The 56,279-nt window shown below is 63.6% G+C and carries 52 protein-coding genes and 1 tRNA gene (2 of these 53 running past the window's edge); 26 read left to right on the forward strand and 27 right to left on the reverse strand.

What is annotated here, in order from left to right; all coding sequences use genetic code 11:
* The 4 genes from rph to R2N11_RS00855 all read left to right on the forward strand — a co-directional run.
* Nucleotides 1-230, forward strand: the end of a protein-coding gene (gene rph / locus R2N11_RS00840) for a ribonuclease PH (protein ID WP_199032793.1). 493 nt of this gene lie to the left of the window's left edge; 230 of the gene's 723 nt are visible here — the last part of the coding sequence; its start codon lies beyond the left edge, outside the window; the stop codon is at nucleotides 228-230.
* 11 nt (nucleotides 231-241) lie between these two features.
* Nucleotides 242-847: an RdgB/HAM1 family non-canonical purine NTP pyrophosphatase gene (rdgB, locus tag R2N11_RS00845; RefSeq protein WP_316679800.1), complete on the forward strand. Its 606-nt coding sequence runs from the start codon at nucleotides 242-244 to the stop codon at nucleotides 845-847.
* A 7-nt stretch (nucleotides 848-854) separates the two neighbouring features.
* Complete coding sequence (gene hemW / locus R2N11_RS00850; RefSeq protein ID WP_199032791.1) at nucleotides 855-2,123, forward strand: radical SAM family heme chaperone HemW; 1,269 nt, start codon at nucleotides 855-857, stop codon at nucleotides 2,121-2,123.
* Between the two features lie 74 nt (nucleotides 2,124-2,197).
* A tRNA-Ser gene (locus tag R2N11_RS00855) sits at nucleotides 2,198-2,287 on the forward strand.
* 31 nt (nucleotides 2,288-2,318) lie between these two features.
* Here the strand turns inward: R2N11_RS00855 and R2N11_RS00860 are convergent.
* The gene (locus tag R2N11_RS00860) at nucleotides 2,319-3,476 is read right to left on the reverse strand and encodes an FAD-dependent oxidoreductase (protein WP_316679802.1); all 1,158 of its coding nucleotides are present in this window, start codon (nucleotides 3,474-3,476) and stop codon (nucleotides 2,319-2,321) included.
* Nucleotides 3,469-3,909 carry a hypothetical protein gene (locus R2N11_RS00865; RefSeq protein WP_316679803.1) on the reverse strand — a complete coding sequence of 147 codons (441 nt, stop codon included), beginning with the start codon at nucleotides 3,907-3,909 and terminating at the stop codon, nucleotides 3,469-3,471. The genes R2N11_RS00860 and R2N11_RS00865 overlap by 8 nt, the downstream gene beginning before the upstream one ends.
* A 156-nt stretch (nucleotides 3,910-4,065) precedes the next feature.
* Here R2N11_RS00865 and R2N11_RS00870 point away from each other — a divergent pair, with 156 nt between their 5' ends.
* From R2N11_RS00870 to R2N11_RS00880, 3 genes are all read left to right on the forward strand, one after another.
* Entirely contained in the window at nucleotides 4,066-4,914 is an 849-nt protein-coding gene (locus R2N11_RS00870; protein WP_316679804.1) for an AraC family transcriptional regulator, read from the forward strand.
* A gap of 67 nt (nucleotides 4,915-4,981) precedes the next feature.
* Complete coding sequence (locus R2N11_RS00875; RefSeq protein WP_199032614.1) at nucleotides 4,982-5,614, forward strand: DUF2968 domain-containing protein; 633 nt, start codon at nucleotides 4,982-4,984, stop codon at nucleotides 5,612-5,614.
* 183 nt (nucleotides 5,615-5,797) lie between these two features.
* Nucleotides 5,798-6,526, forward strand: a complete 729-nt coding sequence (locus R2N11_RS00880; protein WP_199032613.1) for a hypothetical protein — start codon at nucleotides 5,798-5,800, stop codon at nucleotides 6,524-6,526.
* A 38-nt stretch (nucleotides 6,527-6,564) separates the two neighbouring features.
* Here the strand turns inward: R2N11_RS00880 and pcp are convergent, their stop codons facing one another.
* From pcp to R2N11_RS00920, 8 genes are all read right to left on the reverse strand, one after another.
* On the reverse strand, nucleotides 6,565-7,212 hold the full coding sequence (gene pcp, locus R2N11_RS00885; RefSeq protein ID WP_199032612.1) for a pyroglutamyl-peptidase I: 648 nt from the start codon (nucleotides 7,210-7,212) through the stop codon (nucleotides 6,565-6,567).
* A 77-nt stretch (nucleotides 7,213-7,289) separates the two neighbouring features.
* Nucleotides 7,290-8,315: a TRAP transporter substrate-binding protein gene (locus R2N11_RS00890; protein WP_316679805.1), complete on the reverse strand. Its 1,026-nt coding sequence runs from the start codon at nucleotides 8,313-8,315 to the stop codon at nucleotides 7,290-7,292.
* 143 nt (nucleotides 8,316-8,458) lie between these two features.
* The gene (locus R2N11_RS00895; RefSeq protein ID WP_199032610.1) at nucleotides 8,459-9,415 is read right to left on the reverse strand and encodes a DUF979 domain-containing protein; all 957 of its coding nucleotides are present in this window, start codon (nucleotides 9,413-9,415) and stop codon (nucleotides 8,459-8,461) included.
* Between the two features lie 3 nt (nucleotides 9,416-9,418).
* A complete protein-coding gene (locus R2N11_RS00900; protein WP_316679806.1) occupies nucleotides 9,419-10,144 on the reverse strand; it encodes a DUF969 domain-containing protein in 726 nt (241 codons plus the stop codon).
* A gap of 61 nt (nucleotides 10,145-10,205) precedes the next feature.
* A complete protein-coding gene (pxpA, locus tag R2N11_RS00905; RefSeq protein ID WP_199032608.1) occupies nucleotides 10,206-10,949 on the reverse strand; it encodes a 5-oxoprolinase subunit PxpA in 744 nt (247 codons plus the stop codon).
* A gap of 19 nt (nucleotides 10,950-10,968) precedes the next feature.
* Entirely contained in the window at nucleotides 10,969-11,997 is a 1,029-nt protein-coding gene (locus tag R2N11_RS00910) for a 5-oxoprolinase subunit C family protein (protein WP_430715406.1), read from the reverse strand.
* 20 nt (nucleotides 11,998-12,017) lie between these two features.
* Nucleotides 12,018-12,665 (reverse strand): 5-oxoprolinase subunit PxpB, encoded by a 648-nt coding sequence (gene pxpB, locus R2N11_RS00915; protein WP_199032607.1) that lies wholly within the window; start codon nucleotides 12,663-12,665, stop codon nucleotides 12,018-12,020.
* Nucleotides 12,666-12,918: 253 nt separating this feature from the next.
* Nucleotides 12,919-14,133, reverse strand: a complete 1,215-nt coding sequence (locus R2N11_RS00920) for a multidrug effflux MFS transporter (protein WP_199032606.1) — start codon at nucleotides 14,131-14,133, stop codon at nucleotides 12,919-12,921.
* 509 nt (nucleotides 14,134-14,642) lie between these two features.
* Between R2N11_RS00920 and R2N11_RS00925 the strand changes: the two genes are divergently transcribed.
* The 5 genes from R2N11_RS00925 to R2N11_RS00945 all read left to right on the forward strand — a co-directional run bounded on the left by R2N11_RS00925 (nucleotide 14,643) and on the right by R2N11_RS00945 (nucleotide 19,894).
* Nucleotides 14,643-16,148 (forward strand): ABC transporter ATP-binding protein, encoded by a 1,506-nt coding sequence (locus R2N11_RS00925; protein ID WP_316680022.1) that lies wholly within the window; start codon nucleotides 14,643-14,645, stop codon nucleotides 16,146-16,148.
* Nucleotides 16,141-17,250 (forward strand): ABC transporter permease, encoded by a 1,110-nt coding sequence (locus R2N11_RS00930; RefSeq protein WP_199032499.1) that lies wholly within the window; start codon nucleotides 16,141-16,143, stop codon nucleotides 17,248-17,250. The genes R2N11_RS00925 and R2N11_RS00930 overlap by 8 nt, the downstream gene beginning before the upstream one ends.
* 24 nt (nucleotides 17,251-17,274) lie before the next feature.
* Complete coding sequence (locus tag R2N11_RS00935) at nucleotides 17,275-18,195, forward strand: ABC transporter permease (RefSeq protein WP_199032500.1); 921 nt, start codon at nucleotides 17,275-17,277, stop codon at nucleotides 18,193-18,195.
* A 77-nt stretch (nucleotides 18,196-18,272) separates the two neighbouring features.
* A complete protein-coding gene (locus R2N11_RS00940; RefSeq protein ID WP_316679809.1) occupies nucleotides 18,273-19,433 on the forward strand; it encodes a BMP family ABC transporter substrate-binding protein in 1,161 nt (386 codons plus the stop codon).
* Between the two features lie 164 nt (nucleotides 19,434-19,597).
* A complete protein-coding gene (locus tag R2N11_RS00945) occupies nucleotides 19,598-19,894 on the forward strand; it encodes a YkvA family protein (protein WP_316679810.1) in 297 nt (98 codons plus the stop codon).
* A gap of 9 nt (nucleotides 19,895-19,903) precedes the next feature.
* On the opposite strand, the gene R2N11_RS00950 is transcribed toward R2N11_RS00945, so the two are convergent.
* The 4 genes from R2N11_RS00950 to R2N11_RS00965 are packed head-to-tail and all read right to left on the reverse strand — an operon-like array spanning nucleotide 19,904 to nucleotide 23,069.
* Nucleotides 19,904-20,878, reverse strand: coding sequence for a quinone oxidoreductase family protein (locus R2N11_RS00950; RefSeq protein WP_199032503.1), 975 nt, complete (start codon nucleotides 20,876-20,878; stop codon nucleotides 19,904-19,906).
* Nucleotides 20,875-21,306, reverse strand: coding sequence for a methylglyoxal synthase (locus R2N11_RS00955; protein WP_199032504.1), 432 nt, complete (start codon nucleotides 21,304-21,306; stop codon nucleotides 20,875-20,877). The genes R2N11_RS00950 and R2N11_RS00955 overlap by 4 nt, the downstream gene beginning before the upstream one ends.
* A gap of 10 nt (nucleotides 21,307-21,316) precedes the next feature.
* Nucleotides 21,317-22,108, reverse strand: coding sequence for an SDR family oxidoreductase (locus R2N11_RS00960; RefSeq protein ID WP_316679812.1), 792 nt, complete (start codon nucleotides 22,106-22,108; stop codon nucleotides 21,317-21,319).
* Between the two features lie 22 nt (nucleotides 22,109-22,130).
* Nucleotides 22,131-23,069, reverse strand: a complete 939-nt coding sequence (locus tag R2N11_RS00965) for a DMT family transporter (protein ID WP_199032506.1) — start codon at nucleotides 23,067-23,069, stop codon at nucleotides 22,131-22,133.
* Nucleotides 23,070-23,262: 193 nt separating this feature from the next.
* Between R2N11_RS00965 and R2N11_RS00970 the strand changes: the two genes are divergently transcribed.
* Nucleotides 23,263-24,747, forward strand: coding sequence for an NCS1 family nucleobase:cation symporter-1 (locus tag R2N11_RS00970; RefSeq protein ID WP_199032507.1), 1,485 nt, complete (start codon nucleotides 23,263-23,265; stop codon nucleotides 24,745-24,747).
* Nucleotides 24,748-24,810: 63 nt separating this feature from the next.
* Nucleotides 24,811-25,461 carry a uracil phosphoribosyltransferase gene (gene upp / locus R2N11_RS00975; RefSeq protein WP_199032508.1) on the forward strand — a complete coding sequence of 217 codons (651 nt, stop codon included), beginning with the start codon at nucleotides 24,811-24,813 and terminating at the stop codon, nucleotides 25,459-25,461.
* Between the two features lie 101 nt (nucleotides 25,462-25,562).
* Here the strand turns inward: upp and R2N11_RS00980 are convergent, their stop codons facing one another.
* Nucleotides 25,563-25,715, reverse strand: coding sequence for a DUF3149 domain-containing protein (locus R2N11_RS00980; protein WP_084209933.1), 153 nt, complete (start codon nucleotides 25,713-25,715; stop codon nucleotides 25,563-25,565).
* Between the two features lie 163 nt (nucleotides 25,716-25,878).
* Nucleotides 25,879-27,447 (reverse strand): helicase HerA-like C-terminal domain-containing protein, encoded by a 1,569-nt coding sequence (locus tag R2N11_RS00985; protein ID WP_316679815.1) that lies wholly within the window; start codon nucleotides 27,445-27,447, stop codon nucleotides 25,879-25,881.
* Between the two features lie 182 nt (nucleotides 27,448-27,629).
* Between R2N11_RS00985 and R2N11_RS00990 the strand changes: the two genes are divergently transcribed.
* The 9 genes from R2N11_RS00990 (at nucleotide 27,630) to R2N11_RS01030 (ending at nucleotide 37,611) form a co-directional block, all read left to right on the forward strand.
* Complete coding sequence (locus tag R2N11_RS00990) at nucleotides 27,630-28,355, forward strand: YebC/PmpR family DNA-binding transcriptional regulator (RefSeq protein ID WP_199027719.1); 726 nt, start codon at nucleotides 27,630-27,632, stop codon at nucleotides 28,353-28,355.
* A gap of 94 nt (nucleotides 28,356-28,449) precedes the next feature.
* Nucleotides 28,450-29,718 carry a phosphoribosylamine--glycine ligase gene (purD, locus tag R2N11_RS00995; protein WP_199027721.1) on the forward strand — a complete coding sequence of 423 codons (1,269 nt, stop codon included), beginning with the start codon at nucleotides 28,450-28,452 and terminating at the stop codon, nucleotides 29,716-29,718.
* Nucleotides 29,719-29,863: 145 nt separating this feature from the next.
* On the forward strand, nucleotides 29,864-30,772 hold the full coding sequence (hemF, locus tag R2N11_RS01000) for an oxygen-dependent coproporphyrinogen oxidase (protein WP_199027795.1): 909 nt from the start codon (nucleotides 29,864-29,866) through the stop codon (nucleotides 30,770-30,772).
* Nucleotides 30,769-31,479: a nicotinate-nucleotide adenylyltransferase gene (locus R2N11_RS01005; protein WP_316679819.1), complete on the forward strand. Its 711-nt coding sequence runs from the start codon at nucleotides 30,769-30,771 to the stop codon at nucleotides 31,477-31,479. Before hemF ends, R2N11_RS01005 begins: the two co-directional genes overlap by 4 nt.
* Before the next feature lie 70 nt (nucleotides 31,480-31,549).
* Nucleotides 31,550-32,188, forward strand: coding sequence for a ribosome silencing factor (gene rsfS, locus R2N11_RS01010; protein ID WP_199027725.1), 639 nt, complete (start codon nucleotides 31,550-31,552; stop codon nucleotides 32,186-32,188).
* A 20-nt stretch (nucleotides 32,189-32,208) separates the two neighbouring features.
* Nucleotides 32,209-32,679 carry a 23S rRNA (pseudouridine(1915)-N(3))-methyltransferase RlmH gene (gene rlmH, locus R2N11_RS01015; RefSeq protein WP_027680941.1) on the forward strand — a complete coding sequence of 157 codons (471 nt, stop codon included), beginning with the start codon at nucleotides 32,209-32,211 and terminating at the stop codon, nucleotides 32,677-32,679.
* Nucleotides 32,676-33,299 (forward strand): Maf family protein, encoded by a 624-nt coding sequence (locus R2N11_RS01020; RefSeq protein WP_199027727.1) that lies wholly within the window; start codon nucleotides 32,676-32,678, stop codon nucleotides 33,297-33,299. Before rlmH ends, R2N11_RS01020 begins: the two co-directional genes overlap by 4 nt.
* Before the next feature lie 133 nt (nucleotides 33,300-33,432).
* On the forward strand, nucleotides 33,433-34,902 hold the full coding sequence (gene rng / locus R2N11_RS01025; protein WP_316679820.1) for a ribonuclease G: 1,470 nt from the start codon (nucleotides 33,433-33,435) through the stop codon (nucleotides 34,900-34,902).
* A 576-nt stretch (nucleotides 34,903-35,478) separates the two neighbouring features.
* Complete coding sequence (locus R2N11_RS01030) at nucleotides 35,479-37,611, forward strand: acyltransferase family protein (RefSeq protein WP_316679821.1); 2,133 nt, start codon at nucleotides 35,479-35,481, stop codon at nucleotides 37,609-37,611.
* Nucleotides 37,612-37,721: 110 nt separating this feature from the next.
* On the opposite strand, the gene R2N11_RS01035 is transcribed toward R2N11_RS01030, so the two are convergent.
* The 4 genes from R2N11_RS01035 to mdlC form a co-directional block, all read right to left on the reverse strand.
* Nucleotides 37,722-39,113 carry an MFS transporter gene (locus R2N11_RS01035; protein WP_316679822.1) on the reverse strand — a complete coding sequence of 464 codons (1,392 nt, stop codon included), beginning with the start codon at nucleotides 39,111-39,113 and terminating at the stop codon, nucleotides 37,722-37,724.
* 164 nt (nucleotides 39,114-39,277) lie between these two features.
* Nucleotides 39,278-40,213: a ketopantoate reductase family protein gene (locus R2N11_RS01040; RefSeq protein WP_316679823.1), complete on the reverse strand. Its 936-nt coding sequence runs from the start codon at nucleotides 40,211-40,213 to the stop codon at nucleotides 39,278-39,280.
* A gap of 7 nt (nucleotides 40,214-40,220) precedes the next feature.
* Nucleotides 40,221-41,705: an aldehyde dehydrogenase gene (locus R2N11_RS01045; RefSeq protein ID WP_316679824.1), complete on the reverse strand. Its 1,485-nt coding sequence runs from the start codon at nucleotides 41,703-41,705 to the stop codon at nucleotides 40,221-40,223.
* Nucleotides 41,705-43,294, reverse strand: coding sequence for a benzoylformate decarboxylase (gene mdlC / locus R2N11_RS01050; RefSeq protein ID WP_316679825.1), 1,590 nt, complete (start codon nucleotides 43,292-43,294; stop codon nucleotides 41,705-41,707). Before mdlC ends, R2N11_RS01045 begins: the two co-directional genes overlap by 1 nt.
* Before the next feature lie 101 nt (nucleotides 43,295-43,395).
* Here mdlC and R2N11_RS01055 point away from each other — a divergent pair, with 101 nt between their 5' ends.
* Complete coding sequence (locus R2N11_RS01055; RefSeq protein WP_316679826.1) at nucleotides 43,396-44,295, forward strand: LysR substrate-binding domain-containing protein; 900 nt, start codon at nucleotides 43,396-43,398, stop codon at nucleotides 44,293-44,295.
* A gap of 6 nt (nucleotides 44,296-44,301) precedes the next feature.
* Here the strand turns inward: R2N11_RS01055 and R2N11_RS01060 are convergent, their stop codons facing one another.
* A complete protein-coding gene (locus tag R2N11_RS01060) occupies nucleotides 44,302-44,898 on the reverse strand; it encodes a peroxidase-related enzyme (protein ID WP_199027738.1) in 597 nt (198 codons plus the stop codon).
* 53 nt (nucleotides 44,899-44,951) lie between these two features.
* On the reverse strand, nucleotides 44,952-46,802 hold the full coding sequence (gene msbA, locus R2N11_RS01065) for a lipid A export permease/ATP-binding protein MsbA (protein ID WP_430715401.1): 1,851 nt from the start codon (nucleotides 46,800-46,802) through the stop codon (nucleotides 44,952-44,954).
* Between the two features lie 106 nt (nucleotides 46,803-46,908).
* Here msbA and R2N11_RS01070 point away from each other — a divergent pair, with 106 nt between their 5' ends.
* Complete coding sequence (locus tag R2N11_RS01070) at nucleotides 46,909-47,691, forward strand: glycosyltransferase family 25 protein (protein WP_316679828.1); 783 nt, start codon at nucleotides 46,909-46,911, stop codon at nucleotides 47,689-47,691.
* A 16-nt stretch (nucleotides 47,692-47,707) separates the two neighbouring features.
* Here R2N11_RS01070 and R2N11_RS01075 read toward each other — a convergent pair whose 3' ends face one another.
* From R2N11_RS01075 to dnaE, 5 genes are all read right to left on the reverse strand, one after another.
* Nucleotides 47,708-48,550 (reverse strand): glycosyltransferase family 2 protein, encoded by an 843-nt coding sequence (locus R2N11_RS01075; protein WP_316679829.1) that lies wholly within the window; start codon nucleotides 48,548-48,550, stop codon nucleotides 47,708-47,710.
* Nucleotides 48,537-49,310, reverse strand: coding sequence for a glycosyltransferase family 2 protein (locus R2N11_RS01080; protein WP_316679830.1), 774 nt, complete (start codon nucleotides 49,308-49,310; stop codon nucleotides 48,537-48,539). The genes R2N11_RS01075 and R2N11_RS01080 overlap by 14 nt, the downstream gene beginning before the upstream one ends.
* Nucleotides 49,311-49,321: 11 nt before the next feature.
* The gene (locus tag R2N11_RS01085) at nucleotides 49,322-50,476 is read right to left on the reverse strand and encodes an O-antigen ligase family protein (protein ID WP_316679831.1); all 1,155 of its coding nucleotides are present in this window, start codon (nucleotides 50,474-50,476) and stop codon (nucleotides 49,322-49,324) included.
* A gap of 125 nt (nucleotides 50,477-50,601) precedes the next feature.
* Complete coding sequence (locus R2N11_RS01090; RefSeq protein ID WP_316679832.1) at nucleotides 50,602-51,666, reverse strand: glycosyltransferase; 1,065 nt, start codon at nucleotides 51,664-51,666, stop codon at nucleotides 50,602-50,604.
* 84 nt (nucleotides 51,667-51,750) lie between these two features.
* Complete coding sequence (dnaE, locus tag R2N11_RS01095) at nucleotides 51,751-55,272, reverse strand: DNA polymerase III subunit alpha (RefSeq protein WP_316679833.1); 3,522 nt, start codon at nucleotides 55,270-55,272, stop codon at nucleotides 51,751-51,753.
* A 160-nt stretch (nucleotides 55,273-55,432) separates the two neighbouring features.
* Between dnaE and R2N11_RS01100 the strand changes: the two genes are divergently transcribed.
* A protein-coding gene (locus R2N11_RS01100; protein ID WP_199027748.1) for a sulfurtransferase crosses the window boundary here: on the forward strand, nucleotides 55,433-56,279 show its 5' portion. 2 nt of this gene lie beyond the right edge of the window; 847 of the gene's 849 nt are visible here — the first part of the coding sequence; it begins with the start codon at nucleotides 55,433-55,435; the stop codon is cut by the window's right edge — 1 of its three bases falls inside, at nucleotide 56,279.

Genomic DNA, 56,279 nt, shown 5'->3' on the forward strand with positions numbered 1-56,279 from the left:
CGGTGGGCGTGGTCGACGGCTTGCCGGTGCTCGATCTGGACTATCCGGAAGACTCCGCCTGCGACACCGACATGAACGTCGTCATGACGGGCAGCGGCGGCTTTGTGGAAGTGCAAGGCACCGCTGAAGGCACGCCCTTCACGCGTACCGAGATGGACGCCCTGCTGGGCCTGGCCGACCAGGGCATCCGCACGCTGATCGGCCTGCAGAAGCAGGCGCTGGGCCTGTGAGCAAAGTCGCCATGCGCAAGATCGTTCTCGCTTCCAATAACGCCGGCAAGCTGACGGAGTTCAACGCTCTGCTCGCCCCGCTCGGATTCGACGTGACGCCGCAAGGCGCGCTCGGCATTCCCGAGGCAGAAGAGCCCTACGCCACGTTCGTCGAAAACGCGCTCACCAAGGCGCGCCACGCGAGCCGCGCTTCCGGCCTGCCCGCACTGGCGGATGACTCCGGCATCTGCGTGCATGCGTTGGACGGCGCACCGGGCGTGTACTCCGCGCGCTATGCGCAACTGGCCGGTGAAGAGAAATCCGACGCCGCCAACAACGCCCGCCTCGTGCGCGAGCTGGCCGGCAAGACCGACCGCGGCGCACACTATGTTTGCGTGTTGGTCTACGTACGCCACGCCGATGATCCGCAGCCCATCATTGCCGAGGGCAACTGGTTCGGCGAGGTGATCGACACACCACGCGGCGATGGCGGCTTTGGCTACGACCCGTACTTCCTGCTGCCCAACCTCGGCAAGACTGCCGCTGAGTTGTCCAAAGCGGAAAAGAACAGCGTGAGCCACCGCGCACAAGCGCTCGCACAACTGGTCGAGCGACTGCGCCTGTTTGAAAACGCCTGACGTTGCGATGATCCCGATTTACCCTGCCGGCGCAACTAAGACGCCTTCCGCAACCGCCGCCGAGACCGGCGACAAGGTCACCTCCGTCTTCCTGCAACCGGGCAAGATCAACCTGCCGGGCTCGCCGCCGCTGTCCTTGTACGTGCATGTGCCGTGGTGCGTGCGCAAATGCCCGTACTGCGATTTCAATTCGCATGCGGAACCCGACCAGGGCATTCCGGAAGAACGTTTTCTCGCGGCCGTGCGACAGGATCTGGAAGCTGCGCTGCCGATGGTGTGGGGCAGACATGTGCACACCATCTTCATCGGCGGCGGCACACCTAGCCTGCTGTCTGCGCAGGGGCTGGACCGGCTGCTGTCGGACATCCGCATGCTGCTGCCCGTCGATGCCGATGCCGAGATCACGATGGAAGCGAACCCGGGCACGTTCGAAGCCGAGCGCTTTCGCAGCTATCGCGCCAGCGGCGTGAACCGTCTGTCGATCGGCATCCAGAGCTTCAACGACGCGCACCTGCAGGCGCTGGGGCGCATCCACAGCGCGGCTGAAGCGCGTGCCGCCATCGACATCGCCCGCGCACACTTCGACAACATCAACCTCGACCTGATGTTCGCCCTGCCCGGCCAGACGCTGGCCGAGTGCGAGGCTGATGTGGAAGCAGCACTGTCATTCGATACCAACCACGTGTCGCTGTATCACCTGACGCTGGAACCGAACACGTATTTCGCCAAGTACCCGCCTGCGCTGCCGGATGACGACACGGCGTTTGGGATGCAGGACTGGATTCATGCACGGCTGGCTGCGGCGGGCTACGAACACTATGAGGTCTCGGCGTATGCGAAGGCGGGCAAGCGCTGCAAGCACAACCTAAACTACTGGCAGTTCGGCGATTACCTCGGCATCGGGCCGGGCGCGCACGGCAAGCTGAGCTTTCCGCACCGGGTCATCCGCGAGATGCGACACAAGCATCCGGACACGTACCTGCGTCAGGCCGAAACAACAGGCGGCGCGGCCGTCGTGCAGGAGCAGCGCGAAGTCGACGCGGCGGATCTGCCGTTCGAGTTCATGCTCAACGCGCTGCGCCTGACGGACGGCTTCCCCGTAACGCTGTTCCAGGAGCGCACTGGCCTGCCGCTTCGTATGATCGAGCGTGAACTCGATGCCGCCGAACAACGCGGTCTGCTCTCGCGCGACCACGTGGCGATCCGCCCGACCGAGCTGGGACAACGATTCCTGAACGATCTGCAGGCATTGTTCTTGGCCGACGACGAAAACTGACGCTTGCCGGCTGTTGCATTGCGCGATGTGCCGTTACAATGGCGGCCTTGCGTGCAATGCGCAGCGAAGTGCAAGGAAGCGTGGCCGAGTGGTTTAAGGCAGCAGTCTTGAAAACTGCCGATGGGGTGACCCATCCGTGAGTTCGAATCTCACCGCTTCCGCCAGTCCCTTTCCCCTCCCCCGTCACGCCAACGGTCACGCCAACGCCCCGAGCAGCACATCCGTGCCTTTTCGCGACGCGTCAATCGCACGGGCAGTCGTCTCCCGCAACACCGCCTCATAGCCGGCAATCGCCGCGTCGAGCCCCACTCGCCCCTGCCGCACCTCGCCCAGCCATGCCGCCAGATTGGCCGCGTCCGTCAGCGCCGTGTTAGCGCCCAGGCCACCAGCGGGACTCATCGCGTGGATCGCATCACCGAGCAAGGTCACGCGGCTGCTTGCCCACGGCACCAACGATTGTGTGGCACGCACCGGCAGCATGACGGTCGAGGCCGCGTCCCCGTAGGCAAACAGCGCACGCAGCCCGTGCGCCCACCCCGCGGCAAGCTTCGCAACGCACGCATCGGCGCTGCCACCCGCCTCCAGCCGGTGGTTCTGTGCAATCACCGCCCAGTACAGATACGGCTCCACTTCGCTCAGCCCGGGCTGAAGCTGCGCAGGCGACATCGCAAAACGCATCGCATCGATGATGACTGCCAGCCCATCGCCAAAGACGATCGTCGTATTCCCCGGCAGTTGATCGTCGATCCGCGCCAGCGCGGCAGGCGTCAGATACGTCTTGCCGTAGATGACGGAGGCATCGGTCAATGCGGGCTCTGCCGCCGGCAGCCGCTGCGCCCGCACGCCGGAGTGCACGCCATCGGCGCCGACCAGCACGTCAGTCACGAGCGTCGCGCCATCGCCAAACGTCACTTCGATACGCCCGTCTTCACGCGACCGGTGACGGATATGCCCGCGGCCAAAATGCACCCACTTGCCGATTCCGTCGAACAACACCTCGCGCAGCGTCTGGCGGTGGGCGTTCAGGTCTGCGGGCTCGGCGGCATCGTCGTCGTGCCACGAATCGACCCAACGACCATCCAACGGACGCAGATACGGGTCGAACAGGTTCACGCGGCGTGCCGGCACCGCGCAGGTCTTGCGGAACAGCGTGTAGCGCGTCGGTGGCAAACAGTCCTGCAGCGCCCGTTGCCCGGCAGCATCGATACGGATGCGATAGCCCTGCGGACGGCTGCCCATGGCGGCGTCGCGCTCAAACACGTCAAAGGCGATACCGCGACGGCGCAGCCCCTGCGCGAGACACAATCCACCCAGTCCCGCGCCAACGATGGTCACATGCAACGGTTCAGACATCGGCCCACTCCAAAAATGGCGTCGATTGATCGGAGTCATCGCCCAGTGCACGCCGGGCGGCGTCCAGTGCCGCATCAAAACTCTCGACGATTTCCATCGGCACCTTGAACGCCTGCACGGCAATCGCCGCCTGCGCACGCACAGCCAGCCGCTGCACAGGATCAGGCTCGACATGCACCAGCGCCCGGCACTGCGCGGCCAGCGCCGCCTTATTCTCTTTCAGCCAGACCGCGCGCAGCCGTCGATCTTCATGCGCCTCGTCGACCTGCTGAACGCCGTGGATCACCACAAACGGCTGGTTGCGCGCCAACAGTGCTTCCATCTCACGCGCCCACTGCGGCGCATACCCTGGCGCCTGGGCGCCACTGCGCAACATCACAATCGGCCACGCCGAGATGTCATAGATGCGGAATCTGTCCAATGCTGCTGCCATGTTTCCCCCTGCTTGGATTGCGGACCATGAGCGGCCCCTGCGAGCCGTGGGGTCACTATCGCGCACCGCAACAAAGACGTGATAACGTGGTTTGGACAGAAACTATTGGAAACCCGCCAACCGCACATGCGCGCTCAACCTCGCACCTGCGATGCCATGCCAGCCCGCCCCACGGCCGAGCTGGTCACCCTCAAGGCGTACAGTGAACGCACAGACGGCCCCGAGATCGTCGCCGTGGTGGGCACTGCCGAGAGCAACGACCGGCTCCAGTTCGGCACGCGTGAAGTCGACTGGCACAGTCATCTGCGTGGCCAGATCTTTTGCGTGGACAGTGGGCTGATGCATGTGCGTACGCGGCATGGTTCGTGGATCCTGCCACCGCACCGCGCTGGCTGGATTCCGCCGGGCGAGATGCACAGCGCCACCATCAGCGGCGTGATGAGCGGCTGGTTCGTGCTGGTTGCGCCCGCGTGCTGCGCCGATCTGCCTGACCGGCCATGCGTCGTCGGTATCAGCGATGTCATGCGTGCACTCGTGCGCCGCGCCGTCACTTGGCCGGTTGACGAATTCCTCTCGCCCGAAAGCCAGCGTATTGCGGCGGTACTGCTCGATGAGCTGCGCCACGCACCCCGCGAGCCACTGCACCTGCCACTACCCGCTGATCGGCGCCTGGCACGCATCGCGCAAAGACTGGTCGATACGCCGGGTGATACACGCACCCTGGAAGCCTGGGCAGAGTGGGCCGGTGTATCGCCGCGCACGGTCAACCGGCTGTTCCTGGCGGAAACCGGGATCGGCTTTGCGCAATGGCGCCGCCAGGCCAGGCTGGTCCACGCGCTCGAACGCCTCGCCGCCGGGGAGCAGGTTGCCAACGTGGCCGATGCGCTGGGCTACGCCACGCCCAGCAATTTCATCGCTATGTTCCGGCAGTACTTTGGACAATCCCCGGCCCGCTACTTCGGGCGACGCGAAACCTCTGCGGCCACCTCTGCTGACGATGTGTGACGGATCCCACCAGAATCGGAGGGCAAAGCTGATATAGTCGCGTCGGCTCCGATTTCTGATTCTTGCGATGTCTCACGTCTTCCGCCGAACCGTTCTCACATTTGCTGCCGCAGCTTCCGTTGCGAGCACCGGATTGGCCCACTCCCAAACCGCGACACCGCAAGCGCCGGCAGCAGCCACGGCCGCCTCTGCCGGTACCGTGGCAGAGTTGCAGCAGCTGCTGGCACAAAAGCGCCTGACCGAGCTGCGCACCACCTACAACGGCGACTACGGCACGAGCCTGCTGCTGGTGAACGAAGACACCACGGCTTACGTCGCGCTGTCGTATCGCAAAGAACTGTGGCGCGTGTACAAGTTCGCGTCGGTAGCTCCGGCTGAGGGCGCGTACGACACGCTGGCCCGCCAGACACGCGCCTGGGCTGAAGACGACCTGCGCCGCGCCATCACCGCCGGCCAGAAAGCACAACTCGAGCGCGAAGCTCAGGCTGCCGAGCAGCGTGCTGCCTCGCTCAGTCAGGAAGTCCGCATCATGCAGGCGCAACGCCAGAAGATGCTGGAAGAGCAACAGACCGTGCGCCAGCAAACCCAGGCCCTGGACGTCGAGCGCCGCGCCTACAAGGCACAGGTTGATTCGCTGCAGCAGCAGATCCGCCTGCTGGAAAAGCAGCTCAACGACCCGAACTGGACACCTGCGCCCTAAGACACGCCGCGCTGCTTCCCCGCCTGCAGTACACCCTGCAGGCTAGCGGCCGCCCCGTCCCCGACACATCCCTCAACAGTTTTAGGATAAGTCTGATCGACCGCCTCCCGACGGGCTCGTAGCATGTCGACTGTTCCCGCAAATGGCCAATAGCGCCCTCTGCGGCCATCAGCGGAGACGGACGTGGACTCTCTCAACTTCACCATTGACGGCGACCTGGGCCTACCGGGTTTCGTGCGCGTGCCACCACCCTTTGGCACGCCGCGTCACGCCGTACGGGCGATCCACGCCACACTGGCACGCGTAGAAGACGATGCGCAGCTGGCCGCGGCCGCAACCGCGCATCAGGTGTCACGTGCACAATGGCACCGGCGTTTGACGGTCATTGCGATCGGGGTCGCATGCACGGTGGCTGCGGCGTTGATCGGCACGCATACCGGCAAGCGTAAGCAACCGCTTCCCCACATTGACCCGGCGCAGTACGCGGCAATCGCACAAGCACCCGTGCCGAGTGCGCCGCAAGACGCGTTTGCCGGAGATACCACACCAAGCGTCGCCGCCAATACGGCTGCAGACAAGGTTGAATCCGCGCCGGACAAAACCGAGACCGTACCGAGCATCGAAGCGCAACCCGATATCAGTGTTGCAGCCAAGCCGAAGGCAGTGGCGGCACCCGCGCCAGTGCTCTCGAAATCGCCAGACACCACCAAGCCACGCTCACTTGCTCGTGCAACAGGCCGCGCGGCGGCGCCTGTTACGCCGGTTCGGCGGGCCGCCACCACGTACGATGAGCCGGTGGAAATCGAAAGCTACCGCGCTTTGGATGACACGGCCCCCGTCGCCTCGGGCTATGTTGCTCCAGGATCTTCAGTACGCATCGAGTTGCAGCGCCACACGCGCCTGACCGACTGATCCGGCGCGCTCCACCACCCCAAACGGGCGGCGGCTGCCTAGTGCAGTTGGCCGCCCGTTTCGCGTACGTCGTGCAGCGTGCGCAGCGTCGTCTCGATGGCAATGCGCAAGCCGGCGACGATGACATCGTGCGCCATGCTCGGCTGCCCCGGATGCTTGGCCGACTGCGACGGCAGATACGGGATGTGGATAAAGCCGCCACGTGTGGGCAGCTTGTGACGGGCGATGGCGTGCATCAACCCATAGAAGACGTGGTTGCAGACGAACGTCCCCGCTGTTTGCGAAACCGACGCGGGAACCCCGCCCGCACGCAGCTCGCGCACGATCGTCTTGATCGGCAGCGTCGAAAAATAAGCTGCTGGTCCATCACTTGCGATGGCGACATCGATGGGCTGCTTGCCAGCGTTGTCGGCAATGCGCGCATCGTCCACGTTGATAGCGATGCGCTCGATGGCCATCTCGGCGCGGCCGCCGGCTTGCCCCACGGCGATCACAACATCCGGGCGCAGCGTCTGCAGCAGCTTGCCGAGCACCTTGTTGGATTCACCGAAGATGGTCGGCAACTGACGCGCGATGATCTCGGCGCCGGCGATCCCCTGACCATCGAGCGTGCGCACAGCTTCCCACGACGGATTAATGGGTTCGTTCTCGAACGGATCAAAGCCGGTGACGAGGACGGTAGGCATGACGTTCTCCTGCAACTACGTAAGACAAAAACGATGATAAACGTCTGTCGAACATCATGCCCAAGCGCGCGTTGGCCTTACTTCGCCTTGCTGCGCTTGTTCTCGAAATTCAACAGGATGTCGACTTCTTCCGTGCCCGCCGTGTGCAGCCATTCGCGCGTCAGGCGCTCGCCCAGGCGGCGCATGTCACCCTGCAGGTTCACGTCGGGGTTGAGCACGCGCACGCCGCTCTTGGCCAGCTCGGCTTCATCGTGCTCGTAGGTCAGGCGGCTCGAATCCCAACCACGTGCCTCGTAGTCCTTGGCCAGTTTCAGCACGGTCTGCTGGGTGGCGGGCGGCAGCTTGGCAAAACGCGCTTCGTTGACGAATACGGCGTTCTTCGGGATCCAGGCGTTGACCTTGTAGTAATAGGTCAGGCGCTGGCCAGCCTTGGTTTCCAGGCCGGTCGACGGCGAGGTGACCATCGTGTCGATGCGCCCGGCGGCAATGGCTGCGCTCAGGTCAGCGGCCTCCACCTGCACAGCCTGCGCGCCGTACAGTTCAGCAATGCGCTTTTGCGCGGCGTTATACGTGCGCAAACGATGTCCTTTCAGGTCGGACAAGCGGGCGATCGGCGTTTCGGAATACAGGTTCTGCGGCGGCCAGGGCACGGCGTACAGCAGGCGCAGGCCGTTGGCCTTCATCAAGGCTTCGATGCGGCTGCGCGAGGCGTCCCACAGCAGGCGGGCATCGTTGTAGCCCGAGACCACGAAGGGAATCGAATCCACACCGAACAGCGGATCGCGCTGGGCCAGCGTGGAGAGCATCACCTCCCCCGCCTCGGCCTTGCCGTCCTTCACGCCGTCAAAGATTACGGCTGGCTTGAGCAGCGTGCCGTTCGGGAACACCTCAAACTTGAGGCCGCCATTGGTGGCCGCACTCACGGCGCTGGCGAAAGCCTGCAGGTTTTGCGTATGGAAATTGACGGCCGGATACGGCGTGGCCACGCGGAATGTTTCGGCGTGAGCCTGCGCGGCCGAAATCAGCGACAGGGCGCTGGCTGCAAGAACACAAAGGAAGCGGCGTCCCGATTTGGTCCGGCCGCTCGTCATCTGGCTGCTCATGAATCCCCCCGGAGAAGAGCGCGATGCGAGGTCGGCGACCGCACACCCCGATACCCTCCCCGGGCGGCGATCACGATTGGTGGCGCACGCCGGCAATCGACTCGCCGACGTGACGCACACCGCACGCGATGCATTAAACACGATTAGTGCAGCATCAGGAAGTACAGGAGCACGATATTGGCTGCAAGCAACAGTAGCGCGGTCGGGACTTGCGCTTTGATCACAGCGTTCTTATCGGACAGCTCCAGCAGCGCAGCCGGCACGACATTGAAGTTGGCCGCCATCGGCGTGAGCAGCGTACCGCAGTAGCCCGAGAACATGCCGATCGCCGCCATCACCGCCGGGTTGGCATGGAACACGCCCACCAGAATCGGCACCCCCACCCCGCCCGTCATGACCGGGAAGGCCGCAAAGCCGTTACCCATGATGACCGTGAAGAGCGCCATGCCGATGCAGTACACGGCCACCGCAACGAAGCGATAGTCCATGTTGATGTAGGCGGTGGTCAGGTGCGCCACGGCCTTGCCCACGCCGGCATCGGCAAACACCAGGCCCAGCATGGCCAGCATCTGCGGCAGCACCAGCGCCCAGCCGAGCGATTCCGTCAGGCGGCGCGATTCGCGCATGGCTTGCACCGGCGTGTCACGCGTCAGCCAGCAGGCCAGCCCCAGCGAGATGATGCAGCCCAGGCCAAGTGAGACGAAGGTCTGGTTCTTCGGGTCCAGCAGCAGATCGCCGCCGATCTTGATGTCCTTCAGGAACACGCTGCCGATGACGGTAACCAGCGGAATGGTCAGCGCCGGAATGAACAGGCGGTTGCCCAGGCGCTTGGCCGATGCGCGGCGCTCTTCAGCCGGCAGCTCGCCGTGCTTGCCAAGCGTCACGCCGCCCATGCCGGCTAGCAGCGCCATCAGGACAGCACCGATACCCACCACGATCGGCGGGATCTTGTCACCAACGAGGAAGATCACGGCGAAGATCGCCCAGAACAGGCCCGTGGTCCAGCGGCGCGGGTGGTTCTTGTCGGCAAACGTCATCAGCGCGGTGATCGTCAGGATGATCCCGGCCAGCCAGTACAGATAGTTGATTGACAGAATCATCGCTTACCCCTGCTTGGCCGTGGCCGCGTTGGTGTTACCGGCAGCACCCATCTCGCGGGCCAGCCAGCCATCCAGGCGCTTGAGGCGCACCGAGTGGATCAGGAACGCGCAGACCGCGGTCGGGATGCCCCACACGGCGATGTGCAGCGGCTCCACGTCGATACCCGAGCCGAGCAGGAACGTGTGCATCAGCGCAATGGCGCCAAAGGCCACGAAGATGTCTTCACCGAAGAACAGGCCGACGTTGTCGGTGGCGGCGCAGAAAGCCAGCAGGCGTTCACGCACCGGCGCCGGCAGCTTGCCGAAGCGGTTCTCTGCGGCGCCTTCGGCCATCGGGGCCAGGAGCGGGCGCACCATCTGCGGATGACCGCCGAGGCTCGTCAGACCGGCGGCCGCCGTCAGCTCGCGCACAGCGAGGTAGACGATCAGCAGACGGCCCACCGTGGCCGATTGAATGCGCGAAATCCAGTTCTGCGCGTGCTCACGCAGGCCGTGGCGCTCAAGCAGACCCACCACTGCCAGCGGCAGCAGGATGATCAGCGGCAAGGTGCGCGTCTTGATGATGCCCGTCCCGATCGCCGTCAGGATTTGGTCGATGGACATCGAAGCCGCAAAACCGGTGGCGATGGCGGCCACAGCCACCACCAGCATCGGATTGAATCGCAGGATGAACCCCGCGATGATGACGACCACCCCGATCAGCGGCCATAGATTCACTGCCGTACTCATGTGGTGTTTCCTCCCCCCAAGTTGCCAAAAAAAGCCCCGCATGGAAGATGCGGGGCATGCTTCAGGTGCCGGCGCCGACTGCGATCCCCTCGCTGCCGAGCCGTTCCCGGATGCGTCGCGCAAACGCCAGCGCATGTGCGCCGTCGCCGTGCAGACAAACAGTTTGCGCGTGGATCGGAACCCACGTGCCATCAATCGCCCTCACGCGCTGTTCGCGCACCATGGTCAGCGTCTGATCGAGTGCAGCGGCTTCGTCGTCGATCAGCGCGCCGGGCGTGCCGCGTTTGACGAGCGAGCCGTCGGCGTTGTAACCGCGATCGGCAAACACCTCTTCCTTGGCCTGCAAGCCCAGCTCGCGCGCCGCCTTGACCAGTTCGCCACCAGCCAAGCCAAACACCACCAGCGACGGATCAAAATCACGCACCGCGCGCACAATGGCCGCAGCCAGCGGGCGATCACGCGAGGCCTGGTTGTACAGCGCGCCATGCGCCTTCACGTGGGCCAGCTTGCCGCCCTGGGCTCGCACGATGGCCGACAGGCCACCAATCTGGAACAGCACACCGGCGTAGATCTCTTCCGGCGGCAAGTGCATCTCGGTGCGACCAAAGTTCTCGCGATCCGGAAAGCTCGGATGCGCACCGATCGACACGCCCTGGCGCAGCGCCCACGCCGTGGTCTGGCGCATCGTGTTGACGTCACCGGCATGCCAGCCGCATGCAATGTTTGCCGAACTCACCAGCGCAAGCAGCGCCTCGTCGTTGTCGCAGCCTTCGCCGAGGTCGGCGTTCAGATCAATCGTCGTCATGATGTTGTATCTCGATGCTTCAGGCATTCAATCGCGTCTTGGCGGTGCGCCGGGCGGTCGACAGAATGCCCTGGCGCTGCCAGTCCAGCGCCGTTTCGATCTGCTGCAGATAGCGTGTCACCTCGGCGCGCGCGGCTTCGGCCTCTTCCAGCGCTACGCGCTCAAAGCGGATGCGGTGCCCAAGCGGAATCTGTGCCAGGCGCCATTGATCCGCGAGGATGACGCTGCCGATCTTCGGGTAACCGCCGGTCGTTTGCGCGTCGGCCATCAGCACAATCGGCTGCCCCGACGGCGGCACCTGGATCACGCCCGGCACCACGCCGTGCGAGAGCAGATCGCCGCTGTGCTGCTTCTTGCGCTTGAGCTCCGGCCCTTGCAGGCGAAAGCCCATGCGGTTGCTGTTGGGGGTCAGCGTCCAGTCCGATTCCCAGAATGCGGCTTGCGCATCGGCAAGGTAATCGTCGTATTCCGGGCCGGGCAGCACACGTATCACCGGCGTGTCGCCCAGCACGCGATCGAACGTCCAGCGCGCGGCCTTTACGGCGACAGCGTCCTTGCTGATGTCGGGTGCGTGCGAGGTGTCGGCCGGCAACACGGGCAGCTTGTCGCCATCCTTGAGCGAGCGGCCTTCGAAACCGCCGAAGCCGGCCTTCAGGTCCGTGCTGCGCGAGCCCATCATCTCTGGCACGTCGATACCGCCGGCCACGCACAGGTACGCACGCACGCCGCCCTGTGCCACGCGCAAGGTCAACGTCTGGCCGCGCTGCACGGGAATGGCGCGCCAGGCGTGCACCGGTGTGCCGTCAAGCGTGGCACGACAGTCAGCGCCGGTAAGCGCGATCAGGCCGTTGGCCTGGAAGCGCAACGTGGCGTTACCGAGCGTGAACTCAATACCGGCCGCATCGCTGCGGTTGCCGACCAGGCGGTTGCCCACATACAGCGACAGCGGATCAAGCGCGCCCGACGTGCACACACCAAAGCGGCGATAGCCGGTGCGGCCCAGGTCCTGCACAGAAGCGAGCACACCCGCCCGCACGATCTCGATCATGGCTTGGGAACGTGAGGAACTCATGTGCGCACCTTCGAGGCAACGAAACGGATGCGGTCTCCGGGTGCCAGCAGCGTGGGGGGATCTCGCTGCGGCAGGAAGAGCGCTGCATCCGTGCGGCCGAGCAGTTGCCAGCCACCGGGGGACGCGGCTGGGTAGATGCCCGTCTGCTCGCCGCCAATGCCAACCGAGCCGGCAGGCACGGCCATGCGGGGCTCCGCACGGCGCGGCGTGGCGAGCGATTTGTCCAGGCCGCCCATGTAGGCAAAGCCCGGCTGGAAACCGAGGAAGTAGACGATGTATTCGGGAGCAGTGTGGCGACGCACGACTTCAGCCGGCGTCAGGCCAGTGTGCTTGGCGACCTCACGCAGATCGGGGCCATCGTCGCCGCCGTAGGCGACTTCGATGTCGACCAGCTTGCCATCGGCCACCAGTGCTTCGCTTTCTTCCCACGCTTCGCGCAGCAAGGTTTCGAGCACGCGCGCGTCAGCCAGCGGGCCAAACACGAGCGTGAGGTTGTTCATGCCGGGCACCACATCAACCACGCCCGCCCAATGGGATGCGCGCGAGGCCATGGCCCAGATACGCTGCTGGCAATTCAAGGTCGCGGGGGGCGGCAATTCGCACAACAGCGCCAGTTCGCCCAGCCGGTGAATCGTGCACTGCAACTTAACCCCCGGTCTCGAAAGCACGCGCTTGGCGGCGTGCGGATGAAAACGAAAGCGTTACGTTAATAAAACGTTGATAAATTCTATATAAGAAGTAACCCTTAGTTGCGCAGGGTCAGACCGCGCCTGATCGTGGTCCGGCTGCCCTCATCATAGGCGTCGGACACGACCAGCGTGACTGGCATGTTATGCCAAAGTCATATGAAAGGATGAAGACGCCTCTAGAACAAGAGGCGTAGAAAAATAGTGGGAATCAGGCGCCGGGCTCTTCGCGCGTGGCGCGCAAACCCAGGATGAGCGCCCCGACAGCGCAGACGGCCATCATGCCCAGCAGCGGCAGCGCGCTCTGACCAATGGCCGCGACCACCGTACCCGTGACCATGCCCAGGCCGAACTGCATGGCGCCCATCAGCGCCGAGCCGGTGCCCGCGCGCGCGCCCTGTCCGGCCATCGCCAGTGCGCCCGTGTTGGGCGAGATGCAGCCGATCGAAGCGATGTAGCAAAACAACGCCACCAGCACGAGCGGCAGCGGTGTGAATCCGGCCGCTGCGGCCGCCGTCGCCAGCACGCTCGTCACCACCGGAATCCACAGCGCGCGGCGCAACACGCGTGCCGGTGAGTACTTGCGCACCAGCCGTACGTTCAAACGCGAGGCAGCAATCATCCCCGCCGCGTTGCTGCCGAACACCCACGCGTAGTGCGACGGCGACAGGCCATAACCGTCGATCAGCACGAACGACGACACGGTGATGTACGCAAACATGCCCGACAGGAACACGGCGCCGCACCACATATAGGCAGCGTAGTGGTGGTCGCGCAGCAGTTCCCAGTAGTCGCGCAGCACGTGGCTGACCGCCAGCTTGCGGGCCTTTTCCGGCGCCAGCGTCTCGCGCATCAGGTAGTGCACCGCCACCAGCGCCAGCACGCCGAAGGCCGTCAGCAGCGCAAAGATGATCCGCCAAGAGCCTACCTGCAGCACTGCCCCACCAATCATCGGTGCAAGGATGGGTGCCACGCCCATCACCAGCATCAGGGTGGAATACGCTTGCGCGGCGCCCGCCGGGTCCATGCGGTCACGCACTGCCGCGCGCGCGATCACCATGCCCGCGCAGCCGCCAAAGCCCTGCACGCCACGCAGCACTGCCAGCATGGTGGCGTCCTTGGCAAACGCACAGCCAATGGAAGCCGCCACGTACATAGCCAGACCAATGTACAGCGGCGGCTTGCGCCCGAAGCGGTCACTGGCTGGGCCGTAGATGAGCTGGCCGATCGCAAGGCTGATAAGGAAAACGGTGAGCGTAAGGCCCGCTGCTGCCGACGAGGTATTCAAGTCGCGCGCAATGGTGGGCAGGCTCGGCAGATACATATCGACCGACAGCGGGCCAACGGCGGTAAGCATGCCAAGCAGCAAAAGCCAGCCAGGAATGGGACCAGGCAGGCGGGATCGTGCGGGTGCGGGAGCAATCATGGGAGGGAAACACAGCGCGGCAGCGGACGTAACATCCCAGCCGGGGCAAACCGCGAACTGTAGCGCAAAGTCACGGATCGCGCCCAGGCACCGGGCAGGTGCATGCCGCAAGCAGCCCGGCCCATTCGCCCCACGCGGGGGACATCAGCGCAACCTGCATACCCCGGCATAACAAGCTACCCCTCGCAAATCGGCCAATTCGGGCCGGCACGGGACTTGCACTCCTGCACCCCTCGTGAGAGGCAGGTGTAAACCAGCCCCCATGCACTATCCGCGCCATCTGGCGCTGCGCCGGAAGATATAATTCACGTTTGATGAAAAGCATCACCAAACCATGATGATTGCTGCGATGCGTCGGCGCGAATCTGCGTCGGCATCGCCTGTTGTGAAGTGTCGTCAACGTCCATAAGAGACCGCCTCCGTGACAGCCTTGCGCTCGCGGTGAGCGGCACGGAAACCACGAGCCAACTGTTGTGACACCACTCCCACCGCGCCTGTCGCTGACAGGCATGACCAAACGCTACCCGAGCGTGGTCGCCAACGATGGCGTAAGCCTGACCGTCGCGCCGGGCGAGATCCACGCCGTGCTGGGCGAAAACGGGGCCGGCAAATCGACGCTGATGAAGATCATCTTCGGCGCCGTGCAGCCCGACGCCGGCGAGATGCTGCTCGACGGCCAGCCCGTCACCATCGCCAACCCGCACCAAGCGCGCGCACTGGGCATCGCCATGGTGTTCCAGCACTTCTCGCTGTTCGACACGCTCACCGTGGCGGAGAACATCCTGCTCGGCCTGCCCGCAGGCACCGACCTGCGTGACGTGGCCGAACAGGTGCGCACCACCGGCGACAAGTACGGCCTGCCGCTGGAGCCCCATCGCCATGTGCACACACTGTCGGTGGGCGAGCGCCAGCGCGTGGAGATCGTGCGTGCGCTGCTGACCAAGCCGCGCCTGCTGATCCTCGACGAGCCGACCTCGGTGCTGACGCCGCAAGCCGTCGAAAAGCTCTTCGTCACGCTGCGCCAGTTGGCGGCGGAAGGCACCAGCATCCTCTACATCAGCCACAAGCTCGACGAAATCCAGGCGCTGTGCCACACCGCCACGGTCATGCGCATGGGCAAGGTCACGGGTGTGTGCGATCCGCGCCAGGAAACGGCCGCGTCGCTCTCGCGCATGATGATCGGCGGCGAGCCTCCGCGCGAACTGCGCCCACAGACCACGCCAGGCGAAGTGCGCATGGAGGTGGCCGGCCTGTCGCTGCCCAAGGCACACGCCTTTGCAACGGAGCTGCGCGACATCGCCCTGCAATTGCGCAGCGGCGAGATCGTCGGCATTGCGGGCGTGTCGGGCAACGGGCAGCAGGAATTGCTGGCTGCGCTGTCTGGCGAAGACACGCGCGCAGCAGCCCAAACCATTTCGATCGGCAACGAACCGGTTGCCAAGCTGGACCCACGTGCGCGCCGCAAGCGCGGGCTGTCGTTCGTGCCGGAAGAGCGCCTGGGGCGCGGCGCGGTGCCGTCGCTGTCGCTGGCGGCGAATACGCTGCTCACGCACCAGCGCGCGCCGCAAGTGCGTGGCGGGCTGATCGACAAGACCGCCGCCACCAAACTGGCTACCAGCATCATCCAACGCTTCGGCGTGAAGGCCGGCGGGCCGGACGCGCTGGCCAAGAGCCTGTCGGGCGGCAACCTGCAGAAATTCATCGTCGGCCGTGAAATCGAATGCGCGCCGCGCGTGCTGATCGTCGCACAACCCACCTGGGGCGTGGACGTAGGCGCCGCTGCGCAGATCCACAACGAAATCCTCGCGCTCAAGGCCGGGGGCTGCGCCATCCTGATCGTGTCGGAAGAACTCGACGAACTCTTTGCGCTGTGCGATCGCCTGCACGTGATCGCCAACGGGCGCCTCTCGCCCTCCACCCCCACGCACGCCACCGACCGCGAACAGATCGGCCTGTGGATGAGCGGCATGTGGGATAAGACCGCAGCTGCAAACACGGAGGTGGCCCATGGCTGACGCCATGCATGGCAGCCGCCTGGCGCTGCCCGTGTCGCTGGAGTTGCGCGCGATCCCGTCGCGCACGATGGCCTATGTCTCGCCGCTGATCGCGCTGGTGCTGACGATGGTGTTCGGCCTGCTGCTGTTCGCGCTGCTGGGCAAAGACCCGGTGGCCGGCCTGCGCGTGTTCCTGATCGAGCCGCTGGCCAACAAGCGTGCGATTGGCGAGGTGCTGCTCAAGACCGTGCCGCTGGTGCTGTGTGCGCTGGGGTTATCGGTGTGCTACCGCGCCAACGTGTGGAACATCGGTGCGGAGGGGCAGCTCATCCTGGGTGGCATCTTCGCGGCGGCCACGATCATCTACTTCGATACGCCAACACCGTCCATCCCGGGCGGCTTCGCACTGGTGCTCGCCGTCATCGCGGGCTTGGTGGGCGGTGCGCTGTGGGCGGCGATCACTGCGCTGTTGCGCGATCGCTTTCATGCCAACGAGATCCTCGTCTCGCTCATGCTCACGTACATTGCGCAGTTGCTGCTGCTGTACATGGTCAACGGGCCGCTCAAGGACCCGAACGGCATGAACTTCCCGCAGTCGATGGTGTTCGACAGCGCGTTCGTGCTACCCACACTGGTGGCCGGTACGCGCCTGCATGTCGGCTTCCTGTTCATGCTGGTGATGACGGCGGCGATGACGCTGTTCGTGTTCCGCAGCTTTGCAGGCTATCGGCTGCAGGTGGGGGGGCTGGCGCCGCAGGCGGCGCGCTACGCGGGCTTCTCGTCGCGCAAGGCGCTGTGGACCGCGCTGCTGATCTCCGGTGGACTGGCAGGCATCGCTGGCGCGTTCGAGGTGACGGGGCCGATTGGGCAGCTGCTGCCGTCTATTTCCCCAGGCTACGGCTTTGCCGCCATCGTGGTGGCCTTTGTCGGCCGCCTGAATCCGCTGGGCACCGTGCTGGGGGCGATCGTGATGTCGCTGTTCTACATCGGTGGCGAACTCGCGCAATCGCGTCTGGGCCTGCCGTCGGCCATTACCGGGGTATTTCAGGGCATGCTGCTGTTCTTCCTGCTGGCCTGCGACACCCTCATCGACTACCGTCTGCGCTGGCGCGCACATCACTGATCGGGCCGAGAGAGAAACAGAAACATGGAAAGTCTTGCTCCCCTGATCGCCGCGTCGATCAACGCCGGCACCCCGCTGCTGCTGGCCGCGCTGGGCCTCTTGATGAACGAACGCTCCGGCGTGCTCAACCTGGGCGCCGAAGGCATGATGCTCGTGGCAGCCGTGGCCGGCTTCATGGTCGGCTACCAGACGCAGATTCCGCTGCTGGGTTTTGCGGCCGGTGCGATTGCCGGCATGGTAATGGCTGCTCTTTTCGCCTGGCTCGCGCTGGTGCTGGTCACGAACCAAGTGGCGACTGGTCTTGCACTGTCGATCTTCGGTACCGGGCTGTCGGCCTTCATGGGCCAGCGCTTTGTCGGCATGTCGCTGCCGGCGCAGGCGCATGGCATCCCCGGGCTGGAGTCGCTTCCGTTCGTGGGCCCGGCTCTGTTCGCGCATCACTGGATGGTCTATTTCAGCCTGCTGCTGTGCGGCGCGATTGCGTGGTTCCTGTTCAAGACGCGCGCGGGCCTGACGTTGCGTGCGATCGGTGAATCACCGGAATCAGCCCATGCGCTGGGCTACCCCGTGCGCACCATCCGCTTTGGCGCGCTGCTGTTTGGCGGCGCGTGTTGCGGGCTGGCAGGTGCGTACCTCTCGCTGGTCTATACGCCGATGTGGGTGGAGAACATGGTTGCAGGCCGTGGCTGGATCGCCCTGGCGCTGACCACCTTCGCCACCTGGCGCCCGCTGCGCATCCTGTTTGGCGCGCTGCTGTTCGGCGGCGTGACAATCCTGCAGTTCTACCTGCAGGGGATGGGCGTGTCGGTGCCGTCGCAGATTCTGTCGATGGCGCCATTTGCCGCGACCATCGCCGTGCTGGCCATCATTTCGCGCAACCCGGACTGGATCCGCCTGAACATGCCTGCGTCGCTGGGCAAACCGTTCCGCCCAGGGGCTGCATAAACTGCGGCCTAAGCTTTCTGCAATCCGCTTTACCTTTGCTTCATCACAGTCAACGAGCCACACAACAGGAGAAATCGATGAACGTTACGCGCAGGATCACGCTGGCCGCCCTGGCCGCTGGCGCTGCCCTGACCCTCTGGGGTTGCGGCAAGTCCAACGACAACGCTGGCAGCAACGCTGCTGCGCCGGCCGCATCCTCGGCCCCCGCTGCTGCCGCACCGGCACCGGCCAACGAGCCACTGAAGGTGGCGTTTGTCTACATCGGCCCGGTGGGCGATGCAGGCTGGACGCGTGCCCACGACGACGGCCGCAAGGAAGTCGAAGCCAAGTTCGGCGACAAGGTGAAGACCAGCTTTGTTGAAAACGTGCCCGAGAGCGCTGCGGATGCAGAACGCGTCTTCCGCGATCTGGCAACGCAAGGCAACAAGGTCATCTTCGGCACGAGCTTCGGTTTCATGGAATCGATGCTCAAGGTCGCCAAGGAATTCCCGGACGTGAAGTTCGAGCACGCCACGGGCTACAAGACCGCCGACAACCTCGGTCAATACGACGTGCGCACGTATGAAGGCGCGTACCTGGCCGGCGTGGTTGCCGGCAAGATGAGCAAGTCGGGCAAGCTGGGTGTGGTGGGTTCGGTGCCCATCCCCGAGGTGATCCGCAACATCGACTCGTTCACGCTGGGCGCACGCAGCGTCAACCCGAAGGCCACCACCCGCGTGGTGTGGGTGAACAAGTGGTTCGATCCGGGCAAGGAGCGTGAAGCCGCAACCACCCTCATCGGCCAGGGCGTTGACGTGCTGATGCAAAACACCGACTCCGCCGCCGTGGTGCAGACCGCGCAGGAGAAAGGCGTCTACGCACTGGGCTGGGACAGCGACATGACCAAGTTTGGCGAGAAGGCTCACCTGGCTGCCTCGATCAACAAGTGGGGCGTGTACTACGTCAAGACCATCGGCGACGTGCTGGAGAACAAGTGGAAGCCGGAGACCGTGTGGTGGGGCCTGAAGGAAGGCGCGATCGACCTGGGCGCATATAACGCCGTGGTGCCGGAAGACGTAAAGGCGCTTGTCGAGACCCGCAAGAAGGGCATCATCGACGGGTCGACCCCGATCTGGAAGGGCCCGCTCAAGGACAACACCGGCAAGGAAGTCCTGCCCGCCGACAAGGTTGCCGACGACGGCTTCCTGCACGGCGTCAAGTTCTACGTCGAAGGCGTGGAAGGCAAGATTCCGGGCTAAGTTCACCCGCTGCAGCAAGAAGCCGGCACCTCGCGAGAGGGCCGGCTTTTTTCATGGGCGATGGGTGCTCAAATCTTGAAAACCGGGCCGCTTCCCCAAGCTGGTACGATGGTCCGCCGGTCGATCCAGCTCATGTGACGCCGGCTTTTCATCAGGAGCCAACCATGTTCGGACGACTCTTTCGCCTATGGAACGTAGTGCGCAATGACCTGCGCCTGCTGTGGTTTGCGCTGCGCCATCCGGGCGCGCCGTGGTGGCTCGCACCGGCCGCGCTACTGCTGGTGGGTTACGTGGTCTCGCCGATCGACTTGATTCCGGATTTCATCCCGGTGATCGGCTGGGTGGACGACATCGTGCTGGTGCCGTTTGCGCTGCATATGCTGCTGCGCGCCTTGCCTGAACGCGTGCGCGAAGACGCGCGCTTTGCCGCCGCCCGGCGCATAAAGCCGAGCGGGCGGTAACTTCCTCGATTACGGCAACAGGATCGTCGAGCCGGTCGTCTTGCGCTCCTCCAGATCGCGGTGCGCCTGCGCCGCGTCCAGCAGTTCGTAGCGCTGGTGGATCTCGATCTTCACCTTGCCACTGCTCACCACGTCAAACAGGTCGGCCGCCATCGGCTCCAGCAGATCGCGCCGCGCCGTGTAGGTCATCAGCGTCGGGCGCGTGAGCTTGAGCGAGCCCTTGGCACTCAGCACGCTGATGTCGAACGGCGGCACCGGCCCCGATGCATTGCCGTAGCTGACCATCATGCCGCGCGGTGACAGGCTATCCAGCGAACCCGTAAACGTGTCCTTGCCGATGCCGTCATAGACCACCGGCACGCCCTTGCCGCCCGTGATCTCACGCACGCGCTCGGTGAAGTTCTCGCGCGTGTAGACGATGGTGTGGTCGCAGCCGTGCGCGCGGGCAAGTTCTGCCTTGGCATCGCTGCCGACCGTGCCGATCACCGTGGCGCCGAGCGCCTTGAGCCACTGGCAAGCGATCAGGCCAACACCGCCTGCCGCTGCGTGAAACAGCACCGTATCGCCCGGCTGCACGCGGTAGCTGTCGCGAATCAGGTATTGCGCGGTCATGCCCTGCAGCATCATTGCTGCACCGGTTTCAAAGTCGATGGTGTCCGGCAGACGCACCAGGATGTCGGCCGGCATCGTACGCATAGCTGCGTAGGCACCGGTTGGGCGGCCCGCATAGGCCACACGGTCGCCCGGTTTGACGTGGGTAACGCCCTCTCCCACCGCCTCCACCACGCCCGAAGCTTCCATGCCAATGCCGCCCGGCAGCGGCTGCGGATATAGCCCCGTGCGGAAATACACGTCGATGTAGTTCAGGCCGATGGCGTGCTGCTTGATAGTGGCCTCGCCGGGGCCTGGCCGGGGCACGTCGACATCGACGTACTGCATCACTTCCGGGCCGCCGGTTTCGAAAATGCGGATGGCTTTCGTCATGCGTGGATCTCCTTCGGGTCGGGCTGCACCAGTTGCAAGGCGGTCATCACCAGATCGGCGGTCGCCAAGTTGGTGGCGCAGGGAATGTTGTGAACGTCGCAGGCGCGGACCAGCGCGTTGATGTCGGGTTCGTGCGGCTGGGGCGTCATCGGATCACGCAGGAAGATGACGGCATCGACGCGGCCTTCGGCAAGCTGCGCGCCAATCTGCAGGTCACCGCCCCACGGGCCGGACAGCATGCGCTGCACGGACAGGCCGACTTCCGCCTCCAGCCGGCCGCCGGTGGTGCCAGTTGCCAGCAGATCACATTGCACCAGGTAGGCCTGATGCGTCTGCGCAAAGGCGATCATGTCGTCCTTCTTGTGGTCGTGCGCGATCAGGGCGATGCGGCGCTTTTTCACTGTGCCTTCGGGCGTGATAGTGGTCATAGTTCTGGGCTTAGAAAGTGCCTGGGAAGGCGCCGCCATCCAGCAGGATGTTCTGCGCGTTCAGGTAACCAGCGTGCTGGCTGCAGAGGAAGGCGCACACCGCACCGAACTCAGCTGGCTCGCCAAAGCGGCGCGTCGGATTGCCTTGACGCTTGCGCTCAAAATTCTCTTCTGCGCTGATGCCGGACGCTTTGGCGCCAGCCTCCAGCGTCTTGGTCAGGCGGTCGGTCTCGAACTGGCCAGGCAGCAGGTTGTTAACCGTTACACCGTGCTTCGCCACTTCGCGCGCAAGACCCGCCACGAAGCCTGTCAGACCCGAACGAGCGCCGTTGGACAGCCCGAGCACATCAATCGGGGCTTTCACGGCACCGCTAGTGATGTTGATGATGCGGCCCCAGCGGCGTTCGATCATCTTGTCGACGGTCGCCTTGATGAGGTCGATGGGCGTGAGCATGTTGGCGTTGAGCGCGGCATTCCACGCATCGCGATCCCAGTCACGGAAGTTGCCCGGCGGCGGGCCGCCCGCGTTGTTGACGAGGATGTCTGGCGAGCCGCCCAGGCGCTCGCAGGCCAGCAGCGCTTCGGCCCGGCCTTCCGGGGTGGTGATATCCGTGGCAACCGCTTCCACGCGGACACCATGTGCGCTGCGGATACGCTCGGCGGCTGCCAGCAGTGCTTCCGCGCCACGGGCGACGATCACGACATCCACGCCCTCTGCCGCCAGCGCATCCGCGCAGGCGAAGCCCAATCCTTTGCTCGCACCGCACACCAGTGCGCGCTTGCCCTTCAGCCCCAGGTCCATCCTGTCTGACTCCTTGTGATCGTTATTTGGATTGGCTGCTGAGTCGACTCGCACCACGCGACAGCAGCGCCATGCCGGCCAGCACCAGCGCGCTGCCGGCGATCTGCCATACCGTGATCGGCTCGCCCAGCAGCCACCAGCCCAGCAGCAGTGTCGACACCGGCCCGATCATGCCCGCCTGCGATGCCACTGGTGCGCCCACACGCGCCACCGCCATCATCGTGAGCGTGACCGGCGCCACTGTGCAGAACACCGAGTTGATGGCCGACAGCCCATATACCTGCCACGGCAACACCAATGCAGACACCGGCCGCAACACCAGAAACTGGATGATGCAGGCCACCGTTGACACGCACATGGCATACGCCACCAGCCGCATCGACCCCACACGCTTGACCAGCTCGCCGCTGGCCAGCAGATAGATACCGTAGCTGATGGCGCTGGCGAGTACCAACCCGCCGCCCAGCCACACGTTGTTGCCGCCCAGATTCAGATCGTGCGCGAACACCAGCACGATGCCGGCGTACGCCAGCGCCAGAGATACCCATTGCAAGCCAGTGATGCGCCGCTTGAATACCGTCGAGGTCATCAGCAGCACGAACGACGGTGTCAGAAACAGAATCAGCCGCTCCAGCCCCGCGGTGATGTATTGCAGCCCCAGGAAATCGAGAAAGCTGGAGAGGTAGTAGCCGATGATGCCAAGGCCAACGATGCGCCAACGATCTGCCGGGGCCAGTGGTTCCGCACGGCGCGACTGCCACCATCCCATCGCCATAAACAGCGGTGCAGCCAGTAGCATGCGCAGGGTGATGACCATGACCGCATCCACCTGATAGCGGTACATCAGCTTGGCGACGATGGCCTTGGCAGAGAACAGGACGGCGCCCACCGAGGCAAGCAGCAGGCCGCCGGTGTCGGTGGTTCGCGTGGGGGTGGAAGACGCAGAAGACGCGGTGGTCACGGCGGAGCGCAAGCGGGCGCGGGGCGCGCATTGTCGAGTGGGAGAGCGGCGTCGATTGTATGTGAATTCAACAAATCGTTCCGGCGCGGAGTGCGCTGCAGGTGGCACGGCTTTCGCTTGGGAACGCCCCCGACCGCCGTACAATCGCGCCTGCATTCCGAATATCTAAAACGACAACGGATTCCACATCACCATGAGCCAAACCACCTCCCCCGCCTTCTCCGCGGGCGCCGATGCAGTAACGGCACCCGACCCGACCCTCTGGAACGAAGACCTCAACCCCACCCCGCAGGCTGCCCGTACCTGGACCGCGACCAACTACGCCGCGCTGTGGGTATCGATGGTGGTCTCGGTGCCGGCCTACATGCTGGCCTCGGGCCTGATGAGCGAGGGCATGAACTGGTGGCAGGCCGTGCTGACGGTGTTCCTGGGCAACCTGATCGTGCTGGTGCCAATGGTGCTGGTGGGCCATGCGGGCACCAAGTACGGCATCCCCTTCCCCGTGCTGGTGCGGGCGTCGTTTGGCGTGCGCGGTGCGCAACTGCCGGCCATCCTGCGGGCTATCGTGGCGTGCGGCTGGTTCGGCATCCAGACGTGGCTCGGCAGCCAGGCGATCTACACGATCCTGAACGTCGTTACCGACAACATGCTGGTGGGCAGCAACATCCCCGGCCTGGGCATCAACCCGGGCCAGGGGTTCTGCTTCCTGCTGTTCTGGGGTCTGCATATCTGGCTGATTACCAAGGGGCTGGAATCGATCAAGCGCTTCCAGGCGCTGGCCACACCGCTGCTGATCCTGGCCGCGCTGGGACTGGTCTGGTGGGCGTACGTCAATGCGGGCGGCTTCGGCCCGATGCTGTCGGCGCCGTCGGCGTTTGCGGCAGGCGGCAAGCGCGCCGGCGAATTCTGGGGCTTCTTCTGGCCGTCGCTCACCGCCATGGTCGGCTACTGGGCCACGCTGGCGCTGAACATTCCCGACTTCACCCGCTTCGCGCGCAGCCAACGAGATCAGCTTGTCGGCCAGGCCATCGGCCTGCCGCTGCCGATGGGGCTGCTGGCGCTGGTGGCGGTGCTCGTTACGTCGTCCACCGTGGTCATCTACGGCCAGGCGATCTGGGACCCGGTCACGCTGGCCGGCAAGATGACAGGGCCGTCGGTCATCGTCGCGCTGCTGGCACTGATCACCGCCACGCTGATGACGAACATCGCCGCCAACGTGGTGTCGCCAGCGTATGACTTTTCGAACCTGGCACCGCACCGCATTTCGTTCCGCATCGGCGGCTACATCACCGCGGGCATTGGCCTGGCGATGATGCCGTGGAAGATTCTCGAGACCACCAAGGGCTACATCTTCACGTGGCTGGTCGGTTACGGCGCGCTGCTGGGCCCGGTGGCCGGCATCATGATGGTCGACTACTTCCTGGTGCGCCGCACCGTGCTCAAGACCGGCGAGCTGTTCCGCGTGGACGGCCCCTACGGCTACGGCAACGGCTGGAACGGCCGCGCCATCGCTGCGCTCATCATCGGCGTGCTGCCGAACCTGCCGGGCTTCTTCAAGCAGGCCGGTTTTGTGACCAGCGTGCCGGGCGTGTTCGAGGCGCTGTACACGTATGCGTGGTTCGTGGGGCTGGCGATCTCGGCCGTGGTTTACATCATTCTGATGCGCGGTCGCCGATAAGCCGTTCGATCATCCACATGGGGCGCGCCGTACAATGCGCCCCACTACTGCATTCTTCTCGCCATGAAACAAGATCCGCGCTTCCCCAATCTGTTCATCCTCAATCACCCGCTGATCCAGCACAAGCTCACGCACATGCGCGACAAGGACACGTCCACGCGCACGTTCCGCGAGCTGCTGCGTGAGATCACACTGCTGATGGGCTACGAGATCACGCGCAACCTGCCGCTAACCAACCGCCACATCGACACGCCGATGGGCCCGATGGAAGCCCCCGTCATCGCCGGCCGCAAGCTAGCTGTGGTGCCGGTGCTGCGCGCGGGCGTGGGCATGAGCGACGGGCTGGTGGAACTGATCCCTTCGGCGCGTATCGGCCATATCGGCGTCTACCGCGACGAACACCATCGCCCGGTGGAATACCTCGTGCGCCTGCCGGATCTGGAAGACCGCACCTTCATCCTGTGCGATCCGATGGTCGCCACCGGCTACTCGGCCGTACACGCCATCGACGTGATGAAGAAGCGCGGCGTGCCGGACGAGAACATCCTCTTCCTGGCGCTCGTGGCCGCTCCGGAAGGTGTGGAGGTGTTCCAGAAAGCGCATCCGGGCGTGAAGCTGTTCGTGGCCTCGCTCGATTCGCACCTGGATGAAAACGCCTACATCATCCCCGGGCTGGGCGATGCGGGCGACCGCCTGTTCGGCACGAAGAACTGATCGTGCGGCGTTCTATGCAAACAAAAACAGCCGGCCTTGCCGGCTGTTTGCTTTGGTGCGCGCGGCCGCTGCGAAGGGTGGGTAGCCGGTGGTGACGCGGATCAGGCTTGGCGCTGCTTGGCGGCGCGTTCTTCTTCACGCATCTTGCGAACGAAGAGGCGCGAGAAGAATGCGCCCATGCCGATGAGAAAGCCGATGACGGCGAGGCTCGCCAGGCCGGTATCGGTCGTGAACAAGATTTTGAGTGCGGTCATAAGCCAGATCTCCCGGATTGAGGGCCGCGGCACCGGATGATGCCTCGGCCCAATGCAGTCTAGGGAGACTGGCGAGCCAGGTATTGCGTGCGGTCAAGCGCAGAGGCGGTCGCATCCCCCGCGCTGTCGGTTGCCTGATCAAAGTCAGAAGCGATTGGTGCGATTAGCGCTTCTTCGACCCGCCCAGGATGCTACCCAGCACCCCGCGTACGATCTCGCGCCCAACCGTCGAACCGATCGTGCGCATGGTCGACTTGGCCAGCGTCTCGACGATCGAATCGCCACGCCCCGTGCGGCCCGTGCCCTTGGTCAGGATCGAGCCAATCTCACCCAGCCAGCCACCGCCTTCCTGCTGCGCGGGTGCCGGTGCGGGAACAGAGGTGGGCGCCGAACCCGACGATGCACCGAAATCCGTGCCAATGGACCCGGATGGCGATGCAGGTGCGGCCCCACCCGTCGCCACGCGCCCGGTCAGGATTTCGTAGGCCGATTCACGATCGATTGCCGTGTCATAGCGACCTGCCACCAACGAGTTGGCGAGCAGCGCACGACGCTCCTCATCCGAGATCGGCCCAATGCGCGATGCCGGCGGCACGACAAACGCACGCTCCGTAATTTCCGGGCGGCCACCCTCATCCAGCATGGAGATCAGCGCTTCGCCCACGGCCAGTTCGCCGATCGCCTGTTCAATGCTGAACTCCGGGTTCGCGCGCATGGTGGTAGCGGCCGCCTTCACGGCCTTCTGGTCGCGCGGCGTGAAGGCGCGCAATGCGTGCTGCACACGGTTGCCGAGCTGACCGAGCACGGTGTCGGGCACGTCGGACGGATTCTGTGTCACGAAATACACGCCCACGCCCTTGGAGCGGATCAACCGCACCACCTGCTCCACCTTCTGGAGCAGCGACGGCGGCGCGTCGTTGAACAGCAGGTGCGCCTCGTCAAAGAAGAACGCCAGCTTGGGCTTGTCCAGATCGCCCACTTCCGGCAGGTGCTCGAACAGCTCCGAGAGCATCCACAGCAGGAACGTCGCGTACAGCTTGGGCGCGTTGAGCAGCTTGTCGGCCGCCAGGATGTTGATCACGCCCTGCCCGCGCACGGTCTGCATCAGGTCGTTGATGTCGAGCATCGGCTCACCGAAGAACTTGTCAGCGCCCTGCTCTTCCAGTGCAATCAGGTTGCGTTGGATAGCCCCGATACTGGCCGACGAGATGTTGCCGTACTTGTTCGTGTACTCCGACGAATGCTCGCCCACATGCTGCAGCATCGCGCGCAGGTCTTTCATATCGAGCAGCGCAAGGCCGGAGTCATCCGCAATCCGGAAGACAAGGTTGAGCACGCCGGTCTGGATGTCGTTCAGCTCCAGCATGCGAGACAGCATCAGCGGGCCCATGTCTGACACGGTGGCGCGCACCGGGTGGCCCTTTTCGCCATAGACATCCCACAGCGTGACGGGGCAGCCGGCCCATTGCGGTTCTTCCAGGCCGCGCTCCTGCAGGCGGGCCTTGAGCTTGTCGTTAGACTGGCCGGGCTGCGAGATGCCGGTAAGGTCACCTTTGACGTCCGCCAGAAAGACCGGCACGCCGATCTTCGACAGGCCCTGCGCGATCGTCTGCAGCGTGACGGTCTTGCCGGTGCCGGTGGCACCGGTGATCAGGCCATGCCGGTTGGCGAGCTGAGGCAGCAGCACCAGCTCGGTCTTGGCGTTCTTGGCAATCAGGATGGGATCGGTCATGGCGTTTGGGCGAGGATCATTCGGGGGATAGCACACTCAGAAGTCGACCGGATGGACAGGGCGATGGACGTGTGCAGCATGCTAAAATCTGCGACCGATTATAGAGCGTGCAGGTGGCGTCAGACCGCCATCTGGGCGCCACGCATCGCACGATTTTCCACCGTATCCGCTCGGAGAGTTTCATGGCCGGTCATTCCAAATGGGCCAATATCAAGCATAAGAAAGCCGCTGCCGACGCCAAGCGCGGCAAGATTTGGACGCGCCTGATCAAGGAAATCACCGTGGCGGCCCGCCTGGGCGGCGGTGATGCGGATTCGAACCCCCGCCTGCGCCTGGCCATGGACAAGGCCACCGACGCCAACATGCCCAAGGACAACATCCAGCGCGCCATCCAGCGCGGCGTGGGTGGCCTGGAAGGCGCGAACTACGAAGAAATCCGCTACGAAGGCTACGGCATCAACGGCGCCGCCATCATCGTTGACTGCCTGACCGACAACCGCACGCGCACCGTGGCCGAAGTCCGCCACGGGTTCGACAAGTACGGCGGCAACATGGGCACATCGGGCTCGGTGGCGTTCCTGTTCGACCACATCGGCCAGTTCATCTTTGCCCCGGGCACGCCTGAGGACAAGCTGATGGACGCCGCGCTCGAAGCCGGTGCCGACGACGTCGTCACCCATGAAGACGGCGCGCTCGAAGTCATCTGCCCGCCGCACGATTTCTCCAAGGTCAAGACCGCGCTGGAAGCCGCCGGCTTCAAGGCCGAACTGGCCGAAGTCATCATGAAGCCGCAGACCGAAGTCGTGTTCACCGGCGAGGATGCGGTCAAGATGCAGAAGCTGCTCGACGTCCTGGAAAACCTGGACGACGTGCAGGAAGTCTTCACCAACGCGGTCATTGGGGAGTAAGCCCCGGGGCGCGCATAACGGCGATCGACCTCACGATCGCCGTTTTTATTTTCCAGATTTCGAATCGGATTTTGAATTTCTAGGCAGGTACAGCATGAAAGTGATGGTGGTCGGTTCGGGCGGTCGAGAGCACGCCCTGGCATGGAAGCTGGCACGCTCGCCCAAGGTGCAGGTGGTCTACGTGGCGCCGGGCAATGGCGGCACGGCGCTCGACAAGCGCCTGCAGAACCTGCCGATCACGGATCCGGAAGTACTGGCCGCCTTTGCCGAGCGCGAAGGCATCCACTTCACGGTGGTGGGCCCGGAAGCACCGCTGGCTGCAGGCATCGTCGACCTGTTCCGCGCCAAGGGCCTGCGCATCTTCGGGCCGACCAAGGCTGCGGCGCAGCTCGAATCGTCAAAGGATTTCGCCAAGGCGTTCATGCATCGCCACGGCATTCCAACCGCTAAGTACCAGACCTTCAGCGACGCGGCACAGGCACATGCCTACATTGACCAGGAAGGCGCCCCGATCGTCATCAAGGCCGATGGCCTGGCCGCTGGTAAGGGCGTGGTCGTGGCGATGACGGCCGAGGAAGCACACAGCGCCGTCGATATGATGCTGGCCGACAACCGCCTGGGCGACGCCGGTGCGCGCGTCGTCATTGAAGAATTCCTGGCCGGCGAAGAAGCCAGCTTCATCGTCGTGTGCGATGGCAAGAACGTCGTGGCGCTGGCCACCAGCCAAGACCACAAGCGCCTGCTCGACGGCGACGCCGGCCCCAACACGGGCGGCATGGGCGCGTACTCGCCCGCGCCGGTGGTCACGCCCACGCTGCACGCCCGCGCACTGCGCGAGATCATCATGCCGACCATCCGCGGCATGGAGAAGGACGGCATCCCGTACACCGGCTTCCTGTACGCCGGCCTGATGATCGACGCCGACGGCAACCTCAAAACGCTCGAATTCAACTGCCGCATGGGCGACCCGGAAACGCAGCCCATCATGGCGCGCATGAAGACCGACCTGTACGACGTGCTCGACCGCGCGATCGACGGCAAGCTCGACGGCATGGAACTGGACTGGGACCGCCGCACCGCGCTGGGCGTGGTGATGGCAGCCCACAACTATCCAGACACCCCACGCAAGGGCGACGTCATCACCGGCATCCCGAAGGAGACGGAAGACAGCGTCACCTTCCACGCCGGCACGACGCTAAAAGATGGCGTGCTGACCACCAGCGGCGGCCGTGTGCTGTGCGTGGTCGGCCTGGCCGATACCGTCAAGGCCGCTCAGCGCGCCGCGTACAACGCGATCGAACAGATCCAGTTTGACGGCGCCCAGTACCGCAAGGACATTGGCCACCGCGCCATCCGCCATTGAGCGATTCCCCGCCGCGCTGATGCCCCAGAGGGCCAAGCGCGGCATCCGTCACCCAGGGTGATCCCCACCAAGCCCCTGGCGGCCTGCCCGCTACAATGGTGACAACCGCATGAATCGGCCGCACACGCGGCCCCGCCCGAATCTGATGGATACCCAAGCCGTCCGCGCCTACCTGCTGGACCTGCAGGACCGCATCACCACCGCCGTCGGCGCGCTCGACGGTGGCACCTTTGCCACCGATGCGTGGGAAAAGCCGCCCACCGAACGCCTGCGCGGCAGTGGCCGCACCCGCATCCTGGAAGGTGGCGCGCTGCTTGAGCGCGGCGGCGTCGGCTTCTCGCACGTGATGGGCGACACTCTGCCCCCGTCGGCCACCGCCAACCGGCCAGAACTAGCCGGACGCGGCTTCGAGGCGATGGGCGTGTCGCTGGTCTTCCACCCGCGCAACCCTTACGTGCCGACGGTGCACATGAACGTGCGCTGCTTCGTCGCCAAGCGGCCCGATGCCGACCCCGTCTGGTGGTTCGGTGGCGGCATGGACCTGACGCCCTATTACGGCTTCGCTGAAGACGCCTCGCACTTCCACCGCACCTGCCAGGGCGCCCTGGCCCCCTACGGCGACGAGCTGTACCCGCGCTTCAAGCAGTGGTGCGACGACTACTTCTACCTGAAGCACCGCAAGGAAGCGCGAGGCATCGGCGGCATCTTCTTCGACGATTTTGCCGAACTCGGCTTCGAGCGCAGCTTCGAGATGATGCGCTCCGTGGGCGATGCATTCCTGCCCGCCTGGCAGCCCATCGCCGAGCAACGCCACGCCACCCCCTACGGTGAACGCGAGCGCGCCTTCCAGGCCTACCGCCGTGGCCGCTATGTCGAATTCAATCTCGTGTTTGACCGTGGCACGCTGTTCGGCCTGCAAAGCGGTGGCCGCGCGGAATCGATCCTGATGTCGATGCCGCCCGTGGCCAACTGGCGCTACGACTGGCAGCCCGAACCAGGGTCACCGGAAGCCGCGCTGTACACCGATTTCCTGCCGGCGCGCGACTGGGTATGACGCTTCCCACGTTCGTTCGCCCCGATCTCGGTCGCCCCTACCGCCTCGGCTTGCTGGGCGGCACCTTTGATCCGCCGCACGTCGGCCATATCGCCCTGGCCGAGTTGTGCATTGCTCGGCTCGACCTTGATGAGTTGCTGTGGATCCCGACCGGTGTATCGTGGCAGAAAGCCGCCGATATCACGCCCGCGCCGCTGCGTTTTGCCATGACCGAACTGGCCGCGAAAGCCGTGCGCTCAGGCCGCGCTCGAGTGCACGTCAGCTCGATGGAAGTCGACCGCCACGGCCCAAGCTACACCATCGACACCGTGCGCGAACTGCGCGGCGTCTACGGCCCGGATACCTCCATGGCCTGGCTGATGGGCGCCGATCAGCTCGTCGGCCTCGACACCTGGCACGGCTGGCAAGACCTGTTCGAATATGTGCACCTGTGTGTCGCCACGCGCCCCGGTTTCGACCTGAACGCCCTGCATGTGCCTGTGCAGCATGAGCTCGATGTGCGCCGAGGTGATACAGCATTGATACAATGCGCACCCGCCGGCCATATGTGGATCGACCAGACCCTGTCCGTCGACCTGTCGTCCACCCGCCTGCGCCAGCAGCTTGCCACTGGCGAGCGCTGCGACGCCGACCTGCCCGCCGGGGTGGCCGACCTGATCCAATCGCATTCGCTGTACCGCCGTGCCGATGGCACGGTCAGTGTTTGACCGCGTGTTTGATCCCATTCACGCGCTTTTTTGACCTTTTTCTCGCCCCTAAACGTTCTTCTCACTCAGTATGGATATTCGCAAACTACAACGCGTGATCGTCGACGCGCTCGAAGACGTCAAGGCGCAAGACATCAAGGTCTTCAATACGACGCACCTGACCGAACTCTTCGACCGCACGGTCATCGCCAGCGGTACGTCCAACCGTCAGACCAAGGCACTGGCTGCATCCGTGCGTGACGCCGTCAAGGAAGCCGGCGGCCACATCATCGCCGTGGAAGGCGAAGACGTGGGCGAATGGGTGCTGGTCGACTGTGGCGACGCCGTGGTCCACATCATGCAGCCGCAACTGCGCCAGTACTACAACCTGGAAGAGATCTGGGGCGACAAGCCGGTGCGTATCCAGCTTGGCGGCAACAGTGGACGCGGCCTGCCCAAGGCCAGCGAAGGTTACGACGACGAGGAAGACGAGGCCGAAGAGGTCACGCCAGCCAAGCGCCGTACCACCAAGCCCGCGCTGGCCGGTGAGCGCCCGACCAAGGCTGCGGCCCCGAAAAAGCCTGCAACCAAGACCGCAGCGAAGAAGACCACCACCAGCCGCCCGGCCACCAAGCGCGCGACCGGCACAGGCGGCACGGCCAAGCCTGCCACGAAGACCGCAGCCAAGACGGCTGCCAAGCGCGCTCCGGCCAAGAAGCGGGCAGCGTAATTCGCGCAGGCAGCCTCGCCATGCAGTTGTTGATCGTCGCCGTTGGGCACAAGATGCCGTCCTGGATTGAGGATGGCTTCTCTGAATATGCCAAGCGCATGCCGCCCGAACTGCGCATCGAACTGCGCGAGATCAAGCCCGAGCAGCGCTCGGGCAGCCGCACCGCCGCTACCGTCATGCAGCTCGAAGCCGCGCGCATCGAAGCCGCGCTGCCCAAGGGCTGCCGCATGATCGCGCTGGATGAGCGGGGCAAGGACCTCACCACCGTGGCCCTGGCCGAATCCCTCACCGGCTGGCAACAGGAAGGTGGGGACATCGCTTTCGTAATCGGTGGAGCGGATGGGCTCGACCCGGCGCTCAAAGCCAAAGCGCGCACGCTGATTCGCCTGTCGAGCCTGACGCTGCCGCACGGCATGGTGCGCGTGCTGCTGGCCGAGCAGCTCTATCGCGCGTGGAGCATCACGCAAAACCACCCGTATCACCGCGTATGACCATCGACGCCCCGGGCGCGCCACACCTCTACCTCGCTTCGCAAAGCCCGCGCCGACAGGAGCTGCTGCGCCAGATCGGCGCGCGCTTCGAGCTGCTGCTGGCCAGCGACGAGGAAGATGCCGAAGCGCTGGAGGCCGTGCTCCCCGGTGAGACGCCCGACGACTACGTCCAGCGCGTCTGCACGTTGAAGGCGCAAGCTGCAGTGCGCCGCCGGATCGCACGCAACCTCCCCGCGCTACCGATCCTCACCTCCGATACCACGGTGTGCCTGGATGGCGAAATTCTTGGCAAACCGTCCGACGCCGCTGACGCCCACCGCATGCTACGCGGCATGTCCGGTCGCGAGCACCGCGTGCTAACCGCCGTGACGGTCGTTACCGCCAGTGGTACGCCAATGCATGCGCTGTCCGTTTCCGACGTGCGCTTTGCTGTACTGACAGACACCGACATTGCCCGCTACATCGCCAGCGGCGAGCCCTTCGGCAAGGCCGGCGCGTACGGTATCCAAGGCCGTGCGGCCGCCTTCGTCGCCCATATTTCGGGAAGCTATTCGGGTATCATGGGCCTACCCTTGTTCGAGACCGCCGCACTGCTCGCCCAAGCGGGCATCACGCTGTAACCCGCACCCTGATCGGCGTTCTCGCACGCTGGCCAGATGTGCGAGGGCTGGTTCCAGAACGCGCTTGCTTCATGCTCCGTCGTACATTGCAGCGCAGCAGGCGCGTCCTGAAACCCGCTCTCTTATCTGGCACATGTCCGAAGACATCCTCGTCAATATCACGCCGCAAGAAACGCGCGTGGCCATCGTCCAGCAAGCCGCCGTTCAGGAACTCCATATCGAGCGCACGCTCACACGCGGCCTGGTTGGCAACATCTATCTCGGCAAGGTCGTGCGCGTGCTGCCGGGCATGCAGTCCGCCTTCATCGATATCGGCCTGGAACGCGCGGCGTTCCTGCACGTGGCCGACATCTGGCACCCGCGCGACGCCAAGGACGTGCCGCCCACTCCGCAGGTCGCCATCGAGAAGACGCTCTTTGAAGGCCAGGCCCTGATGGTGCAGGTCATCAAGGATCCGATCGGCACCAAGGGCGCGCGCCTGTCCACGCAAGTCAGCATTGCCGGCCGCACGCTGGTGTATCTGCCGCAAGACCCGCACATCGGCATCTCACAAAAGATCGGCAATGAAGCCGAACGCGAAGCACTGCGCGCGCGCGTGACCGCTATGGTGCCGACGGATGAGCGTGGTGGTTTCATCGTGCGCACCATCGCCGAAGAAGCGACCGACGAAGAACTCGCCAACGACGTTGCCTACCTGCGCAAGATCTGGGCGACCATCCGCCATAGCGCCACGACCCTGCCCGCGCCGTCGATCCTGTATCAAGATCTGAACCTCGCCCAGCGTGTGCTGCGCGATTTCGTGACGGACGAGACACGCAGCATCCAGATCGATTCGCGCGAGAACCATCAGAAGCTGGTCGAGTTTGCGCAGGAATACACGCCGGCTGTGGTCGAGCGCTTGACGCACTACACCGGCGAGCGACCGATCTTCGACCTGTACAACATCGAGGCGGAAGTCGAACGCGCGCTGTCGCGCCGGGTCGATCTGAAATCGGGTGGCTACCTGATGATCGACCAGACTGAGGCGATGACGACGATCGACGTCAACACCGGCGGTTACGTGGGTGCGCGCAACTTTGACGACACGATCTTCAAGACCAACCTGGAAGCCGCGCACACCATCGCGCGGCAACTGCGACTGCGCAACCTGGGCGGCATCATCATCATTGACTTCATCGACATGGAGTCCGCCGAGCATCGCGATGCGGTGCTGGCGGAACTGCGCAAGGCGCTCGCACGCGACCGCACGCGCATCACGGTCAACAGCTTCTCGCAGTTGGGGCTGGTGGAGATGACGCGCAAACGTACGCGGGAATCGCTCGCGCACGTGCTGTGCGAGCAGTGCCCGGTCTGCCAGGGCAAGGGCCAGGTCAAGACGCCGCGTACGGTCTGCTACGACATCCTGCGCGAGATCATGCGCGAGTCTCGGCAATTCAATCCGCGCGAGTTCCGTATCCTCGCCTCGCAATCGGTGATCGATCTGTTCCTGGAAGAAGAGAGCCAGCATCTCGCAATGCTGGGCGACTTTATCGGCAAGCCGATTTCGTTACAGGTGGAATCGGCGGCGGCAAGCCAGGAGCAGTACGACATCATCCTGATGTAGCGCACAGCGCATTTTCCTGATACTCACGCGCGATCTGCCGCCCCAGAGAAATCGGCGACGATTCTGCAGAGAGTCCCCCAATCCGGCGTCAACACGCACCTCAGTTGAAGTGGGGGCATGGCCGGTCTGACATCGGATTCAGTCACAACACACGGCTCGGCATATGCGGCCTCGTCTTAGCCCGGCACTTCACGCTATCAAATCCCACGCCGCCTGGCACATCCCGAGTTGACTAGCATGGATTGCCGAATAAAACATGCCAAGACGCCCCATCAAACTTGGTTTGAGCGACAGCAACACGGTACCTGCGTACCGGGCAAACCTCTGCCACACATCGTTCCATTCCAGACTTCATTAATTGCCTCTCGCGTTTAAAGAAACTTAGCGGAAGGCATTTCCGCTGTCCTTTCGTTGATCGCTACATATAGAAGTGAGCATCAACACCCGATAGGTTATTTTTGTGTATCATCCGACCCTCAAAAAAAATTAACGATTGGCAAACGTTGTCGTAGCTAGTTGCTCAGCTCTCTCGCAATAGCTTTCGCAACATGCCAGACGAGGGGTATTAAGCAGGTCATGATCGTTGGTCACACAACAGCAGTAGCTTTACCAAGAACACGGGAAAATGTTGGCGCGACCACTCGCCGCAGCACTACTCCTTCAAGTACAACGTCTCATAAAACTCCGGGGCACTACCGGCCTGACATCGATGGTTTTCGTGCCATCGCCGTCCTTGCCGTCATACTCTGCCACGCGCATTGGAATCTGCTTTCCGGTGGCTATATCGGCGTCGATATCTTCTTTGTGATCTCGGGCTATGTGGTCACAAGATCAATCGATCGCGCTCAACGGTCCGGGACCTTCTCGTTGGGGACTTTTTATGCGAGACGGGTTCGCCGACTCGCTCCTGCCCTGTATTGCATGGTCGGGGCAACGCTGGTTTTCTGTCTAATCTTTCAATTTCCGGAAGAAAGCTATGACACCCTAAAAAACGGGCTCTTCATAGCGATCTTTTACTCAAACATTTTCCTTGCAAGAAAGACCGGCTATTTTGATTCCACTGCGGATCAATTGCCACTTCTGCATACATGGTCACTCTCTGTCGAGGAGCAGTTCTACCTCGCGTTCCCGTTGCTGCTCCTGCTTCTAAGAAGGCGAACGAAACCACTCATCCTGCTTGCCATGATGGGTGCCCTCTTTCTGGGATCACTCGCCTACTCCCAGTACGCGGTGTTGCATGCGCTGCCGCGCACGTACTTTGAACTACAGACGAGGGGTTTCGAATTCCTGATTGGCGCCCTGCTGGCGCACTTTCCGGTGCAGGTTGCAACTGCACAGCACCGCTTGCGCTACGACGCGACCTTGTTGCTAGGACTCGCGATAATCTCGGCATGCGCAGTGATGTACACACCAGCCACCCCGATGCCGGGCCTCTATGCCTTGGCTCCATGCATCGGAGCGGCGCTGGTCATCGCGGGCGGCGATCGGGCACACGTCCTTGGCCCGGTGCTGTCAAACCCCGTGACAGCTTATCTCGGGAAGCTGTCGTATGTGCTCTATCTCTGGCACTGGCCGATCTTCTTTGCTCTGCGCAAATTTCATCTGACTTCGAATGCATGGACCTGTGTGGGATTGCTGCTGTGCGCTGCCATTGCCATACCGACACACCACTTGGTTGAGCAGCCCATCCGAAATGCGAAGTGGTCAACGCGAAAAAGCCTGCTTCTCCTTTTCTTGGCTCCAGCCGCAATCTTGGGCGCACTCGTTCTTGCATCCAAATGGACGAATCACTTCACGGCCCTCTACCCCGCAACGCTGCGTCAGAGTTTTGATCAGACCGGTCGCTCCATCTTTGACGGAGACCGGGCACAACGCTGCTGGAACAAAGTCGAGGTCACCTCAGCCGCTGACTGTAGCGTAGGCAATCCCCAGACCGCTACCCGTGCGATCTTTTGGGGTGACTCCCACGCCTATCAACTCATCAGCTTCATGGATGCGCTTGGAAAGGACTATGGTCTCTCAATTCATGACGTGGCACATGCTATGTGCCCCCCGATAAGCGATGGCCCCGCGCGCGCCGGCAACCCTGCTTACCAGAATCATCGGGAGGGCTGCCTTCTGCACAACCGCTTGGTCATGGAGCACATCCTGGCGCGCGCAGACATTGATGTCGTCATCATGTCTGCGGCATGGACCAACTACATAAATCTCGATACGGGCAATCATCCGCAGCCGACTCTGCACGGCTTCATGCCCGGCGATCACTACGTTGAAGATACTGTTGCTCGCTTGAGAGCAGCAGGAAAACATGTGGTACTGGTTGACGATGTTCCAGTCGCGCCGCCCGAACTAGAGAACTGTGCGTCCAATCGCTTATATGGCATCCGACCACAGAACGAGAATTGCACATATCCAGCAACGCAAGCGAGGACTGCGCACCTCCCAACTGAGACGCTGTTTGGGCGGCTAAAGAATGCCTTTCCCGATATCCCGATCATTCACACATACGACGTGCCCTGCGATGCAGAGTATTGCCACACCGAAATCTCCGGCGTCGATCTATACAAGCACAACGACGGCGGACATCTCGGATTGGGAGGGAGCAATACTTACTATCGCGCTTACCGGGCGAAGCATCCGGACGAATTGGCCTCGATGTTTTGTTCGGCAGAAAACACTTGTTCTTCTCCGCAGATCAATAAGCGATAGGATGCCGCCTCAAATCAAGTCGCAACGAGCGCGTGACGGCTTAACTACGGCGTCTCTGAGCATTGCCGATGAGCGGCCCCAAAGCCGAGGCCACTCATCGCTGCTGCGTCCTATGACTGCACAGGACTGCCATGCGGACGCTCCTGCGCAGTCAGCGGCACTACCGTCCGCATCGTCAACCTCGGAATCTGCTCCCGCATCACAAGCAGCGCGCCCAACACCACCAGCATGGCAATCCCCAGCATTGCCAGATACGCACTCGAACCACCCGCGGTGATGACCATGGCGCCGGCAAACGCGCTCAAGATCGCGCCCAAGCGCCCGAATGCGACGGCGGATGCAGTACCCGTGGCGCGCACCGCCGTCGGATAGACAAACGCACACAGCGCATACATTGTCGACTGCACCGCGTTGACGAACAGCCCGTGCAAGCCCAGCCCGATGAGCAGCAACTGCGTGCTCTGGCGGGCATCCACACCTTGCATAGCAAACGCACTCAGCGCTGCGCCGATACAGCAGAGCGCCATCGGCCAGCGCGACCCCCAGCGCGCAATTGCTATGGCGCATACCAGCGCGCCGATCACGCCACCCAGGTTGTAGGCCGTCAACCCCTGACCCGCCACCGCGACACTCAACCCCTCCGAGGCCAGCATGGTCGGCAGCCAACTGAATGCTGCGTACACCGCCAGCAGGCACATAAAGAACGCCGCCCACAGCGCCACCGTGTCGTGCGCCTGGCCCGGCGCAAAGAGCGAACGGAATCCAGCGTGCTGGATGACCTTCTGGCCGGCCAGATCGGTAAAGGTGGAGTCAGCCGGCGTGGAGCGCTCCATGCGCGTCAGCAACCGTGCCAATTGTGGCCAGTGTGATTGGCGGCGCGCCAGGAACCGAGGCGACTCCGGCAGCGCCGCGACCAACACGAAGCCAAGCACCAGCGGCAGCGCGCCGCCAATCCAGAACAGCCCGCGCCATCCGTAAATCGGCAGCACGTGGCCGGCAAACATCCCCGCCAACATGCCTCCCAGGGGTACGCACACGATGGTAGCGGTCACAGCCAGCGTGCGGCGCCGCGCCGGTGTGAACTCGGCCGTCATCGTGGTTGAGCTTGGCAGTGCTCCACCAATGCCCAGGCCCGCGATAAAGCGTAACGCGGCGATCGTCGCCACATTGGGTGCAAAACCGATCATGCAGGTGGCCGCACCAAACACGAACACGCTGCCAATGAGCGCCCAGCGCCGCCCAAACTGATCAGCGAACAAGCCAGCCAGCGCGCTACCGATGCCCATGCCGATCAAACCAGCCGCCACCGCCGGCGCGAATGCGTTGCGCGTAATGCCCCATTCCTTGATGAGCACAGGAATGGCGAAGCCGATCAACTGGCCATCAAAACCGTCCATGACGATGGCGAACGCGGCAAGCAACACCGCCGCCTTTTGGGCAAACGAGAACGGCCCGTCATCCAGGACGCGGCCGATGTCGATGGGAGCACGATCCTGGCTCATACCGGCCTCCGCTTAGAGGCAGAACGGCCGGATGGCAAACCAGGCGCACTAAACACACCTGCCAGTCTGAAGCAGCACAGCATGGGGTTGTCTCCATTGGGCTGGCGTCTACGCGCCACTTATTTAACATGTTAACAATATAGACGGACTAGCTTCCTGTTCAACTAGGGTGTTTGCGGATGTGTGGATTGCGCCTGCACCAGGCGCACCAACTGCATCAGTGTCTCGGTATGCGGCACACGCACACCATGCCGACGTGCCGCTACGACCACGGCGCCGTTGATCGACTCAATCTCGGTCGGACGCCCGGCCAGCACATCCTGCAGCATCGACGGCTTGTGCCCGCGATGCGCGACGATGGCGTGGCGCACGTTCTCGCTCACTTTGATTGCGTCGACGTTGACACCGCTCGCCCTTGCCACCGCAAGCACTTCTTCGACAATGGTCAGCGCGAGTGCCGGCCCATCCTCCACCGCGCCCAGCGCGTCGACGGGGCGGTTCAACACCGTACACAGTGGATTGAGCGCGGCATTGAAGGCGACCTTTTCCCACACGGCGCCCCATACGTTGGCATCGGCTTGGCTGCGTAGACCCGCGTCGGACAAGACACATACGACGCGCTCCAGCATCGGCCGATCAACACCATCGGCCGTCATCATGCGGATCACGCCAGCGCCATGCGAGCGCACGTGACCGGGCCCCGCCAGATCCGCAGGCCATGTCGTTACACCAACGAGGATGCGTTCCTGCGGCACCACCGAAGCCAGCGCCTCCACATTGCCCAGGCCGTTCTGTAACGTCAGCACATACGTGGACGGCCCGATCAGCTGACGCACGCTCGCCAGCGCAGCGCGCGTGTGCATCGACTTCGTGAAGACGATGAGCAGATCCGGCACCTGGGTTGCCTGGCTCGGGCGCAACGCCTGCAGGTTGCGCACGTGGCGGTCACCGGTATCGGTTTCCAGCCGCAAGCCGTGGGCGGCAATCACAGCAAGGTGTGCATCGTTGATGTCGAGCAGCGTGACCTGCTCGCCCGTTTCCGCCAGCAACCCACCGAACAGCGAGCCCATGGCGCCCGCACCAAGAATGGCGATCTTCATACGCATCTCAGAACGGATAGTGGCGCGGCGTGGTCTGCACGGTCATCCAGCGCAGCTCGGTAAATTCGGCCACACCCGCGCGGCCGCCAAAACGTCCAAAGCCGCTCGCCTTGACGCCGCCAAACGGCATCTGCGCTTCGTCATGCACGGTCGGGCCGTTGATATGGCAGATGCCCGATTCGATACGACGGGCCACGTTCATGGCGCGCGCCACGTCTCGGCTGAACACGGCAGACGACAGCCCATATGCGTTGTCATTGGCGCAGGCGATAGCAGCATCGTCGCCGCTCACACGCACGATGCCCTTGACCGGGCCGAAGGACTCTTCCGAATAGATCAGCATGTCCGCCGTGACGTGATCGAGCAGCGTGGCGGGCATCAACGTGCTGGTGGCCTTGCCGCCGCACAGCAGCTTCGCACCCTTGGCAAGCGCATCGTCGATCATGTGGTTGCAACGCTCGACCGTGCTCATATCGACCACCGAGCCGAGCACCGCTGGCCCCTTGCGCGGATCGCCCAGCGGCAGCGAAGCGGCCTTGGCGGCCAGCTTCGCAACGAATGAATCGGCGATGGCTTCGTCGACGATGATGCGTTCGGTGGACATGCAGATCTGGCCCGAGTTGGCGAACGCGCCGAACGCCGCACCGCCCACTGCGGCGTCGATGTCCGCATCGGCCAACACCAGCAGCGGTGCCTTGCCGCCCAGCTCCAGCACGGCGGGCTTCAGATGCGCGGCACAGGTCTGCGCGATGATGCGCCCCACCCGCGTCGAGCCCGTGAAGTTGACGCGACGCACTGCGGGGTGCGCAATCATCGCCTCCACGATTGCACCGGCATCGGCCGGCGCGTTCGTCACAAAGTTGACGACGCCCTTGGGCAGCCCTGCTTCCTGCAGCGCTTCGATGATGAGTCCATGCGTGGCAGGCGATATCTCCGAGCCCTTGAGCACCACAGTGTTGCCGCACGCCAGCGGCAACGCAATCGCGCGCGCCGCCAGGACGACCGGTGCGTTCCACGGTGCGATACCAAGCACGACGCCTGCAGGCTGACGCACGCCCATGGCGAGGCTGCCTGGTATGTCCGATGGGATGATCTCGCCGGCAATCTGCGTGACCATGGCGGCAGCCTCCAGCAAACCGCTGGCGGCCAGATGCACGTTGAAGCCCGCCCACAATGCTGAGGCGCCGGTCTCCGCTGCCATTGCAGCGGCGAAGGCTGCGCCCTTGGCTTCAAGTGCCTGGGCGGCACGCATCAGCAACGCACGGCGCTCGGTCGGTCCCATGGCGGCCCAGCCGGGGAACGCAGCCGCGGCGGCGTCGACGGCATTCTTCGCATCCTTCACCGTTGCCGCGGGTGCTCGCGTCGCGACAGAACCATCCAGCGGGTTGCGGCGCTCGAAGACTGCGCCATTGCTGGCTTGCACGCGCTCGCCGTTGATCAGCATCGAGATGGTTTGCGCACCCTCCAGCGGGGCGACAGTCGTATTCGTCATCAGGCAATCTCCACTTCAATCAAGGTTGGTCCGGTGGATTGCAGCGCGGCGCGCAGCATGGCCTCCAACGCGTGTGGGTCAGTCACGCGCTCGCCGGTGCAGCCCATGGCGCGAGCCAATCCGACGAAGTCGATGCCGTGCAGGTCAGTGCCTTGCACCGGGTCATTGGGTGCAAAGCCGAACACCGGCGCGAAATCCTGCAGGGCAGCATAGCGGCGGTTGTTCAGGATCACGAACGTCATGGGCAACTTGAGCAGCGATGCGCTCCACAGCGCCTGGATGGAGTACATGCTCGATCCATCGCCAATCAGGCCGATCACGCGCGTGCCCGGCTTGGCGAGTGCCACACCTACAGCGGCAGGCATGCCGTAGCCCAATCCCCCGCTATCCATGGTGTAGAAAGCGCCCGAGCGACGCATCGGCAGGTAGGCCTGCATCACCGAGCGCGCGCTGGGGGCCTCTTCAACGACGATGTCTGCGGGGCCTCGCAGCGCATCGAGCGTTTGCAAAACGAAGGCGGTGGACATGGGCGATGCCGGTTCGGCTCGCGGCGATTTGACGCTGGCCGCAGGCAGCGGCCGCGCGGGCGGCGCGGGCCTTGAGAGCAAGTCCTGCACGCCGAGACGGATGTTGCCGACGGCCGAGACGCCCTCGGGCGTCCACGATGCGGTGGCCGGATCATCGACCAACTGTACGAGCTTGGCTCCCACCGGCACGTGCGGCCCATGTCCTTCCACGTGATACGTGAACGCCGGTGCGCCAAGCGCAAACACCACGTCGTGCCCCTGCAGCAGGCCGACGATCTTCTCGCGCATCGCCGGCAGGAAACCGGCGAACAGGCGGTGGTCTTCCGGAAAGGCGCCACGCCCAGCCATTGGTGCGGTAAACACACGTGCGCTGTGCGCTTCGGCAAGCTGCACAACGGCATCCCAGGCACCCGCGCGATCCACAGCTGCACCTACAACAAACGCCGGCCGCTGCGCCGCATCCAGCGTGTCGCCAATGCGCGCGAGCGTGGCGGGATCGGGCCGCACCTCGTACGCCACGTCATGCGCAGCAACAGGCTCGGTCAGCTGATCCCAGTCATCCACAGGGATAGACACGAGCACAGGGCCACGCGGCTCCTGCATGGCGATGTGATATGCACGAGCCAGCGCCAGCGGCACGTCCTGCGCGCGCGCAGGCTCGATGCTCCATTTGACGTACGGCTTGGGCAGCTCGGTGGCCTGGTTGGAGGCAAGGAATGGATCGAACGGCAAGATGGACCGGGCCTGCTGCCCCGCCGTGATCACCAGCGGCGTGCGGTTCTTGAACGCCGTAAAGATGTTGCCCATCGCGTTGCCGACACCCGCCGCCGAGTGCAAATTGACTAGCGCGGCGTTGCCGGTTGCCTGCGCATAGCCGTCGGCCATGCCAACCACCACAGCCTCCTGCAGGCCGAGGATGTAGCGAAAGTCCTCGGGAAAATCCCGGAACATCGGCAGCTCGGTGGACCCCGGATTGCCGAACACGTGGGTCATGCCGAGCCGGCGAAGCAGTTCGATCGTGGCGTCGCGCACCGTGACGAGCGCGAGCGAAGTGCGGGTCATGCAGTGTCTCCTTGTGTTGCTCCGTGCATTGGCCGCCCAGTATGGGAGTCGTTCGACTTGCGCGATATTGAATTTTCTGCAGAAAGTCATTACCTTTTGGCATGCCTTTCGACCTGCGCCAATTGCGCGCCTTCACCACCATTGTCTCGGCCGGCAGCCTCGGGCGTGCGGCAGAGGTCTTGCACGTCACCCAGCCGGCGTTGAGCCGCATCATCAAGCGTCTGGAAGACGAGGTGGGGGCGCCTCTGTTCGAGCGGCACTCCAAAGGCATGCAACTCACCGTCATTGGACAGGCGCTGTTGCCGCACGCCACGCTGCTGCAACACGAGGCCGACTACGCTCGCGAAGAGATCGACGCGATGCGCGGGCTTGCCAAGGGCACCATCCGCGTGGGTGCGGTCGGCAGCATTGCCAGCTACGTCCTGCCGCTGGCCGTCGGCACAGTGGTGGCCCGCTGGCCGAATCTGCGTGTGGAAATACTGGAAGGGGTGTGGGACCGGCTAGCCGAGGGACTGGTCAAGCACGAGATCGACCTTGCACTGTCCATGGCGATGCCGGATACGGATGCGATCATCGCGATTGCCGACTGCCGTTGGGAAGACGCGAGTTTCGTGGTGGCATCGCCCGAGCACCCGTTGCGCAAGCGCCCCGCTCTGTCGCTTGCCGACACGATGTCAGCGCCATGGGCCATCCCGCCGCGCGGTACCGGCCCATACGAGCACATGCGGCAGGTGTTCGAGGCTGCAGGCCTTGAGCTACCCAATATCGTGGTGGAAACGCGCTCAGTCACGGCGCTCAAGAGCCTGGTGGCGCGCTCGGGCTTCCTGAGCTGGATGGCCGAGCCGATGATTGATGCCGAGCGCCGTGCGGGCGTGATTGAACCACTGCCGATTCCCGGGCTGGTGGCGCGCCGCACGCTTACCGCGTTCCGGCGCCGCCACGGCATCCTGCCCAGTCCGGCCATCAAGCTGCTTGAGGCATTGCGCGAACTGACGGCGTAGCGCTGTCTACTTCTTCTCGCGTGGCAGACGCCCCATCAGGAAGAACTCATCGTTCGGCCGCATCGAGATCACGTTCGCCATACGGTTCGACAAGCCGAAGAAGGCCGTGATGCCAGCGATGTCCCAGATGTCCTCGTCGTCGAAGCCATGCACGCGCAACGCGTCGTAGTCGGCCTCGTTGACGGTGTGTGAAGCCGTGCAAACCTTCATCGCAAAGTCGAGCATGGCCCGTTGGCGCGGCGTGATATCGGCCTTGCGATGGTTGACCGCAACCTGATCGGCCACCAGCGGATTCTTCTCGTAAATACGCAGGATGGCGCCGTGCGCAACCACGCAATACAGGCACTGGTTGGCGCCCGACGTAGCCACCACAATCATCTCGCGCTCGCCCTTGGTCAGGCTGCTGCCCTCGCGCAGCATCAACGCATCGTGGTAGGCAAAGAAGGCGCGGCACTCATCGGGCCGGTGCGAGAGCGCGAGGAAGACGTTCGGCACAAAGCCGGTCTTCTCCTGCACCTCGAGGATACGCGCGCGAATGTCTTCGGGAATGTCAGCCAGCTCAGGAACGGGGAACCGACTGATGGGCGGCGTGGTGGTCGTCATGATGTCTCCTTTGGGTGTGAGCATCACGAGCACGCCGCCCGGAAGTGAACTGCTTACTGAGTGGCGAACTGGATGCGATGCAGTCCAGCATACAACCCATCGCGGTCGATGAGCTCGCGGTGCGTGCCCGCCTCGGCAATCTTGCCGTGCTCCAGCACGATGATACGGTCGGCGTTTTCGATGGTCGACAGGCGGTGCGCGATCACCAGCGTCGTGCGGCCTTCCATCAGACGTTCGAGCGCAGCCTGCACCTGGCGTTCGGATTCCGAGTCAAGCGCGGACGTTGCCTCGTCCAGGATCAGAATCGGCGCGTCCTTGTAGATGGCACGGGCAATCGCCAAGCGCTGGCGCTGGCCACCAGAGAGCTTCGAACCGTTGTCGCCGATGTTGGTGTCAATGCCTTCCGGCAGGTTATCCACCATATCCGTCAAGTACGCAGCCTCCAACGCACGACGCACACGTGCCATGTCGATCTCAGAGGCGTCCCGCGCGCCATACGCCACGTTGGCGGCAATGGTGTCGTTGAACAGCACCACGTCCTGGCTCACGAAGGCAATCTGGCGGCGCAGATCCTGCAGCGACAAGTCGGCCAGCGCATCGCCATCGAGCGAGATGGTGCCCGAGGTCGGATCGAAGAAGCGCGGCATCAGGTTCACCAGCGTGGTCTTGCCGCTGCCAGATGGCCCGACAAGGGCGACGATCTCACCCGGTTTCACATGCAGGTCGACATTGTCGAGCGCAGCCCTGCCATCCGCGCCGTAGCGGAAGGTTACGCGATCGAAACGGATATCACCGCGGGCGCGGTCAATGTGCTTGCCACCTTCCTGCGGTTCGATCGGCGTATCGATCAGGCCGAAGATGAACTCGGCGGCAGTCAGGCCTCGTTGCAGCGGCTGGTTCACATCCGTCAGGTGCTTGAGCGGCGAGATCAGCAGCAGCATCGCCATCACAAAACCGGTAAAGCCGCCGACCGTGGTCTGGTTGGCCTGCGCCTGCATCATGGCGATCGCCAGGATGATGGACAGCGCCAGCGCCGCCAGGAACTGCGTCACCGGTTGGTTCAGGCCACCGGCCACGGCTACGCGCATGGCGTAGCTGCGCAGGCGGTTGGTCATGGCGTTGAAGCGCAGCGTTTCGTAGGCCTCGCCGCCGTGCAGCTTGACGACCTTGTAGCCACCGACGGCCTCCTCCACCACGTAGGCAGCCTGGTTGGTCAGGTTCTGGCTTTCACGGTTGAGCGAGCGCAGGCGGCGATTAATGCGCGACATCAGCAGGCCGATGACCGGCAGGATCACCGCCACCACCAGTGTCAGGCGCCAGTTGGTATAGAAGAGGAAGACCAGCAGTGCGAGCACCGTCATCGAATCGCGCACCATCGTGATGAACACGCCGGTCAGCACCTGCAGCACCTGGTTGACCTCGAAGATCACGGCGTTGATGATCGACGCCGCCGTGTTCTGCTGGTAGTACGACGCCGGCGCCTGCAGCAGCCGCTCGAACATCTTCACACGCAGGTTCAACAGCACCTTGTTCGACACCAGGCTCAGCAGGTAGGTCGACGCAAACTGCGCCACCCCGCGCACCACGGCAATGCCGACCAGCATGGCCGGCACCTGCCACAGCTTGCCGGCGTATTCACCGCCAAAGCCTTGGTCCAGCAGGTCCTTCACGACCTTGGGGATGATCCCTTCCGTGGCCGCCACCACGCCCATGGCAACCATAGAGAGGATGAACGCGGTGAGCTCGGGACGCAGGTACGTCCACAGCCGTTTGAGTAACGGCTTGGAGGGATCTTGGTGGTCAGACTTTGCTTGTATACTCACGGCGTTTTCAGATAAGGGTGGGCAGACGGCACCGCATTGCAACGGGCACTGCCGGCAGCATGTGCATGCCGCGCCTGCCATCCGACAGATGGGCGACCCGGCATTTTACGGCAATCACCTGTTTCGGCCCATCCTAGTAGCAGAATCCACAGCCAAGACGCATTGCCGCGTCACCTGATCCTTACGCATGAGTTCGCGCGTTCCCACGTTCTTCATCAACCTCGAGCACGACGTCGGGCGCCGTAAAGCCCTCGAAGATCAGCTTGATACACTCGGTCTACCGCACACGCGCTTTCCCGGCGTGTACGGCAAAGCACTTCCCGCCGAGGCGTTGGCGCGCCACTACAACCACACCCGCGCCGTTGCCGAAAGCCGCGAACTGACCGTCGGCGAAGTCGGCTGCGCCCTGAGTCATCTGGGCGTCTATCGTGCGATGCTGGAACAGGATCTGCCCTACGCACTCATTCTGGAGGATGACGCGAAACTTGGGCCGGACGTACCTGCCGTGCTCGATGCCCTGGTGCAACAGGTCTCACCAGACGAGCCCGTGGTGACACTGCTCACGCATATCAATCGTTACTACAAGCGCAGCGCAAAACCACTCGATCCAAGCCATAGCGTGGTGAAGCTGGCGAATTACCAGTGGCTGGCGCACGGCTACTTCGTCACACGTGCAGCGGCCAAACGCATGGTCGAACAGCTCTACCCCGTGTGGCTGGCGGCCGACTACTGGCACAAGTTCGAGCGCGAAGGCATCGTGCAGATGCGTGCGGTCGTGCCGTACGTGATCAGCGTGCAGGATTTCGATACCGGCTCCAACCTGGAAGCCGATCGTGCCATCAAAAGTCGCCAAGCCGATGAGGAGCGATGGCTCAGCCATCGTCTGCATCTGATCTTCGTGCACAAGTTCCTCTACCAGATCTTCGTGCGGCCGTTCCGCGGCATCGCCAAGCAGAAGAGGACGTGGTGATCGCGCAGGCGCCGGTTCAGACGCCTTGGCCGCGCAACTCAGCCAATCCCGCCTCAGCGCGGATGACATCGGTGTTGCGGCGCGCCATCATCCGGTGGTAGTTGGGGCTTTCCTGTTCGCGAGATTGCTCGCGATGCCACAGGTGGAACACCTCGGTCGCGCAAAAGCCGCGCTTGCGCCGAACACCAGCGTTGTACAGGCGGACAGCCAGATCGGCATCTTCATGGCCCCAGCCGACGAAGCTCTGGTCGAAGCCGTTCACACGTTCGAAATCGCTGCGCCAGACGCCCAGGTTGCAGCTCTTGATGCCACGCAGGCTCGTGCCCTTGAACGTGCGCGGAACAGGCAGACCGGGCACCAGCAGCGGTAAGAACTTGTTGATACGGCCAGCACGCCAAGCGCTGAACCAATAGGCGCGGTCCTTCAAGTGGATGTCAGTCTGCTGCGCGACAACGTCTCGCGTCATCTCCTCGCTCAGCAGGATGCGGCTGCCAGACAGCAAACGCCCCGGCTCAGCCAGCGCACGGTGCCGGGCGACGAAGTCGGGGCGCGGCACGCAATCCCCGTCGAGAAAGACAAGGTAGTCGGCATCGGAAGCCAGCACGCCGCGATTGCGGATCTCGGCCGCGCGGAAACCATCGTCGGGGTGCCAAACATGGCGCAGCGGATACGGTGCCGCCTGGGCGGCGGCTTCCACCGCCAAACGCGTATCGTCGCGCGAGCCATCGTCGGCGACGATCACATCAAAGGCGGTGTCCGTCTGCGCACCGCAACCGGCCAGCACCCGGGCGAGTGCGTCGGGGCGGTTATACGTCGTAACAATCAGCGCAATGCGACGCGGGCAATCAGCGCTTGCCATGACGGTGCAGCATCATCAGCTTGATGTAGCGATAGTACGTGCCCTCTGCGTTGGACACAGCCAGCATGAAGCCTTCAGCGCCATCCAGGAAACCGCGCTGGATGATATAGGTGCGAATGAATGCCCATAGCCCGTGGCCGATTGCACTACCCAACGAAGCGCGCTTGCCCTTGGCATAAGCTGCAGCGGCGCCAGCGGTCGAGTAATCGTTGGCCTTGTCGAGCGCTGCCCTCAGATCGGGGATCGAGTAGTGGATGATCGGCGCGCGAAAATCGCCAACGGTCCCCTCGAACACCAGGTGCGAGTGCACCGGCGCATCGAAGAAGGTCACCTGCTCACGCTTGAAGAACCGGCGAATGCGGTCCGGCCACCAACCCGAATGCTTCATGAAGCGACCGCAGAAACTGGAGCTGCGCGGCATGGAATACACCGTGTGAGAACTGCCGGATTCGAGCACAGCGATCATCTCGGCGCGCAACTCGGGGCTGATGCGCTCGTCGGCATCCAGGGAGAGCACCCAGTCGGTACGCGCTTCACGCAACGCACGATTGGACTGCTCACCGTAGCCCGGCCAGTCCGTTTCGAAAACGCGGGCGCCCAGTTTGCGGCAGATGTCTTGCGTGCCGTCCGTGCTGCCGGAATCGAAGACGATGACGTCGTTCGCCCAATCGCGCACCGAGCGGATGCAATCGCCGATGTCGGCGGCTTCATTCTTGGCGACGATGATAACGGCGAGCGTGGCTCGGTTGGATGCTGACATGCAGAACGATCTCAGAGAACAGGATTGGCGCCGAGCTCTTGCCGACGCCGGTGAATATGCGCAGTGAACACGGCCACCATCACGCTATAGAACACGACAGTCTGCGCGATGATGAGCATCACCTCGCTCAGCCCAAACAGCATGAAACCGACGCACAGTGTGAGGCCCATGGCCCCGGTGGTACGGAGAACGCGGTCATCGCACAGCGCGGCGCGCAGAAAGTACGCAGCAGGCACCAGATAGAGCGCCAGCAACGCACCGATGCCCAGCACGCCAAGCGTGGCGCCATTGTATAGAAACTCGTTGTGGGCATGCTCGAAGGCCGTGGCTTCTTGGGTGATCACACCCTCGGCATGAATCGCCTGCAAGCTTTTATGGAACTCGCCCCGGCCAACACCGGCCAGCGGGTGGCGCGTCAACATCAATGCAGCCGCCCTCCACAGTTGGAAACGAATGCCAACTGAGGTGTTGGCTTGGCCTGCCTTGTAGGCATGAATATCGCTAAGTGCTTGATCGAAACGAGTACGAACCATGCTCGACGAGACACAAACGGCTGCCAGCAGCGCGAAAAAGACCAACAACGCGGTCACCCGTTTCTTCCAACTCAGGTGACGCAGCGTCGCCACGGCAATCAATAGCAGCACGGGAATCGCAATCCAACCGCCGCGCGATTGAGACATGTAGGACGCGTAGAGCCCTGCTGTGCCGCCGGCCACGCGCAATACGATGAGCAGCCAACCATCGTCGCGCGCCCAACCAATGGAAGTCAGCGAGAACAACCCCAGCAACAGCGACAAGTTGCCGAACGGAATGGCATTGGAGTAGGCCCCGACCACATCCGATCGGCTCAGCCTCAACTCCAGGTACGCCCATACGAACGAAGCCAAGGCTCCCGCCACGCAACCCCACTGCACGTTCTGCAATCGTCCAGGGCGCAGCTGTAGCAGCCCAAACAACACAATGCCAAACAGCCACAACCGCCCATAGGCGAACGGCACACCACGTGGCGCCGCAGGATTCAGCCACGCGCTCACCAGCATCGCCGTCGGCATTGCCGCCATGGCAAGGATCAACCAGCGATGCTCACGCCACATCGCAAGTAGCCGATCCTTCAAAGCCGGATACCCAATCGCCATCGACCAAAGCGCCGACACAAGCAACAGCATGAATGCGGAGAATGCCGCGCCATGTGTCGACAGCATCAGTGCCGGCAGGATGACAATCCCCAGCACAGCCAGAACCACCGGCACACAGGAAACGACTGCCCGACCGCGTTGCACCATAACGCCCATCACAGCGTCCCCGCGCCCGGTGCCAGGGCTAGCAAGGCGTCAATGTGAGCGCGGACACCCGGGTCATAGCGCAGATGCTCGCGCGGGTTCGCCAGCCTTGCCTGCCCAGCCTGCGCACGCGCCACCGCCGCCTCAATGGTGCGGGCAAGCGTTTCCGGATCATTCACGTCGAAGGTGGGCGCGCCTTCGTCGGAAATCACCTCGGTGCAGGCGATGTTGCTCGCCAACACGGCGGGCGTGCCGCACAGCACGGACTCCACCCCGATCAAGCCGAACGGCTCGTAGTGCGAGGCGAGGATCGTGTAGTCCGCCGCACGGTAGACGTTCTCGATGTCCTTGCGATAACCGAGGTAACGGATGTTGGGCGAGGAAGACGACACCGGTCGCCCGATCACCACCAGTTGCACGGGCAAATTCGTCTTGGAAAAGAACGCTTCCAGCAGCGGATAACCCTTGCGCTTGTGGCTCGACGACGGAAACACGAAGGTGATGCGGTCACAGGCGAAGCCCAGTTCGTCACGCAAGCGCTGACGCTCGGCCTCATCCACCAGCGAAAACTTTGCCTCGCTCACCGGCGGGTACACCGTCTTCACCTTGGCTTGCGGGATGTCGTAGTAGTCGAGCACCTCCTGCGCCATCAGTTTCGAGTGCGCGACGATCACGTGCGAGCGCACGTAGTCACGGCGCTCCAGCGCGATCTGCTGGCGGTCCCAGAAGGCCGGGGCCTTGGGAAAGCTTTTCAGATAGCCAATGTGCGTGCCACCGCAGATGGCGATGTCCGACGCTCCGGTGCGATTGCAGCCGATCATCAGGTCGACATGCTCGCGCTTGGCCAGATGGCGCACCAGCCAGCCGAAAACGTGGTCATTGAGCTTGCCCGTCAGCTTGCGCGTGGGCAGCGCGATGGCCTTGACCTGGGCGTATTCGGGCAGCGCCTTGTCAACCGTTTTGGCAAAGAACACAGGACGGATGGCGCGCTCATGCAGGCCGCGGACCAAATCCATCGCGTAGCGCTCGCTACCGCCGCTGTAACCCAGCGCGTTGCACGAGATTCCGACGTTCATGGATGCTGAGAATGTAATCGTGTGAAGTGTGCTGTGGTGCCGGACCCGCGCCCGGCGAAGGCGCCCCCCGGCACCCTCTTCGAATTAGTCGTACATCGTAAGCACGTTCTCGGCGTTCAGCGCCTGACGCAGCGCCGCGATCGCTTCTTCGCTCGGCACGATGCGCCAGGCATCACCCAGCACGGCCTCGCAGCGAGCCTGTTCGCAGCTGTAGCTGATGCGCACGGACACGCCGTTACCATCCGCTGCCACGAGCGGCGTCAACAGGTCGCGCAACTTGGCGGACGTTGAGTTGCCGTTCATCGACAACCGGATGGCGCGGGCAAACTTGGCGCGCGCCTGCGTCAGATCCATCACCGATTCGGCCGTCACGCGCACGCCACCGGTGAACATGTCGTGGCGGGCGCTGCCCTGCACGATCAGCACTTCGTCTTCCTTGAACAGCGCGCGGTTGGCTTCGAAGACTTCGTTGAAGACTGTCACCTCGGTCGCCTCGCTGGCGGAGCCGTCGTCAAGCATGACAATCAGCATCTTGCCGCGCTGTGTCATCTGCGTACGCTGGCCAACGATCACGCCCGCCACGGTCTTGTTGCGCGCGTCGCGGTTGCCGTAACCACCTCCACCGTTGCCCTTGTCAGTCACCTCACGGGCGAGGTCAGCCAGCGTCGTGCGGGCAAACCGGCGTACCTCGTCTCGGCACTCGTCAAAAAGGTGTCCTGACAGGTAGAAACCCAGCGCCTGCTTTTCTTCCTGCAGCTTGCGCTTGGTGGTCCAGGCCGGTTCATCGACGAGTTCGGGGCGATGCTGTTCGGCATCGTCGCCGCTCATCAGGTCGAAGAGCGACACTTGGTTTGCAGCGGCCGCCTTCTGTTCGGCTGCTTCCATCGCCAGGCCGATCGAGGCGAGCAACTGCGCGCGATTGTCGTTGAGGCTATCGAAGGCACCGGCACGCACCAGCGCCTCGATCGTGCGGCGGTTGACCTGGCGGCGGTCGACGCGCTCGCAGAAGTCGAACAGATCTTTGAACGGACCGTCTTCGCGCGCACGCAGAATGTCTTCAATGGCGCCCTGCCCGCTGCCCTTCACGCCGCCCAGGCCATAACGGATGGTCTTGGCGTCCGTCGGCGTAAAGCGGTACAGACTTGCGTTGATATCCGGCGGCAGCACCTTCAAGCCGTTCTTGCCGATGGCGTCGTCGTGGAGGATCTTCACCTTGTCGGTGTCGTCCATGGCGAGCGACATGTTGGCTGCCATGAATTCGGCCGGGTGATGCGCCTTGAGCCACGCGGTGTAGTACGCCAGCAGCGCATACGCTGCCGCGTGCGACTTATTGAAGCCGTAGCCCGCGAACTTCTCCATCAGGTCGAAGATTTCGTCGGCCTTCTCCGTCGTCAGGCCATCCTTGGCCGCGCCCGCGCGGAACAGCTCGCGGTGCTGGGCCATCTCTTCCGGCTTCTTCTTACCCATCGCGCGACGCAGCAAATCAGCGCCGCCGAGCGAGTAACCGCCCACGATCTGCGCCATCTGCATCACCTGCTCCTGGTAGACCATGATGCCGTAGGTCTCCTTGAGCACTGGCTCGACGCGCGGGTCGGGATACTCCACCTTCTCGCGGCCGTGCTTACGGGCGCAGAAACTGGGGATCAGGTCCATTGGGCCTGGGCGATACAACGCCACCAGGGCGATGATGTCCTCGAAGCGGTCAGGCTTGGCGTCCTTCAGCATGCCCTGCATGCCGCGGCTTTCCAGCTGGAACACCGCCACCGTATTGGCCGCCTTGAGGATGTCGAACGCCGGCTTGTCGTTCAGCGGGATATGGCTGCAGTTCCAATCCGCCTTGGACGGATCGAGCATGCGGATGTAGCGCTCGGCCCAGTCGAGGATCGTGAGCGTGGTCAAGCCCAAAAAGTCGAACTTGACCAGGCCGACGGCTTCCACGTCGTCCTTGTCGTACTGGCTGACGACGCCGGCGTCTTCGCCACCTTGCGTGTAGAGCGGGCAGAAGTCGGTCAACTTGCCCGGGGCGATCAGCACACCGCCCGCGTGCATGCCGACGTTACGCGTCATGCCTTCCACGCGCTGGGCGAGCTCCAGGAGCTGCTTGACTTCTTCTTCGTTGGCTTCACGCTCGGCCAGGAGCGGCTCTTCCTTCTTGGCTTCTTCCAGCGTGACGAGCTTGCCCGGCTTGAACGGGATCAGCTTGGCCACACCGTCGACAAAGTTGTAGCCGAGGTCGAGCACGCGGCCCACATCGCGCACGGCTGCCTTGGCGGCCATGGTGCCAAAGGTGGCGATCTGCGAGACGGCATCCTTGCCGTACTTTTCCTTTACGTACTGGATGACGCGATCGCGGCCGTGCTGGCAGAAGTCGATGTCGAAGTCGGGCATCGACACACGTTCCGGGTTCAGGAAACGCTCAAACAGCAGGTTGTACTTGAGCGGGTCCAGATCGGTAATGCCCAGCGCATACGCCACCAGCGAACCCGCACCCGAGCCCCGGCCCGGCCCCACCGGCACGCCGTTGTTCTTGGCCCAGTTGATGAAGTCCGCCACGATCAGGAAGTAGCCCGGGAAGCCCATCTTGATGATGGTGCCGGTCTCGAACTCCAGGCGGGCGTAGTACTCAGCGCGCTTGGACTCGCGCACCGCCTCGTCGGGGAACAGCACCTCCATGCGCTTTTCCAGCCCTTCCTTGGCGAGGTGGACGAGATAGTCGTCCAGCGACATGCCGTCAGGCGTCGGGAACAGCGGCAGCTTGGGCTTGCCCAGCTCCAGCGTGAGGTTGCAGCGCTGCGCGATCTGCACCGCATTGGCCAGCGCGGACGGGATGTCGGCAAACAGCGCGCACATCTCGTCCTGCGTCTTGAAGTATTGGTCGGTCGTGAAGCGTTTGGTACGACGCGGATTGGCGAGCAGTTCGCCCTCCGAAATGCAGGTGCGCGCCTCGTGCGCTGTAAAGTCATCCGGCGTCATGAACTGCACCGGATGCGTGGCGACCACCGGAAGATGCATCGCCGCGGCCAGCTTCACGGCCTGTTGAACATAGGCCTCGGTACCGGCATGGCCGGCGCGCTGCAGTTCGATGTAGAACGCGTCCGGAAACACGCGCGACCAGTTCGTCGCCAGCTTGCGCGCCAGTGCATCGTTGCCGTTGGCCAGCGCCATGCCGATATCACCAGCCATGCCGCCTGACAGCGCCAGCAGACCCGTAGCGAGCGGTGCGTCTTCCACGCCGGGCTCGTCAAACCATTCGGGGGCAATTTCTGCACGACCGCGATGTTGATTGCTCAGCCAAGCACGGGAGAGCAATTGGCAGAGGTTCAGATAGCCCTGCTTGTTACGCACCAGCAACAGAAGGCGTGTCGGCTTGTCGCGCTCGTCGTGATTGGTGATCCACACGTCAGCACCAACGATGGGCTTGACGCCCTTGCCGCGCGCTTCCTTGTAGAAGCGCACCAGCCCGAAGGCGTTGGCGAGGTCGGTCAGCGCCAGGGCGCCCATGCCATCTTTGGCGGCGGCCTTGACGGCATCGTCCAGACGGACGTTGCCATCGACGACGGAGTATTCGGAATGGAGACGGAGGTGGACGAAGCGCGGCGAATTCATCCGCGTATTGTACCGGCTGGGGTCCGGGTATCACCTTCCGTCAAGCATTTGCGCACACGGAGTTGACCATCGACAACGCCACCCAGTCATTGGGACCGTTATAATTTCGGCTTACGAATCAACGGGTTACCCAGGCGCCCCAAAACCGGCGCGGCAGCACATGCAGATCGTCAATATTTCCGCTTACAAATTCGTCACCCTCGATGACCGCGACACCCTGCGCCCAGCGCTGCTGGCCGAATGCCAAGCGCGCGAACTGAAGGGCACCGTGCTGCTGGCCCCCGAGGGCATCAACATCTTCCTGGCCGGCTCGCGCGAGGCGATCGACGGCATCGTCGGCTGGCTGCGAGCCGACCCGCGCTTTGCCGATCTGGCACCGAAGGAAAGCCTGTCCGACCACCAGCCGTTCCGCCGCCTGCTGGTGCGCCTGAAGAAAGAAATCATCACCATGCGCCATCCGCTGATTCGTCCGGAAAGCGGACGTGCGCCGTCGGTCACCCCGCCGGAGCTCAAGCGCTGGCTGGACCAGGGCCACGACGACGAAGGCCGCCCCGTGGTGATGCTCGACACGCGCAATGACTATGAAGTCGCGGTCGGCACCTTCAAGAACGTCGTCGAGTACAACCTCAAGAAGTTCACCGAATTCCCGCCCGCCATTGCCGCGCACAAGGATGACTTTGCCGGCAAGACCGTCGTGTCGTTCTGCACCGGCGGCATCCGCTGTGAAAAAGCCGCGATCCACATGCAGGAGATCGGCGTCGAGCGCGTGTACCAGCTCGAAGGCGGCATCCTCAAGTATTTCGAGGAAGTGGGTGGCGCCCACTACGACGGTGATTGCTTTGTCTTCGACCACCGCACCGCGCTCAACGCTGAGCTGCTGCCGGCTGGCCCGAAGCAGTGCTTTGCGTGCCGCGCCGTCGTCACGCCGGAAGAGCAACAATCGGCCGACTACATCCCCGGCAAGCGCTGCCCGCACTGCGCTGACCACCAAACCCGCGCCGCCGCAT

It is taken from the genome of Ralstonia flaminis, from assembly GCF_958415495.1.
Lineage (GTDB): Bacteria > Pseudomonadota > Gammaproteobacteria > Burkholderiales > Burkholderiaceae > Ralstonia > Ralstonia flaminis.

What these genes read in the sequence shown, in the direction of transcription:
- rdgB (WP_316679800.1), top strand. Translation starts at nt 242, where the DNA reads ATGCGCAAGATCGTTCTCGCTTCCAATAACGCCGGCAAGCTGACGGAG.
- msbA (WP_430715401.1), bottom strand. Translation starts at nt 46,802, where the DNA reads ATGGCAGGCGCGGCATGCACATGCTGCCGGCAGTGCCCGTTGCAATGC.
- R2N11_RS00910 (WP_430715406.1), bottom strand. Translation starts at nt 11,997, where the DNA reads ATGATCGAGATCGTGCGGGCGGGTGTGCTCGCTTCTGTGCAGGACCTG.
- upp (WP_199032508.1), top strand. Translation starts at nt 24,811, where the DNA reads ATGAAACAAGATCCGCGCTTCCCCAATCTGTTCATCCTCAATCACCCG.
- pcp (WP_199032612.1), bottom strand. Translation starts at nt 7,212, where the DNA reads ATGCCTACCGTCCTCGTCACCGGCTTTGATCCGTTCGAGAACGAACCC.
- R2N11_RS01060 (WP_199027738.1), bottom strand. Translation starts at nt 44,898, where the DNA reads ATGACGACCACCACGCCGCCCATCAGTCGGTTCCCCGTTCCTGAGCTG.
- R2N11_RS01020 (WP_199027727.1), top strand. Translation starts at nt 32,676, where the DNA reads ATGACCATCGACGCCCCGGGCGCGCCACACCTCTACCTCGCTTCGCAA.
- R2N11_RS01005 (WP_316679819.1), top strand. Translation starts at nt 30,769, where the DNA reads ATGACGCTTCCCACGTTCGTTCGCCCCGATCTCGGTCGCCCCTACCGC.
- R2N11_RS00860 (WP_316679802.1), bottom strand. Translation starts at nt 3,476, where the DNA reads ATGTCTGAACCGTTGCATGTGACCATCGTTGGCGCGGGACTGGGTGGA.
- R2N11_RS00920 (WP_199032606.1), bottom strand. Translation starts at nt 14,133, where the DNA reads ATGATTGCTCCCGCACCCGCACGATCCCGCCTGCCTGGTCCCATTCCT.
- R2N11_RS01035 (WP_316679822.1), bottom strand. Translation starts at nt 39,113, where the DNA reads ATGAGCCAGGATCGTGCTCCCATCGACATCGGCCGCGTCCTGGATGAC.
- R2N11_RS00875 (WP_199032614.1), top strand. Translation starts at nt 4,982, where the DNA reads ATGTCTCACGTCTTCCGCCGAACCGTTCTCACATTTGCTGCCGCAGCT.
- R2N11_RS00980 (WP_084209933.1), bottom strand. Translation starts at nt 25,715, where the DNA reads ATGACCGCACTCAAAATCTTGTTCACGACCGATACCGGCCTGGCGAGC.
- R2N11_RS01030 (WP_316679821.1), top strand. Translation starts at nt 35,479, where the DNA reads ATGATCGTTGGTCACACAACAGCAGTAGCTTTACCAAGAACACGGGAA.
- R2N11_RS00940 (WP_316679809.1), top strand. Translation starts at nt 18,273, where the DNA reads ATGAACGTTACGCGCAGGATCACGCTGGCCGCCCTGGCCGCTGGCGCT.
- R2N11_RS01090 (WP_316679832.1), bottom strand. Translation starts at nt 51,666, where the DNA reads ATGAACGTCGGAATCTCGTGCAACGCGCTGGGTTACAGCGGCGGTAGC.
- R2N11_RS00955 (WP_199032504.1), bottom strand. Translation starts at nt 21,306, where the DNA reads ATGACCACTATCACGCCCGAAGGCACAGTGAAAAAGCGCCGCATCGCC.
- dnaE (WP_316679833.1), bottom strand. Translation starts at nt 55,272, where the DNA reads ATGAATTCGCCGCGCTTCGTCCACCTCCGTCTCCATTCCGAATACTCC.
- R2N11_RS01040 (WP_316679823.1), bottom strand. Translation starts at nt 40,213, where the DNA reads ATGAAGATCGCCATTCTTGGTGCGGGCGCCATGGGCTCGCTGTTCGGT.
- R2N11_RS00895 (WP_199032610.1), bottom strand. Translation starts at nt 9,415, where the DNA reads ATGATTCTGTCAATCAACTATCTGTACTGGCTGGCCGGGATCATCCTG.
- rlmH (WP_027680941.1), top strand. Translation starts at nt 32,209, where the DNA reads ATGCAGTTGTTGATCGTCGCCGTTGGGCACAAGATGCCGTCCTGGATT.
- R2N11_RS01085 (WP_316679831.1), bottom strand. Translation starts at nt 50,476, where the DNA reads ATGCTGTTGCTTGTGTCGGCGCTTTGGTCGATGGCGATTGGGTATCCG.
- R2N11_RS00945 (WP_316679810.1), top strand. Translation starts at nt 19,598, where the DNA reads ATGTTCGGACGACTCTTTCGCCTATGGAACGTAGTGCGCAATGACCTG.
- R2N11_RS00890 (WP_316679805.1), bottom strand. Translation starts at nt 8,315, where the DNA reads ATGAGCAGCCAGATGACGAGCGGCCGGACCAAATCGGGACGCCGCTTC.
- R2N11_RS01045 (WP_316679824.1), bottom strand. Translation starts at nt 41,705, where the DNA reads ATGACGAATACGACTGTCGCCCCGCTGGAGGGTGCGCAAACCATCTCG.
- R2N11_RS00990 (WP_199027719.1), top strand. Translation starts at nt 27,630, where the DNA reads ATGGCCGGTCATTCCAAATGGGCCAATATCAAGCATAAGAAAGCCGCT.
- R2N11_RS00870 (WP_316679804.1), top strand. Translation starts at nt 4,066, where the DNA reads ATGCCAGCCCGCCCCACGGCCGAGCTGGTCACCCTCAAGGCGTACAGT.
- R2N11_RS00865 (WP_316679803.1), bottom strand. Translation starts at nt 3,909, where the DNA reads ATGGCAGCAGCATTGGACAGATTCCGCATCTATGACATCTCGGCGTGG.
- R2N11_RS00930 (WP_199032499.1), top strand. Translation starts at nt 16,141, where the DNA reads ATGGCTGACGCCATGCATGGCAGCCGCCTGGCGCTGCCCGTGTCGCTG.
- R2N11_RS00985 (WP_316679815.1), bottom strand. Translation starts at nt 27,447, where the DNA reads ATGACCGATCCCATCCTGATTGCCAAGAACGCCAAGACCGAGCTGGTG.
- R2N11_RS00935 (WP_199032500.1), top strand. Translation starts at nt 17,275, where the DNA reads ATGGAAAGTCTTGCTCCCCTGATCGCCGCGTCGATCAACGCCGGCACC.
- R2N11_RS00950 (WP_199032503.1), bottom strand. Translation starts at nt 20,878, where the DNA reads ATGACGAAAGCCATCCGCATTTTCGAAACCGGCGGCCCGGAAGTGATG.
- rsfS (WP_199027725.1), top strand. Translation starts at nt 31,550, where the DNA reads ATGGATATTCGCAAACTACAACGCGTGATCGTCGACGCGCTCGAAGAC.
- R2N11_RS00960 (WP_316679812.1), bottom strand. Translation starts at nt 22,108, where the DNA reads ATGGACCTGGGGCTGAAGGGCAAGCGCGCACTGGTGTGCGGTGCGAGC.
- hemW (WP_199032791.1), top strand. Translation starts at nt 855, where the DNA reads ATGATCCCGATTTACCCTGCCGGCGCAACTAAGACGCCTTCCGCAACC.
- pxpA (WP_199032608.1), bottom strand. Translation starts at nt 10,949, where the DNA reads ATGACGACGATTGATCTGAACGCCGACCTCGGCGAAGGCTGCGACAAC.
- R2N11_RS01070 (WP_316679828.1), top strand. Translation starts at nt 46,909, where the DNA reads ATGAGTTCGCGCGTTCCCACGTTCTTCATCAACCTCGAGCACGACGTC.
- rng (WP_316679820.1), top strand. Translation starts at nt 33,433, where the DNA reads ATGTCCGAAGACATCCTCGTCAATATCACGCCGCAAGAAACGCGCGTG.
- R2N11_RS01075 (WP_316679829.1), bottom strand. Translation starts at nt 48,550, where the DNA reads ATGGCAAGCGCTGATTGCCCGCGTCGCATTGCGCTGATTGTTACGACG.
- purD (WP_199027721.1), top strand. Translation starts at nt 28,450, where the DNA reads ATGAAAGTGATGGTGGTCGGTTCGGGCGGTCGAGAGCACGCCCTGGCA.
- R2N11_RS01055 (WP_316679826.1), top strand. Translation starts at nt 43,396, where the DNA reads ATGCCTTTCGACCTGCGCCAATTGCGCGCCTTCACCACCATTGTCTCG.
- R2N11_RS00970 (WP_199032507.1), top strand. Translation starts at nt 23,263, where the DNA reads ATGAGCCAAACCACCTCCCCCGCCTTCTCCGCGGGCGCCGATGCAGTA.
- mdlC (WP_316679825.1), bottom strand. Translation starts at nt 43,294, where the DNA reads ATGACCCGCACTTCGCTCGCGCTCGTCACGGTGCGCGACGCCACGATC.
- R2N11_RS00925 (WP_316680022.1), top strand. Translation starts at nt 14,643, where the DNA reads ATGACCAAACGCTACCCGAGCGTGGTCGCCAACGATGGCGTAAGCCTG.
- R2N11_RS00900 (WP_316679806.1), bottom strand. Translation starts at nt 10,144, where the DNA reads ATGAGTACGGCAGTGAATCTATGGCCGCTGATCGGGGTGGTCGTCATC.
- hemF (WP_199027795.1), top strand. Translation starts at nt 29,864, where the DNA reads ATGGATACCCAAGCCGTCCGCGCCTACCTGCTGGACCTGCAGGACCGC.
- R2N11_RS01080 (WP_316679830.1), bottom strand. Translation starts at nt 49,310, where the DNA reads ATGTCAGCATCCAACCGAGCCACGCTCGCCGTTATCATCGTCGCCAAG.